The following is a 57,671-nucleotide window of genomic DNA, read 5'->3' as shown; positions in this document are numbered from 1 at the left end:
TACTCCCTTATCTTGTTCAGCTTCGCCCACTTGAACTGACCATTGTTTCGATGTTTGTTTGGTTGGCAATTCACCAAAGGTTAAAGCTTTTGCATCTAGAGTTGGTACGACTATGTTCAAAAGAAATAATGTACATATAGCAAGTATCGTTTTCTTTACCATAACTACCTCCTTGTTTTAGTTACAGTTACCTTGCCCATTATTGAATGGAATATGTATTGAACTAACCGGTGCTTTAGCTAAAGGTCGGAGCTGTCTTTAAGGTAGCTTTTTCAAGGAGTGCAGCCATAGGAGGTTCTTATGCAACTAACGGGGCAGGTTAGTTGAACGAAAATTCCTTAAATATTTGGTATTTTGGTAAAATTAAGTTGTGGGAGGGGTTGAAATGGATAAAGAACTTGAAGACATAATTGTTAAATCTTTTTTTAATAAAAGAATCCAACAAAGAGTTTTGTTCGAACTTTTATCGGCAAAAAAACGAATGGATGCAATAGGTAGATTAAATCATAATTACTTAACTACACTCAGGGAGGAATTTATGATTGAGGTACCAAAGCCTAATTCTGACCCAGAAGAAATAGAAAATCTATTGAAAAAACAAGGTGCTGGTAATGATTGTTACGCAATGTCTTGGAAAGATTCTATCGATGGAAAGCATATGTCTTTAACTTCGGCTTTAGAGGTGTCAGTCGGTGAAGGATTTCCCTCAATAATTTCGTGTATCCCTGGAAAACTCGCCTACTTTGAAGCAGAACAGTCAGATGGTCCTCCACCAAGGTTTATTCTGAAAAGGAAATAATCCTTAATGAACTAACAGGTGCGTTAGCTGAAGATCGGAGCTGTCTTTAAGGCAGCTCTTTTCTTATGGAACTATCGGGGCAGGTTAGTTCATTAAGAGAGTCATTATCTAATCAAAAAGTATTCATTTGGATATTTATTAACAATAGGTAGATTAATAAACAAATTAAGTTATATTTATTTTATAATTTTATCTATATCTTGGAAAAGGGGATAGTTATTGTGGAAGGTTGTTTTTGTAATAACTACACTGAAGATACACAAACTTCAGGGACTTATAAGGGTGAAGAATTTAGTTGGGTTGGAAGTCAGGAAGATTTTATTGATAATCCAGATATTCAAAGGCTTAACCAAATTATAGTTGGACGATATGGAGGAAACTCGGAAGCAGGTCAAAATAAGAACGAAGATGGGTGCTTAATCTGGTCAAATAAAAATGAGGACTGGGAATTCGTAATTATATTAGATGCACACTATACTGCCGAGAGTGCTGAGATAGTAATTGAACTTTTTAAACAGAATAAAACGGATATAGAAAACCTATTATCCTTTCCTACTACAAATCATCAAATGTTTAAAAACCTAGAAGAGAAGGTATTAAACCTTTTTCAAAGTGATAAATTTCTTTCTATTTGTCGTAAAGTAAAAGGTGAAACCTCCTGTTTAATCGTAGTACGAAAACATAAGTATCTTTGGTGGTTTTCGGTAGGAGACTGTATTCTTTATTTATTTCATCAAGATTTAGTTGCACTTGGACAATATCAACTCAATCAAAGACAATTCTATGAATGGGTAGGACAGGTCAACACATTTGATAACAAAGTGCCTTGTTATACCAGTGGGACAAGAGAGCTAAGAAAAGGGTTAAATCATATTTTTTTGACTACTGATGGTTTAATAGAATGTTCAAATGCCCCTTTTATTAATCCAAGTGAAATATTTAAGGTGTTTGCTAATTGTCAAAACGACGAAGGTATTAAATTATTGCTGCAAGAAATTCAAGAAAACAATGTTAGGGATAGCACTACCATAGTTACCTGGGAAGTTTATATATCAGAAGAAGCAAGTAAACCAAGCGACCAATAGAGGTGGGAGGGGCTTATGTTAAAGAAGATTTTCATTGTCAGACATTGCGAAGCACAGGGGCAACCTTCGGAATCTCCATTAACAGAAAAAGGTTTAAAACAAGCGAAATACTTAGTTGATTTCTTCAATAATGCAAAAATTGACCGAATAATATCGAGTCCTTTTTTGCGTGCTATTCAATCAGTAGAACCATTAAGTGAGAAAACAAAAATTAAAATAGAGATTGATGAACGCCTCTCAGAACGCACCCTAAGCAAAACGGACTTACCTGATTGGTATGGAAAATTAAAAGCAACATTTAATGATATGGAATTAAAATTTGAAGGTGGAGAGTCAAGTCAAGAAGCAATGAACCGAATTGTAAATGTTGTAGAAGAAGCCATTGAAAGTGGTACTGAAAACACAGTAATCGTCAGTCACGGAAATATAATATCCTTACTTTTAAAGAATTATAATAGTGACTTCGATTTCGAATGTTGGAAAAACCTTAGTAATCCTGACATTTTTCAAATAAGCTTTATTAATAATGAACTGATCTTGGAACGTATATGGGATGAAGATAATGTAATAAAAATGTAATAAATTACATTATTTTATAGAACTAACCGGTGCGTTAGCCGGAAATCCGAGCTATCTTTAAGGCAGTTTTTTTCTTTATACAACTAACGGGGCAGAATAGATATAATGCGATTCTAAAAAAGGAAGGTTAAATATGCTTTTTCACATTATCGTTGGGTTTATTTTTCCTTGGCTTTTAGGTGCTTATTTGGTTAGAAATCAGACAAAGCTATTTATAATTTTTTATCCAATTGGTGTAGCAATAAGTATTTTATTAAATGAAATTGGTTTTAACTACTTTTGGAAGATGGATATAGTATTTCAAGAATCATCTTTAACTGGAATTCCGTATGATTTAGGTCTTTATCCTGTACTTGGTTGTTTATTTATTTGCGTTATACATTATAAAATAATGCCTATTCTTATTACATTTTTAATTTTTACTTTAGTGACAACTTTTGGAGAGTACATACTAGTGTATCTAGATAAAATAGTATATAGAAATGAGTGGAATATCATTTGGACTGGAGTTAGTTATTTATTGGCTTATTCAATTTTTTATGTTTATTACAAATTAGTTCGTAGGTTTATTTTATTAAATTAATGGGTGCTTTTCATTTCTAGGAGCTGATCAGCAGCTCCTTTTCTTATGGAACTAAAGGGGCAGTATAGTTCAACAGTAACTTGGAAGGATTTTCTCTAAAAAAGTTGAATTTACAATAATATACATTTTTGTTTTTAGGGGGACCGTTATGTGGGAGAGAATGTTTATAAGTACATCTCGTGGAAAGTTTGAGATCTTTACCCAAGGAAAAGGAGAACCAGTGTGTATTACCCATTTATATAGTGAGTTTAATGAATTAGGTTATTATTTCGCCGACACCTTTGTAGATCAATTAAAAGTTTATCTAATAAACTTAAAAGAAGCAGGAAACTCTTGCAAAGCCGGTATAGAAGAGGAATTAAGTATGAAAGAAACCTCTAAGGATTTAGAGGCTATTAGAGAAGCTTTAAATTATAATAAATGGTGCTTTGCAGGGCATTCAACTGGAGGAATGCTTGGTTTAATTTATGCAACATTGTTTCCTAAATCTCTGACAAAACTATTAGTTGGAGGAGCAACTGCTACTAAAAAATATATGGAACACGAAGGCAGTATTTATAGTCCTCGTAGTCCACTAAATAAAAAACTGAAAAAGATCTTTGCTGTATTAAAATCTCCTGACTCTACCACTGAAGAGCGAAGGGATGCTAACAGAGAATGGACTAATATGTCTTTATATAACAAAGAAAGATGGGATGAATATTTTAAAAAACCGAGTAGTGGGAAAGTTGTACAAAAAAGGCTAGATTATTATTCCTTTAATGACCTGCCAAACTACGACATTCAAACTGAACTGTATCAGGTTACTATCCCGACCATTGTTTATTGTGGAAGACACGATGCACAATGTCCTCTTGTTTTTTCTGAAGAAATAAGTGCAGGTTTAAAAAATTCCAAACTTTATATTTTTGAAAAAAGTAATCACGTTCCGTATTTAGAAGAGAAAGAAAAATTCCTTCAGATGGTTTCAGATTACAGAGGACTGACAACGAAAACCTATTCTTAATGAACTAACGGATGCGTTAGCTCAAAATCAGTGCAGTTCAAAATGGGTTCTTTTATAACAAGTTTTCAACATTATCGTAACAGCCAAAGATAAAAGCCCACCATCACTTGCAGGCTTTAAAGTTGCTTTCTATTTTCATAATCCTTTGTTCCAGACGATCAATCTCTTTAGGTAAGGTCGCTAAAAGGTGATAATATAATTCGGCATTCCAAGGGATAGCAGGATAAATGGTACTCATTGAATCAATGCCATTATCTTTAAGCATTGCATATCGCTGACGGGTCTCGATTAACGATTTTGTTAAATTATTTAAAAGAGTTGCCATTAGTATTCCCCCAAATAAATAACTGTCTAACTAACCAACTCTATACCCTCTTTATTTATATACAAAACATTTTTAAGGTAAAAAATTTATTCAACTAATGGGTGCGTTAGCTGAAGATCGGAGCTGTCTTTAAGGCAGCTTTTTCTTTATGCAACTAACGGGGCAGTTTAGTGAAAGAACAATCAATTTTTAGTACCAACTACTAATAGCAAGTGTTAAAATTAAAGTAGGATGACTTTTATATTAAACAATGCTACGAATTTTAAGGAGAGATAAAATGAATCTTTTTGATTTATTGCTAGAATCAACCAATCAGTTAGTCGAGGAAGTTAAAGCATTGAATTATGAACAATTAAATGCCAAACCTGCTCTGGATAAGTGGAGTATCTCTCAAATTTGCCATCATTTATATTTGTCAGAAAGTTTGTTTTCTAAGTCTATAGAAAATGGGTTAAAGGATAAAGACTATGAGAGTGTCGCCCATAAACCTATACAGTTGGTTTCTGATAGAACCAAAAAATTTGAATCACCTGAAATTGCTAAACCAACTGAAGAGCCTTTTGATGTTGAAAATATGTTGAATTTATTAACGAAATCAAGGCAAAATTTATTAAATGTTCTTCGTGCAATCGATGATAAGTCTATTCTATCTAAAAAAGCAGCGAAACATCCTGCATTTAGTGAATTATCTTTAGAACAATGGATTGAATTACTGTACATACACGAGCAAAGGCATATTGAACAAATAAAAGATATAAAGTTAGTTAAATCTTATAGATGATAGGTATTTGTGAAGAATTGTACTTAAACTAACGGGTGCGTTAGCTGAAGATCGGAGCTGTCTTTAAGGCAGCTTTTTCTTTATGCAACTAATGGGGCAGAAATCTTTAATAAATAGTGAGTGCTTTTTATTGAAGGGAATCGCAAGTTTATTAATAAAATTATAAAATATTAATCTAAAAAAAGCCCGAATTTGGACTTTCTTGTTAATACCATTCTCCTTTTGCGATTAAAAATACTTTACCACCTACAAGGATTTGAATGGAATTTTGGGAATTTTCAGCTTGTATATTTAAAATAGATGGTCTTCCCATTTGGAATCCTTGTTCAACTCTGTACGCTATATTTTTACTTTCAAAAAAGTTATGTGCGATAAGGTATCCAGCAAGATTTCCGTTTGCACTTCCAGTCGCAGGATCTTCAGGGAATCCTGTGTCATCTAAAAATACTCTTACGTTTAAATCATTTTCTTTTAGTTTGGTTTCAGGAGAAAAGACAAGGATATTTGCTTTTATAACGTTATCAATGAAATTTTGATAATTATTATGATTGATCTTGCAACGATTTACAGCATCCAATGAACAAAGAGGAACAATTACTGCTGGTAATCCAGTTGATACAATTTGAATTGGAAAACGGGAATCAATATCTTCATTTGGTATCTGTAATATTTCGGTGAAAATATCTTGATCAGGAATAATCGTTCCTAATTCGGGTGGGTTTTGCTTCATTATTAATTGTTCACCTTCAATATTTACAGGTATTTGTCCTACTTTAAGGTTAAGAGTTATTTGTTTACTTTCATTGTTTTTTAAAACTTTCTGAATGATAAATGCGGTTCCTAATGTTGGATGACCAGCAAAAGGAACCTCAACATCAGGAGTAAATATTCGAACATCGTATCCTCCGTTGTCTTGTTTGCCAGATAAAATAAATGTTGTTTCATTAAAGTTAATCTCTCTTGCAATCTTTTGCATTTCTTCAGTAGATATTGTTCTCGAGGGAATAAGTACAGCTAATTGGTTACCTTGATATTTTTCTTCTGCGAATACATCAACAATATAAAAATCCATAAATATTACAACTCCTAATTTTAAATTTTAGAATATTATATCATTTCTTATTCAACTAGCGGGTGCGTTAGCTGAAGATCGAGCCGTCTTTAAGGCAGCTTTTTCTTATGGAACTATCGGGGCAGGATAGTTCATTAAGAAACCACCCATTTTATGACAATTTATGTAAATTAGAATGTTATAATTAGGTATAAAATTTTCAGTTTGGGGGATGAAGATGCTAAAGAGAAAATATGGAAACCGTTCAGAATGGAAACGAGTCTTGGATAGAAAATATGCACAAGCGTTTCTTGATACTAAAGAATTTAAGGGCTATATAACTTTATTACATACAATTAAAGTTACTGAACCATTATCCGTTCGGTATGAGGAAAAAAATATATGTATTGTTGATGATGGTTATATGTGGCTTCAACAATTTCCCATAGAAAAAAAGCATTCAGTAACAACAATGTTTGATAATAATGGGGGTATAGTGCAATGGTATATTGATGTTTGCCTTGGTAATGGATTAGAAAATGATATTCCCTTTTTCGATGATTTATATTTAGATATTATTTTGTTACCTTCTGGAGAAGTAATTCAAAAAGATGCTGATGAGCTTGAAGAGGCTTTTTTAAATGGAATTATTGATAAATCTCTTTATGATTCAGCTTGGGATGAAGTAAACATCCTTACTAATTTAATAAATAATAAAAGCTTTGAATTGCTTGAGTTATCCCATTATCATAAGGAATTCTTAGTCAAGGAATTAAAATAACTCCGCCTTTTCTTGTGCAAAAAATTATTGAAAAAATTAATAGAGGAATTAATACTTACTACCTTGAAATAAGTCTCTAATAAGAAGGAGATTAAAATGGCCAAAAATATTCAAGCAGTTTTTGTTGACAGAGACGGTACGATCGGTGGAAGTGACAGTGTTGTATATCCAGGTGAATTTACACTTTTTCCATTTGCTTCAGAATCTATCAAACTTTTGAAAAATGACAATAAGATGGTTTTGTCATTTACCAATCAACCTGGTATTTCAAAAGGAGAAGCTAAAAGAGAAGAGTTTGAAAAGGAATTAATTGAATTTGGTTTTGATAAAGTTTATATGTGTCCTCACCAACATCACGAAGACTGTAATTGCAGAAAACCATCAACAGGAATGCTATTACAGGCTGCTAAGGAATATAGTTTGGATTTAGAACATTGTGTAGTAATTGGAGATAGATGGACAGATATAATGGCTGCGAATGAAGTTGGTTGTATAAAGATTATCGTTCAGACGGGTGCAGGAAAGGAATCTATTCAAAAATATAATAACAAAGAATATTATGGAGTTTGGGCAAAAGTAGAACCTGATTACATCGCAGAAAACCTACTAGATGCAGTTCATTGGTTACTGAAGTGGCGAGGTGAAAAATGTTGAAAAAAATATCTCAGTTAGAACCTGATAAACTTACCGACTTACAAATGACAGAACTCCTTTATAAAAATTTAGAAGACGATGATGAAAGTGGTGATGTAATATTTGTTCCAGGTAGTAATAAGGCTGTGGAGTATCGCTTGCCGAAAGCTATACAACTTTATAATGAAGGAAGAGCAAAGAAGATATTATTTTCAGGTGGAGTTATCTGGGAAGGCACCAAATTATCAGAAGCACATTTATTAAAAGAAAAGGCTATTGAAAAAGGAGTTCCCGAAGAGGACATTTTAGTAGAGGATATATCACTTCATACGAAAGAAAATGTACTCGCTTCATTGTTAATCTTGGATAGGGAATTTAATTTGCATAATATTAAGCGTGTAATTATTGTTACTACTATTTATCATATGCGTAGATTTTATTTAACACTTAAAACATATATGCCAGATTGGATTGAATATTCTCTTTGTACAGTTAATGATAAAACGACCAAAGTAGATAACTGGTTTATGTATCCTTACGGAAGAAAACGAGTAGAAATGGAATCAAGAAAATTAATAAATTATGTAATTCAAGGGATTATTGTTGATGGTAATGTTGAAATATCTAACGAACATTCACAAAGAAGTTCAGACATAGAGAATGTGAAGAATTGTACTTAAACTAACAGGTGCGTTAGCTGAAGCTCGGAGCTGTCTTTAAGACAGCTTTTTCTTATGGAACTAACGGGGCAGATTAGTTGATTAAGAAATGAAAGTAAAAGAGACTTATAATAAAAGGAGCTATATCAATGATAAAAGGTTTATACGAAGCACATTTACCAGTAAGTAATTTAAATCGTTCAATTGAATTCTATGAAGGACTTGGTTTGCAATTTGATCACAAGGTTGAAGACAGATTGGCTTTTCTATGGATTGAAAAAGATAAAAGTTGGTTGGGGTTATGGGAAACAGATAAAGTAGAAGTTGAGTATCATCCTTCAATAAGCATATTGCATTTCAAGTAACATTAGAAGACTTAAAAAAATCAGTTGTTTGGCTAAAAAGTAAAGGTTATAAGCCAAGAGAGGCTTTTGGCTTTGATCCTATTGAGCCTTTTGTAATGCCTCACGAAGAATATGCACACGCTAAAATTCATTTTAATGACCTAGACGGAAACAGTTTAGAATTAATTTGTAAACTAGAAAACCCGAAAAAAATTAAGCAACGTATGTATTTAAGTGAATGGGAACAAATAAATGAAATATAATTTGTATCTGAAATAATATGTGCTAAATACTTCAACTAACGGGTGTGTTAGCTGAAGATCGGAGCTGTCTTTAAGGCAGCTTTTTCTTTATGCAACTAAAGGGTCAGGTTAGTTCAACAAGAAAAGTGGTAATATAAGTTACTGAGAAGGTGAAAAATGTTGGAAATTTTTGGAGAAAAAATTGATGGTCTTGATTATCAAATAAGAAAAGGCGTTTATGCAATAGTTTTCAATTCTAAAAAGGATAAAATTTTAACTGTCAAAAATTCCAGAGGACATTATTTTTTACCTGGTGGTGGAATTGAAAATAATGAAGGTTATCAAGAATGCCTGGAAAGAGAAATGCTAGAAGAAACGGGTTATAAAGTGTCGATAGGTTCTTTTATAGGAAATGCAAAGAGATATTTTCAATCCACTAAAAATGAACCATTAATAAATGACGGATATTTTTACTGGGCAGAATTGTTAGATAAAATACAAGAACCAATTGAAGATGACCACTTTATAAAATGGATAGATATTGAAAGTGTTCGAGAACTCTTTGTCCACGAACATCATTGTTGGGCGGTAAATAAGGGTTTAAAAGGATAAGGTTAAAAGCACTCCTTGTTGAACTAACGGGTGCGTTAGCTAAAGAACGGAGCTGTCTTTAAGGCAGCTTTTTCTTATGGAACTAACGGGGCAGTTAGTTGAAGAAGCGTAGTGTAGACGAACTGTGCAAAAACAAATACTCTTTGCTGTTGATAGATAGTATATAATGAAATATATTCCATTAAGGAAGGGGATTAATTGTGTTTTCCAGTGAGATGGTCTATTTAAAAGAACTTAATTTATCAGATGCTGAAAATTTACTACAATTGCTAGTGGAAAATAAGGATTTCTTTGAGCCATTCTCAATAAAACGTCCATCTAACTACTATTCTTTAGAAAAGCAAAAGGAATTAATAATAACTTGGGAACAAAAATCAAAAGAAAATATTAAATACCAGTTTGGGATTTTTCTAAAAAAGAATGATGCACTAATAGGAACTATCAGCCTTTTTGAAATTATTCGTGGTCCCCTTCAAAGTGCAACGATAGGTTATTACTTAGATCAAAAAAATAATGGTAATGGTTACACTACAGAAGCTGTTAAATTGGTTGTAGATTATGCTTTTAGAACTCTTAATTTACATAGGATTGAGGCTGGTGTTATGCCACATAACATAGGTTCAATACGTGTTTTAGAAAAGGCTGGTTTTCATAAAGAAGGAATTGCAAAACAAAATATAAAAATAAATGATCGTTGGGAGGATCATCAGGTATTAGCCATAATAAATTCCAACGATTAATTTTCATTGTCTGCCCGTCTTTCAATTTGATTTTCAACCACTCAAATGCAGAATGAGTGGTTTTTTCATTTAATGTACAATTGATGTAAAATTCTACAATCGGTCTTCTTCAACTAACGGGTGCTCTACTTCATTATCAGGAGCTGATCAGCATCTCCTTCTCTTATGCAACTATAGGGGCAGGTTAGTTCATTAAGCGTAGTGTATTCGTACTGTACGGTAATCATCTTCTTATTTAGGTCAAGTTGTTAGATGGTTTTTTTGTTAATATTTGTTATATTTTTAATTCTTTTCTCATTGTTAATTCTTGTATATAATGTTGCTTATTAAGAATATTTTTGGATGGTTATTACAAATTAACAAGAGAAAGGTTATGAATATTAGTGTTATCACTTAACGAAATGAAAAGTAAGATTGATTACTTGAGAACTCATTTAATTGAAATTGGTATGTTACAAGGCCTTTCGCACCCCGAAACCATTAAATCTAGTCAAGAGTTAGATAAGTTGTTGTACAAATTTCAAAGGAACATATCAAAATAATCCTATATTCCGGAAATCTCTTTGTCTACGCTCTTCTTTCATAGTTTGTGTTCACCGTTTATTCGTACTGTGAAATTACCTTTCGTACAGTAATATATTGTCGTTATTGGGATAGTGTTGTTCTTAACGTTAATACTAGGTAAAAACAAAAATTGAGGTTGCTTTAATGTATGATACGTGGATTTATAATCATTTCATCAATACAGCGTTCTTCCCTATTTTATTAGTAATAATTTTTACAGCTGTCTTTATTTATTTGTTATCTAAAAGTAAAAACAATCCGTAAACTTATACCCCTACTAGTAGTTGTCTCTTTTATAACAACTATATTTCAGGAATTCCTAACGTCACAGTATGTGTCAACTCTGCGATAAGTCTTATAAAAATAAACGGGTGCGTTAGTTCCATAGGGCATAAAGGAAGACCACAAAAAGTGGTCTCTTTTATTTGTTCAAAAACCCAACATTTCTCTAGCTCGAACTTATTTGGGGAAGGAATTTTTTTCTGCCTTTTGCAAGAACGTTAGTTCGTATATAATGGATGTAAAGGAGGGATCTTTCTGATGAGTACAATTCGTGATAGGGGGCTCGTTAAATGGCAAGGAGCGTTGATTATGCCAGAACATAAAGCTTTAAATAAAAAAATGGGTGAGGTTGATTACTTCCTTAATAAAAAACCAGTCCTTGATGAATACCAGGTTGAAGAGTTTGAAAACAACATTCATTATGCGATGGAATATAATTTACGGCTAAGTTTTACATTGCATAACGAGGGAAGTCCATATGATTTGCACGGGTATTGTGTGTACATACATCCTGTCACGAAAGAGTTACGTATTCAAAAGAAAGATAGTTCCTTTGGGTATATTCAATTTAATGAGATTATTGATGTGATTGTAGAGGATTAAAAAAAGCCCACCTAAATTCAGGAGGGCTTTGTAGTGTTTGAAGAATAAACCAAAAAGGCACAGAGATTTAGGAGTATACAAATGGAAATTAAGATTGAGGTACAATTGTTTGCGAACAGTACTAAGTTCTTACAGTCTGGTAGTTGTTCAGTAATAATAACTGACTTTAGAAAAGAACCGGAATGGACTGCTGCTATATCAGCTTATGAGTGGATACAAATGATAAAAAAATCTGTTCGCTATCCAGAAGACTTTCAAATTCTTAGTGTTGTTTATAACGGAGAAAATGACATAACAGATTTAGTAAGAAGGGTACGCCCTATAATAAAAGATGATTTACCTTTTTTAAAAAATTAACTAAGAATATAATTTAGGATCTCTTTAGAGGTTCTTTTTTGTTTCTTATATTATGTCATCAAACAGAAAGACGGGAAAATAATCACGAATATCTTTAATCAATTGAAATTAGAGAGATTTTGGTTTGCAATCGGGATATCCAATTTCAATTAATGAGAATACCAAACTATAACAAAAGAAGTAGTAGATAAATAACGTAATATAACATAAATTTTGGTAATGAGTGTTATAATTTACCTAAATAAAACTTTTAGGGGGAAAGAAGATTGGTTAAAAGGATTGCTTTCATTACTTTTTTTCTGACATTCATATTTGGAACAATAACGTATGCACACCCTGGCAGAACAGATTCAAGCGGAGGACACAATTGCAGTGAAAAATCAATCGCCAAGGGCTTATGTAGCGGCTATCATAACCATAATGGTGGTGATACTTCTTCAGGAGTGGGAGCTAGTACAACTGCACCGGCAACAAGGAATGACGATATGGATTGCTCTGAATTTGGTTCTTACGATGAAGTAGTTGAGTATTGGAATTCAAAAGGCTACTCCGCCACCAATGATCCTGAAAATTTAGATGGTTGGGGAAATGGTCAGGTTGATGACGGAATCCCTTGTGAGGCCCCTAGTGATTACGATAGGACAAAAATTAACAATAGCCCCGAACAAGTCCAATACAATCAGGACCAGCAGGATATCGAAAGTGGTGAAAAACAAGGGGCCGCACAAGGAATGAAAGATGGTTACCAGGAATCCGAAAGCAATAGTTTTGCCTCCTCCGGTTCTGACGCTTCTAAAGAAGGCTATGCTACTGGATATAAAAAAGGTTATGCAGATGGAAAGAAAAAAATAGAAGCAGAAAAAACCATAGCAACCAAAGAAGGATACACATTAGGAAAAAAACAAGATAAAATCGCAGTACCAGGAAAATACACCTCCCATACTGGACTGAAAAAAGCATATGAAGATGGGTTTAACAAAGCAGTTGCTGAACGGGTTGGTGCCAAGAAAAAGGAGTTGACCGAACAGGGTTACAACGATGGAAAGAAAGATACCCACTCCCCTCCTAAAGGTTCCATTGAAGAATACGTTACAGCATATCAAGAAGGATATGATAATGCTCAAAACGAGTTGAAGGAAGAATATCTGCAAATGGGATATAAAGCTGCATTTACGACACTGAAATATAAAGAACCTGACCTTACCAATTCAAAATTCAAGGGATGGTACAAGGAAGGTTTTAAATCTAATAAAGAGATCGCTGAGATCATTGATGCTGGACTTGCTTTAGGTAAAAAAGGAACTACATTGACTATTCCGGCAGAATATCAAAAGGCCAAGCCTATTTTTACCCATTACTATAATGTAGGATTAAAAGAATATGAAGAGGAACAAGACGCAAATCAAGCGGCAGCCACAGTAGGTATCAGCGGACTAACACTTTCCTGGTTAGGCAGAAGACTCTATGTAGCCAAGAAAATGATCGGATAAAGGAGGAGCAATATGGGCATTTATCAAACTGTCTGTCACAAAGTTGAAGATATATTTGTAAAAGTGTTAACCAAAAAACAGGATTCTGCCGTAATAACTGAAAGGGTTAGTCAATATAGGAGTCAAAAAGAAAAAGCACATCAGGAGAAGAAGGAAAATAGGAAAAAGAAACAGGACGAGCAAAAGCTTATTCAATTACAAAAACGCGAAGAGCAGGAAAAACAACGAAGAGAACTGAAAGAAATCGAAAGAAAAGAAACGGAAGCCCTTATTTCAAAAGTGATGGAGAATGGCGGCTGGGGTTATTCCCAGTATGAATATAATGAAATCAAAAACAACAAACAATTCTTTCAATCTCTTGCTTTGCGTGTTTTCGAAGTCAATGAAACAGCACAAGCCTTTATATTCTGTGAGTACGATAAATCAAGTAAAAAAGAAATTAAAGGTTATTTAATTGCCACTAACAAAAGGGTATTATTTTTAACGAAGGACCTCAATCATATGGATAAATTCCGTTATCAGACCATTATCAATGTTAATTGGTTTAAAGATGGAATAATTGAACGAGGTCTCCGGATACAGTATGGTAAAAGAAAACTGGAATTTGATGAAATTTTCGACCAGGACCAATTGCAAAAAGTGAGTAAAACTATTCTAAACAACTCAACAACGAAAGCGGTATAGGATTCAAACAAGTGGTCATTTAACTGGTGATAAATCATTTAAAGTTTGAGAAAGGGATCTTCTTTTGAAGGTCCTTTTTAGATTGTAGTTCAATAAGGAATTGGTGTATTATGGTATAATTTGGCTAGATAGAAAAAAATGGGGGTATGTAATATGGCGGATTGTAGATCACAGTTTAACGACTTTCACGACTCAATTAAACTAAAAGAAGAGAATGACGTTTTGAAAGAAAAAAGAGAAATCATCATTAAGCGAATTAAAGAAAAGCTATCCGAACAAACAGATTATACCTTTGAAATTTTTAATCAAGGTTCATATGCAATGCGTACCGGCATTAAACCTTTGGATTCTGATTATGATATCGATGTGGGATTGTATTTTGATATGTCAAAAGATGATGTAGATCCAATTGAAGCGAAGAAGTGGATTTATAACGCACTACTAGGCCATACTTCTGACGTGAAAATTAAAACCCCTTGCGTAACAGTCACTTATGCTGCTGGATACCACGTAGACCTAACTGTTTATGCAACTACAAATACTGACAACAAAGTATATCTTGCAAAAGGAAAACCAACTAGCAATACAGAGGATAAGTTCTGGGACGAGTCAAATCCAAAAGATTTAATAAAGGCCATTAAGGAAAATTTGTCAGATGAAGATGATCGTATGCAATTCAGGCGAATTGTGCGGTATCTAAAGAGGTGGAAGGATGTGAATTTCACTTCCGTTAATGGCAAACCTTCTGGTATCGCTTTAACATCTTGTGCTTATCACTGGTTGGACATTCAAAAAGAAACAGATAGTTTTACTGGAAAACTAAAATATAAGGATCTGGACGCTCTCATTCAAATCGTTTCTACAATGATTTCTAACTTCCACAATGATTTTGTCGAGATAGATGGGGAGTATAAATTTATGCCGCGACTAAAAGTAGAACTACCTGCCGAGCCAAGACCTGAGTTGTTTGAAAAAATGACTTATAAGCAAATGACTACGTTTAAAGAAAAACTTGAAAGCTTCTTAACTGCATTAAATAACGCAAAAGATGAAACAGATCCAACAGATGCGGCTGAAGTCCTAAAAAAACAATTAGGCGATGATTTTCCAGTTCCGGCAAAAGCAGATACCGGCAAAAGGGCAGTAGTCCCAGCAGTTCTATCAAGTTCAGAATCTGCTTCCGAGGAAATTGGATGGAAGTAAATTTAGAATTCATCAGAAAACAGGTTTTAGAAATGGACCAAACTTTAATAAGGGACTTTAATCCAAAAGATGATTTTGATAAAGAAAAATACTCAGGATTCGAAGCAATGGCAGAGATCGATGTGTTAATTTGCGAAGAGCCAACGACATTAACGGTGGGCTTCCCAAAAAGGTTCCCCAATGTGTTGCCATCATTCTATGATGACGAAAACCAATTTGGTTCAATCCCTCACAAGTTACCTGGTGGATTGCTTTGCTTCACTCGTATCGATTCGTTACTTATCGATACGAGGTATCCATCATCTATCGTGTTAAACTGTTTGGAAAAAGTTATTTCCCTTATAGAAAGTGGAATAACCGGTGAAAATCAAAATGATTTTATGGAAGAATTTGAAGTGTACTGGATAAAGAAATCTTTCCTGGATATTTATGCTCACATTGATACTTCAAATGAGAGAGTAAGAGAGTTGAACTTATGGTCAAAAAATATCCCTGAAAATGATTTTTTTATCGCTGCATCTGAGAAGAAGGATGATATTGAGAACCTAGAGAAACTTGTCAAACATCTCTTCAAAATAGATATAAGCAACGCCAATAAATATAGATGTTTTTATATCCCACTTAAAGAAGGGACTTTTTTAATCCCTCCGCTTGATGAAAAATGGTCATTTTCAGAGCTGAAAACAAATATTATGTCCAACTTGACTGAAGAAAACTTAAAGATATTTAATCGATTAGCCAATAGACCGGTTAAAAGCACCTCGTTGGAGTATATTATCGTCGGATTGCCAACGCCTAATGGCAATGTTGCTTTATTTGGCTTTGGGATGACTGGTAACAAAATTCCATTCAAGTCCCATAAAAAGAACAAGGAGACCCAGAAACAATTGCACCCATTTATTTTAAAGCCAAAAGATATGTCCGTTTATAATGCTAAAATTAATCGATGGCACCCTAGCCATCTAATTGGTCGATCAGGTGGCCATATTCAATTGAATGATAAACATATCTTAATTGCGGGTGTAGGGTCTATTGGGAGCGAAATTGCTATGCGATTCGCTAAAGCCGGTGTCGGGAAAATATCTATGGTTGATAATGATCGATTGGAATTTGGAAATATTCATCGACACGTCCTCGGAAGCGATCAACTTTACTATGCAATTGAAGAAGTTCCTTTAATGCAAAAATCAAAAGTATTCGGTATGAAGGATGAAATCAACCGAAAATATCCTTTTTCAAAAGTAGAAGCTTTCTATAAGGATATTTTAACTGTACCCGAAGAGATGGATATGAATAAGCCCAACTTTGATTTGATTATCGTGGCTATTGGATCTCCAAATACGGAAATGGAATTAAATCGTCTTTTTCAAGGTTTACCCGAACCTCCTCCGACCCTTTATACCTGGGTGGAACCTCTAGGTATTGGAGGTCATACTCTTGTTACCTTAAATGGTGAACGGAAGGGCTGTTACCAGTGCTTGTTTAAACCAGATGAAATTGAACCAATTTTTAATCGTTCTGCTTTTGCTCAACCGTTCCAAGATTTTTCTAAATCCATTACCGGATGCGGATCTTCATTTGTCCCATATAGTTTCTTGGATAGTGAACGTTCAGCTATATTGACGGTTGAAGCTGGTATTAAAATATTAATGGGTAAAATGCAAGGGAACCCACTCTTGTCTTGGAAGGGAGACCCTTCTTTATTTGAAGAATCCGGTTATAAAACGACTATCCGACATTCATTTGATTCTGGAAAGTTAGAAGAAACAAAGTATTTGTATAAGGATTCAAGCTGTCCTGTATGCTCTTTAGAAGGAAGGGATACGTCATCCATAGCCAATTAAAAGAAGTGTATGTGCTACCAAATCATAAATCCCTTTATATTCGTCCTGAGGCACTAAATAAAATGAACCACTATAAACAGGTTGAACGTAATGCCACCGAAGCCGGTGGCATTCTAATTGGAAGGATACTAGAGGAAGATGGAAATTATATAATAGATGATGTGACTGAACCAATGCCAAGTGATAGAAGAAAACGCACAAGATTCAGTAGAAAACCGGATGGCCATCAAGAATATTTCAATGAAGTATGGAGTCGAGAAAAGGGGAGATGTTTCTATTTAGGAGAATGGCATACTCACCCTGAAAATAACCCAATGCCTTCTAATATTGATAAAAAGGACTGGTCTCGATTAATAAAAATGGAGTATGAGTCAGGCTGTCTTTTCTTTATTATCATTGGAATCAAAGAAACAAAAGTGTGGTATGGAGCGGAAGATGAAATAATTGAACTCAAAAGGAGAAATTAAATTTGACCGATTCTAAAGAAGAAAGAAAAAGAAGAGATCTTACAGCAGCCGAAAATTATCATCTTTGGGTAGCGTGTGGTGGTATGTGTTCTATTGATGGGTGCAAAAAGAGATTAATAGAATCTACGTCTGGAGAGTTGACGAATGTTGGAATAAAGGCACATATAATTGGTCACGCCAAAAACTCTGCTCGTCACGAATATATGGAAAAGTATGATTTTACCTATGAAACATTAGAAGAAGTAAGAAATCTTATGTTAATGTGTTATGACCACTCTAAAATAATTGATGACAAAAAGACTAGAGGCCAATTTCCACCGGATTTACTATTTGCGATGAAGGAAAAACACGAAAACTGGGTTTCCTCTTGGTCAGTTGATAAAAAGAAAAGTATAGCTCTTATACACAAAAGAATGGGGGGGCCACTTTTCGATATAGAATATGATAGTCCAGCTCCATATATACTTCTTGATGCTGTTGAGTACCAAACAGTGTTTGACGACTTTTCAATAGAAGGTTGGGAAGAAGGTAAGAAAAGTAACGAGGTTCTTTATCAGAAGTTCATAGAGAAAATTAAAGAAAAAGAGGCAAAGGTTGGTGAAATATTCCCTTTGTCTCCTATACCATTATTGATGCATTTAGGTTCTTTATTAACTGATACCGTTTCATATTCTATTTATCAATTTGATAGAGAAGCAGGACTATGGGTTTCTGATTCTAATGAAGCAAATAAAGATATAGAACTCAGTGTCTCCAAAGATATAAATAATAAAAAAGAACTGGCAGTACTCGTTTCGATTAGCGGAATAGTAAAAATGAATTCCGTACAGGAAGTGTTGACAGGGGGGGTTGATTCCATTCGTTTTGACATTGACAACCCAGGTCTAAAAAGACTTATTTATAGAAATGATGTAATCTATGTTCAATCTAAAATTAAAGATGAGATAGAAAAATTATTGCAGCAACAAGATTATGATAAGATCCATCTCTTTTATGCAGGACCTGCTGGACTTGCAATAGAAATAGGAAGAGGAGTTAACCCTAATATTTGGAGTGAAGTTTGTTTATATTATTATAACAAAAGGATGACTCCAAATTACCAATATGCTTTATCTATTTGATGGTAGCCTACAATATTGTAAGAATAGAAGTTCATACTTAATACAAGTTTTTTTGCTATTAGTTAAGAAAATAAGGTGAAGCTTGAAGAATTAGGATCCGAGATAATATATTACTTTAAGAAGGAGTATTTCTCCTTCTTAAAGTAATAGGTCCGTTCTCAATTGGTATTGGTCTAACCCTTATAGGTTTGACAGGCATATTAATGCAAAACCTAATTTGGAATCGAAACCAACCGGCAATAGTACATATTAAAGTAACTGAACAAGATGAAGTGTTGAAACGGTAATAGAATGTGTTCAAGACCATTCCAAAAAATCAAAGTCTGCGACCCCTAATAATGTTGCAGGCTTTTCTAATTGCTTTCTTATATTAAGTTAGAAGGTTAAAGAAACAGGGTGGCATTGTAGGGATACTTCTTAAGGGAAATTCATTTTTTATCAACCTGCCCTGTTAGCAGAATAAACCTCTGTATAAATAGCACCATAAAAAGTAAATTACTCCTTGTAATACGTAAAGCAATAATCTTTGCGAAAAGAGCCTTTTAAAAAGTCTGATGGAACAAATATAGTTTTGCAAGTGGCTAAGGAAAATGATAAATGGGTGGTCGTAGAAAAGAAAGACAAACAAGGTAAGAAAATGAAAAATGAATTGATTGGCATATGTAATATCAGTTTCTTATTAAGCTAAAAGGTGCTTTAGTACAACAACATAAAATTTAGTTGTTGTTGTAAATGGGGCATTTGTAGTACAAAAAAGGAAAGATAGAGCATATATTTTATCTGCTCACCTATCCTTCCTTTTTATTACCCTTTTTATGTGTGACATTAAATAAATAGATAATGTTATAAAGGGTTTCTAGCCAATCCCTTGACTTTTAATAAAATTTCGCGGATACACTTTTTTTTGCATTTTTTTGGACAATCACCCATGAAGCCAAGAAATGATCCGTATACATGCTTAGGACAATTTCCTTAGCAAGATTGCCTTCTTCTGGACATACACTTTACTATATGGCATTTGTTTTTAAAGAGAAGGAGTGTGTGGGCTTATGGAGCAGTCTTCATTGATCAAACCGGTCCTGGGAGGAGCCTATCCGACTATCAGTCATGGTCAGGGAGTGTTTTTATACGATAAAAATGGAAAGGATTACCTCGATGCTTCATCCGGTGCCGTTACAGCCAATATTGGCCATGGAGTCCAGGAAATCATTGAGGCTATGGTTAAACAGGCTAAACAGGTATCGTTTGTGTATCGTTCCCAATTTACCAGTGATGCTGCAGAGAAACTCGCCGGAAAAATTGCAGAATTGACCAAAGGGGAACTGACATACAGCTTTTTTGTAAACAGCGGCTCCGAGGCGACGGAAACGGCATTGAAAATTGCCATTCAGCATTGGCAGGAAAAAGGGAAGCCAAAGAAACAGAAAATCATATCGAGATGGATGAGCTACCATGGCATCACGATGGGAGCTCTTTCAATGTCTGGACATCCGATTCGCCGGGAACGCTTTACTCCTTTGCTTGAATCATATCCTTCTGTATCTCCTCCATATTGTTACCGATGTCCACTTCAACTTGACCAACATACGTGCGGAATGGCCTGTGCTTCGGAATTGGAAGCATCAATCCGGCGCATTGGCAGTGAAAATATAGCGGCGTTCATTGCAGAACCTGTCATCGGCGCAGCCGGAGGGGCCATTGTTCCTCCTGACGGTTATTTTCAAAAACTCAAGAAAATCTGCGAAGAGAATGATATTTTATTCATTGCGGATGAAGTAATGACCGGATTTGGACGTACCGGTAAGATGCTTGCTTCCGAATATTGGGATGTGGAACCTGATATCGTGACATTAGGTAAAGGTATGAGTGGGGGGTATACCCCAATAGCGGCAGCAGTAATGACCAAAAACGTGATGGAACCCATAATGAAAGGCTCGAAGTCAATTATAGGAGGTCATACTTTAAGTGCAAATCCGTTATCGTGTGCGGTATCTTTGGCGGTTTTGGAATATGTCGAAAGGAATGAACTTGTCGAAAAATCAGCCGACAGGGGGAATTACCTGATTAGGGGCCTGAAAAAGTTGGCAGGGAAGTACTCCTTTATCGGTGATATACGCGGGAGAGGTTTATTGATTGGCATCGAATTTGTCCTGGATAAAGCAACGAAGGCCCCATTTCCGAAGGATGCAGATGTGACCAATGAAATCATTGAATTGGGAATGAGGAACGGAATCCTTCTTTATCCCGCAGCTGCAGGCCTTGACGGTGTAACCGGGGCAGCGCTCATCATCTCCCCGCCGCTAACGATATCGGAAGAGGAGTGTGCTGAATTGTTAATGAGGGTCGATATAACCTTTGGGCAATTCAATGAATCGATAGGTAAACGATTATCACAACAAGGAAGTGAGTCTTAGTGGTGGAAAATACGTTCCAGAAGATTTGTCGTTTTGAAGATGTCCGCCATCACTTTAAAGATAAACAGTCCATCCTATTTGGGGGATTCGGTGGCATAGGGACGCCTCCGGGATTGATCAATGTGATTTTGGAATCAGGTATTAAGGATTTAACCTTGATTGGGAACGATACAGGTTTCCCCGGTATCGGAATCGGAAAACTGGTCACCCAGCGCCGAGCGAAGAAAGTCATCGTTTCCCATATCGGTTCCAATCCTTATGCAGGACTATTAATGAATAATGGTGAACTCGAAGTGGAGTTCTGTCCGCAAGGGACACTTGTCGAACGCATCCGGGCCGGTGGGATGGGACTGGGCGGGATATTGACCGATATTGGAATGGAAGCCGATATCGTCCGGGACGGCAAGCAAACCGTTAAGCTAGGTAAGAAAAATTATCTGGTGGAATCGGCATTAACTGCAGATATCGCCATTGTTTACGCAGAAATGGCAGATCCATATGGAAATCTTCTATTCGATAAAAGTGCCAGGAATACGAATCCAATCGTTGCTGCGGCCGGACAGATCACTATAGTCGAAGTCAGGCAAATCGTTCCGCTGGGCACTTTGGATCCAGAGAACATCATTGTACCGGGTGCCTTTGTGGATTATATCATTCCATCAAAAGGAGTCGATTGGAAATGGGTTTGGGAACAGGGGATAGAAACAGAATAGCGAAACGGGCAGCAGCAGAAATAAGCGATGGGATGCTGGTCAATTTGGGAATTGGCATTCCATCACTTGTACCGAATCATCTTTGGGATGATCATAAAGTGATGTTTCATGCAGAAAATGGCCTTGTGGGAATGGGCAGTACTCCTGAAACGGGGAAGGAAGATGCGCATCTTTGCAATGCTGGGGGATTGCCGATCACCATTAGGGCCGGGGCTTCTTACTGCGACAGTACCGTTGCATTTGGAATGATACGGCGCGGCAGGGTGGATATCACGATTCTAGGGGCCCTTCAAGTAAGTCAAGCTGGGGATCTCGCAAATTGGATTGTTCCGGGAAAGCGGGTGCCGGGCATGGGCGGTGCAATGGAACTGGCTGCAAAGGCAAAAAAGGTCATTGTCTTGATGGAACATAACGATAAAGCGGGCATGTTCAAATTAGTCAAAACATGTACGTTGCCGTTAACAGCCCCAAAATGCGTACATATGATCATCACCGAATTAGGCGTGTTTTCCGTAACCTCGGAGGGCCTCCTATTAACTGATGTATTTGATACTTCCAGCGTTGAGGAAATCAGGAATCGGACCGAAGCGTCGTTTACCGTCTCTGAAAACATCCACAAATTAAAAGAATGAGAGAGGAGAATGGATATGTATGAGGAAAAAATTAGAACATGGCTTAATGAACATCGGATGAATGGGGTTCAGCTTTTGCAAAAACTGGTTCAGGAACCGAGCAAAAGGGGCCAAGAGGGAAGTGCACAAGCAATAGTGGTCGAGAAGTGCAGACAACTTGGTCTGGAAATTGACCTTTGGGAAATCGGGGATGAACAATTAAGAAAACATCCCCATTTTTATTGCGACCGCAGGGATTTTAAAGGAAATCCGAACCTTGTGGCCATTAGAAGAGGAACAGGCAAAGGGAAATCCCTTATTTTAAACGGACATATTGATGTAGTTCCTGAAGGAGATCATGCAGCATGGCACGATGAACCCTATAGCGGCAAGTTGATGGACGGGAAAGTTTTCGGGCGGGGAACGACGGATATGAAAGGCGGCAACGTATCATTATTGCTGGCCATTGAAGCGATCGTCGAATCTGGTATCCAATTAAAGGGGGATTTGATATTTCAGAGTGTGATTGAAGAGGAAAGCGGTGGTGCCGGCACACTTGCAGCAGTCATACGCGGGTATAAAGCTGATGGTGCAATCATTCCGGAACCTACAAATATGAAACTATTCCCATTACAGCAAGGTTCGATGTGGTTTCGACTGAGAATAAAAGGCAAGTCTGCACATGGAGGCACTAGGTATGAAGGAGTCAGTGCAATTGATAAAGCGGTTGTTGTAATGAAAGAAATCAAGATGCTTGAACAAGAACGGAATGAGTCACTCCGTCATTCACTCTATAAAAATGTCCCTATCCCCATTCCAATCAATATTGGTAGCATTCAAAGCGGGAATTGGCCTTCCTCCGTGCCGGATACAGCCGTCCTGGAAGGCAGATTCGGTATCGCCCCTACAGAAACCATGGAAGAGGCACAAAAATCGCTGAAGGAGCGAATAGATGCTTTAAACGAGAGTGATGCATGGTTCAAAGAAAGACCTATTGAATTAGAATGGTTTGGGGCCAGATGGCTGCCTGGCAATCTCGAAATCAATCACCCGCTCATGAAGACAATTGGCACATACTATGAAAAAGTGGTCGGGGAAGAACCGCTTGTCGAAGCATCCCCTTGGGCGACGGATGGAGGGTATCTTTCATCGGTTGGTTCTACCCCCGTCGTTGTGTTTGGACCAGGGGAAACGAAGATGGCCCATGATTCGAACGAATATATAGAGGTGGATAAAATGATGGAAGTTGCGGAAATCATCGCATTGACCATTATTGAATGGTGTGGGGTGGACCAGGAATAATCATTTTTCCCAAGGTCTGATCCCAGGAAGGGTCAGGCCTTTCGCAACAATTTTCGAAGATGTGAAAGGAGCGGGACAAATGGAGGCTGGAATCATCGAAAAAAGAATTCAAAAGCCAATGTGCACCATACATATTACGATCGACCATTTTAATAAGCGAATCAGGGTTGATGATTATCTAGGGCATTTTCAAGAATGCGTGGAGGAATCTTTGAAGGTGGCTAAAAGCATATCAGCAGAAAAAATCATCTTCAAGTCCCGCAAGGAAAACGTTATGGCATTGCTTGCTCAGGGCTTTCTATATGAAGGAAGCATCGATAAATTCTTTTTGGGAAGCGATTGTTTCTTCCTTGTTAAATATAACCGGAAGGAAAGGCGCAACAGTGCTGAATGGGAAAAGGAAGATCAAATCCTTGCCGATGTTCAGAGGCTGCAGATTAAATCCGCACTGGATGATCCTCCGTCAGCATATCAAGCCCGTAAAGCTGAAGTTGCAGATGCACTTCAGCTGGCCCAACTGTATGGGAAAGTTTTCGAAGTGTATCCCACACCGATGAATGATCCGGTTTATGTGAAAAAGTGCATGGAAATGGGAACGGTTTTTTATATTTACGTCCATGAAGAGAAGATCGTCAGTGCTGCTTCCGCAGAAATTAATTCCTTTTACCATAATGCAGAAATCACTGATTGTGCGACATTGCCGGAACATCGGCAGTACGGCTTGATGAAACACTTGATTTCCGCGCTTGAAGACTATCTAATCTCACACGGCATTTATTGTATCTATTCGATTGCCCGGTCGCTCTCGTTCGGCATGAATGCTGCATTGCATCAGCTTGGATACTCGTACCGCGGACGTTTGGCCAATAATTGTTATATCTTTGATAAACTGGAAGATATGAATCTTTGGGTGAAAAACTTTAGTTGAATGCTCATTTTTAGGCGGTTCATGACAAGTTTTTGGCATTTCCTCATATACATCTAGCAAGAAGGTATTGAGGAGGGATAGCTTGCCTAGTGAATTTTTCAATACAAGTGAAGTGTTGGAAGCGATATTAGAAACCATTGATGAAGGCATTCATGTGATAGATCCAAAAGGACAGACCATCTTTTATAACGGAGTGGCCGCCAATCATGATGGGATGAAAAGAAGTGAAGTGCTTGGGAAACCATTGCTTGAAGCATTCCCTTCTTTGAATCACAAATCATCGACGTTACTTCGGGTCATTAAATCTGAAAAACCAATCTATAACTATAGTCAATCGTATGTAAATGCACATGGGCGTATCATTGAGACGCTAAATACTACTCTACCCTTATATGTTGATGGGTTTATGATCGGTGCAATAGAGATCGCAAAGGATTATTCAAGCTTGAAGCAATTATCGGAAAGGTTAGCAGATCTGGAAAGCTCGCTCAAGACAATCAAAAGTCCTGAAAGGAAAACGGCTGGGAACGGCGGATTGTATTCTTTCACTGAAATCCTGACAAGTGATAAGGGGTTTAAAGGTTTGATATCCCAAGGTAAAAAGGCAGCCCGCTCCACCTCATCGGTATTGGTTTATGGGGAAAGCGGTGTAGGAAAAGAGCTTTTTGTTCAAAGCATCCACCAGGAATCGAGCCGCAGTAAAGAACCTTTCATCGCGCAAAATTGTGCGGCCCTGCCAGAAAATTTATTGGAATCGCTTCTATTCGGTACGGCAAAAGGAAGCTACACGGGTGCTGTGGAACGACAGGGATTGTTTGAATTGGCCAACGGCGGAACCTTGTTTTTGGATGAATTGCAATCGATGCCGATTGACTTGCAGGCAAAGCTTCTTCGCGTGCTTGAAGATGGGTTCATCAGGAGGATAGGTGGCACAAAGAGTGTACAAGTGAATGTCAGGATCATGGCAGCGATGAATATTGATCCGAAAAAAGCCGTATCGGAAAACAGGCTAAGGCCGGATTTATTTTACCGATTGAACGTATTGAGCTACGAGCTGCCTCCGCTAAGGGAGCGGATTGATGATATAGAGCTTCTTTCTGAACATTTCATATCAATATTTAACAGTAAATTAGGACTGTCCATAAAAGGCATGGATGAAAAGACAAAGGATTTTTTTCGGAAATATCACTGGCCTGGAAATGTAAGGGAACTTAAACATACGATTGAATTCATGATGAACCATAAGGAGAATGATGTTTTGAATCTTGAAGATTTACCCCAGTTTTTAAAGAAGCCCAACCCATCCGAAAAAATACTTCCGCTCCGTGAGGCCATGATTGAAATGGAAACAAAATTGATTACCGAGGCCCTACTTCAAACGAACGGTAACGTTTTCCAAGCATCGAAGCTATTGCAAATTCCAAGACAGACCTTGCAATATAAAATAAAAAAACATATTTGAGGGAAAAAAACCGGATGCAGCCTGCAGTCCGGTTTTTTTTATAGGCATTCGAATTTTCGGGTCATTTTGGCACCCTTCTTGCATTTAATACTACTATCATAACTCAGGAGGTATAACCATGTTATTTGACTTATATAAGCCAGATCGTAATTGGAAGGATATAGAGCTATGGAAAGATGTAACCGAAGAACAATGGAACAACTGGCTGTGGCAGCTTACAAATACAATCCGAACAGTTGATGATTTGAAAAAAGTGATAAACCTGACTCCGGATGAAGAGGAAGGTGTGAGGATTTCCACAAAAACCATTCCATTGAATATAACCCCCTACTATGCTTCGTTAATGAATAAAAATGACCCAAGGTGTCCAATCAGGATGCAATCGGTCCCAATCTCGGAAGAAATGCATAAAACCAAATATGACATGGAGGACCCCCTGCATGAGGATGAGGACTCCCCTGTACCGGGATTGACCCATAGATATCCGGATCGCGTTCTTTTTTTGGTGACGAATCAATGTTCTATGTACTGCCGTTATTGTACGCGAAGACGTTTTTCAGGCCAAATTGGCATGGGCGTGCCAAAAAAACAATTAGACGCTGCAATCGGTTATATACGTGACACACCGGCAGTTCGGGATGTCCTTATTTCCGGCGGGGACGGATTATTGATCAATGACACGATCCTAGAATATATCCTCAAAAACTTAAGGGAAATTCCTCATGTTGAAATAATCAGGATAGGTACGCGGGCACCGGTTGTTTTTCCTCAAAGAATCACTGAAAATTTATGTGCCATTTTAAAAAAATATCACCCGGTTTGGCTGAATACTCATTTCAATACCTCGATAGAAATTACCGAAGAGTCAAAGAAAGCATGTGAGATGCTTGCCGATGCGGGTGTACCTGTAGGCAACCAGGCTGTTATTTTAGCGGGGATAAATGACAGTGTCGCAATCATGAAAAAGCTGATGCATGATCTTGTTAAGATCCGTGTCCGCCCTTACTACATCTATCAGTGTGATCTCTCGGAAGGGATCGGTCATTTCAGGGCACCCATTTCAAAAGGAATTGAAATCATCGAAGGGCTCCGGGGCCATACATCCGGCTATGCAGTGCCTACCTTCGTCGTCGATGCTCCAGGAGGGGGAGGGAAAATTACCCTGCAGCCGAATTATATCCTTTCACAATCTCCTACAAAAACGGTGCTGCGCAATTTTGAAGGTGTGATAACCACTTATCCTGAACCTGAGCAATATACACCAGGACTTGCAGATGATTATTTCAAAGGGATATATCCTGATATGGAAGAAAAACAGTCAGATATAGGTGTATCTGGTTTAATGAACGACAAGCAATTCAATTTAGTGCCTGAAGGGCTGAAGCGAATGAACCGACGGGAAAATTACGTGACCAACCCAGAGCATGCTTCATTGAAAAACAAACGTGAAAAGCGAGATTTGTTAAAAGAAAAGAAATTCCAGGCACAGCAAAAAAAGACCACTCCTAAGGGGGATGAATAGAATGGAGATGTGTCCATGGTGTGAGGTCGGAACATTACAATCGGTAACTGATACAGTTTTTTGGGAGTTGCCAGATGGATCGAGAGCGGTTGAAATTGATGAAACGCCATCGTTCTACTGTGATAATTGCCATGCGCTATTTCAGAGTGATGAAACGACTAAAGAGATTGAAGACCAGCTGTTTTTAATTGATACGAAAGAGTTAGGGAAACAGACGACGTATGACGAGTTATTGAAGATGAAGCGGTTGTTAAAGCGGAATTATTTTGATTTTGGGAAATAAAAAATAATTAGAAGTTGCCTCATCATCTACTTTTTTTGGTGAGGTTTTTCTGTGCGCCCGGCGGTGCGGTCTATAGGGTGCACATCTCGAACAGTGAAGGCATTATCTGCGGTTGCTTTCCGTAGTGACGCGGAATTCTGAAGGAAGCAAGCAGTATATTGAGATATATTATTTTGGAAGCCTCTTTTGGAGAGGTCTTTTTAAATTTCTTCAAAGGGTATTAGGGTAGGTGAAAAGCACTGTTAAAACAACTAAATTTTATTTTCAAAATACGAAGAGCAGAAATAATAATGAAAGACCAATCGTACAAAATTAATATCCCTGCGGCTGTTGTAATGGAAAGGAAAATTGAAGTGCCTGTTATTCTTATATCAATGGCCGGTCCAAGAAAAAATCCAGTACCAATAGTGCAGCCAACCCCTATCAAGGACAATTCAAACATTTTAAATCTTCATCTTCACTCCCTTACTTTGACCACTAGGAATAAAAAAATCCATACAGTATCTCCTCCTCACATATTCAAATTTCTTTTCAAAGCAAGTAGGTATTTAGATTACCTGTTTCTCTGAACATTCCCCAAATGAATTCATATAAAAGTGAGAAATTACCATTCTTAATAAGCATTTTTTGGGATAACTTCATGTTTTTGTGGATAACTTAGAAATGAATCTTAAAAGAAAGGGTACATATATGAAAATAAAATGGGTTAAATTAGCTATTCTTTCTACCATCGTCAATGTTCTTTCTGGCTGTGAATCATTAGCGGTCTTAGACCCTAAAGGACCTCAAGCCCAAACGCAGGCCAATGTGATTTGGCTATCAATTGCGATCATGGCGGTTATTGTTATAGTTGTTTGTGCTATTTTAGTCTTTGTGTTAACGAAATACCGTGACTCTAAACTACCTAAAGATTATGAACCACCCTACATTGAAGGGAATCATGTTGTTGAAACGATTATTGTTGGGGTGCCAATTTTAATCGTCATTTTCTTCTCCGTTGTTTCTGTAATTTCCAACAATAAAGTGGAAGCCACTCCGGAAGGGTACAAGGGTCAAGATCCATTAGTTATTTACGCTTCGTCGTCAGACTGGAAGTGGCATTTTAGTTATCCAGAAAACGATATCGAGACAGTTAACTACTTGTATATTCCAACAAATCGACCACTCGAATTTAAACTTTATTCATTCGGGCCTATCACGAGTTTCTGGATTCCACAACTTGGCGGTCAAAAATATGCCATGTCTAACATGGTGACCACATTACACTTAGCAGCGGACGAATCAGGGGAAATGATGGGAAGAAATGCAAATTTTAGTGGGAAAGGATTCGCTGAAAATATGTTCCACGTCGAAGCGATGTCTCAAGATAAGTTTGATGAATGGGTAAAGGAAGTTAAAGAAACTGCGAAACCCATTACTGAAGTAAGATTCAATGAATTATTAAAACCGGGTCATGAAGGACAGTTAACGTTTACTGGAACTCATTTAGACTTCTCACCAGCTCCAGAAGGTGAAAATGCTGGACATCATCATGGCTCAAGTGACTCTAACGCGAATTCAAAAGGCGAACATATGGAACATGATCATAAGTCAAGTAATAGTAAAGAAAAATCAGTACACAATCATGAATAATTTCTTAGTCTATCTCGAGAAAAATATTTTCAGAAAGGAAACACAAAAGTATGGGTTTTTTCTCTAGATTTCTTATACCTAATCCTAGTCCCGTCATTTACTCATCAATGGTGGCCATTGGTGTTACTGTTCTCTTGATCATTGTTGGTTTAACCCACTTTAAAAAATGGTTTTTTTTATGGAGTGGCTGGCTAACAACCGTCGATCATAAAAGAATAGGTATTATGTATCTAATATCTGCTTTGCTAATGCTATTTCGTGGTGGGGTAGATGCTGTGATGATGCGTGCGCAACTTGCAGTACCGGATAACAAATTATTAGATTCACAGCACTATAATGAAATTTTTTCAACACATGGGGTTGTAATGATTCTCTTTATGGCGATGCCGTACATTATGGCCTTAATGAATTTCGTAGTGCCATTACAAATTGGAGCCCGAGATGTAGCATTCCCACGTCTAAATGCCGTAAGTTTCTGGTTATTTTTTATGGGTGCGATGCTATTCAACATCTCTTTTGTAATTGGTGGTTCGCCTGATGCAGGGTGGACATCTTATTTCCCGCTTGCAGGTAATGAATTTAGCCCGCATGTTGGGACGAATTATTATATGATTGGTATTCAGATAGCCGGAATAGGTACATTAATGACGGGGATTAACTTTTTGACGACTATTCTTAAAATGAGAGCACCCGGTATGACATTAATGAAAATGCCAATGTTTACATGGTCTGCTTTAGTCACAAGCATTATTATCATTTTCGCATTCCCTGTATTGACAGTGGCGCTGATCATGGGAACAATGGATCGACTATTCGCAACCAAGTTTTTCACAATGACTGATGGGGGTATGGATATGCTTTGGGCTAACCTGTTCTGGGTTTGGGGACATCCTGAAGTTTATATCTTAATTTTGCCTGCATTTGGTCTTTTTAGTGAGATTATCCCAACCTTTTCGCGACGTAACCTATATGGATATCGATCAATGGTTGCTTCAATGGTATTTATCTCTATATATTCATTCTTCGTTTGGACGCACCATTTCTTTACAATGGGGCAAGCAGCATATGTTAATAGTATTTTCTCGATTACAACGATGGTAATCGCTATCCCGACTGGAATCAAGATCTTTAACTGGTTGTTCACGATGTGGAAAGGCAGAATCAGATTTACCGTACCTATGCTTTATTCAATAGGTTTCATACCTCTTTTCACAATCGGTGGAGTTACCGGGGTTATGCTTGCGATGTCAGCGGCGGATTATCAATACCATAATACAATGTTTTTAGTAGCTCACTTCCACAATGTCATTATTCCGGGTGTAGTATTTGCTGTGCTTGGTGCCGGAACTTACTACTGGCCGAAAATGTTTGGTTTCATGTTGAATGAAAGGATTGGCAAATGGGCGTTCTGGTTTCTAACCATTGGTTTTTGCTTAGCATTCTTCCCTATGTATATTACGGGTTTAGATGGTCAAGCACGTCGTATGTACACATACTCTGAATCGACTGGATTTGGACCATTGAATATGATTTCGTTTATCGGGGCAGCTTTAATGGCAATCAGTTTTGTATTAATCGTATATACGATTTACTATAGCATTCGCCATGCTCCAAGAGATGTTAGTGATGATCCGTGGGATGCACGTTCCCTTGAATGGGCTACTCATAATCCAGTACCAGAATATAACTTTGCTATTATTCCACAAGTGAACTCAAGGGAAACGTTTTGGGATGCTAAATATAAAGGTCATGAATTATTCAAGGGAGACTATGAAAAAATTCATATGCCCAATAACAGCGGGGGACCGTTTATCCTGTCCTGTATCTTCTTTGTCTTTGGATTTGCGTTAGTATTCAGCATATGGTTTCTTGCGATTATTGGGTTAATCGGTATCTTTGTTTGCATGGCTCATCGTTCATTCGAAATAGATCATGGGCATTACATTTCTGTAGAAGAAATTAAAGAGACAGAAGCAAAATTCGGGGGTGTTAATAAATGGAAATAGATCACTCGCAACCTCTTGAATATAGTACAGAACAAAATCGTCTAAATATTTTAGGCTTCTGGATTTTCCTTGGAGCCGAAATTATGCTTTTTGCAACACTCTTTGCATCATATTTTACATTAGTTGATCGTACTGGTAATGGACCTGCTGGAGCAGAATTATTTGAAATCACTCCAGTACTTGCTGAAACATTCTTGCTCTTAACAAGCAGTTTTGTCATCGGGCTTGGAATTCATGCCATGCGACTTGGCAACAAGAAAGCTATGTTGACATTTTTCGTAATCACTCTCCTTCTTGGATTAGGATTTATAGGATTTGAAATTACTGAGTTCATTACCTATTATCGCGAAGGAGCTACACTGCAAACTAGTGCATTTACATCGATGCTTTTTACAACATTAGGGACACATGGAGCACATGTTACATTAGGGCTTTTCTGGGGGTTATTTATTATCCTTCAAGTGAAAAAACGCGGGTTGACACCTGAAACAGCCAATAAATCTTTCATTTTCTCTCTTTACTGGCATTTCTTGGATATCGTTTGGATCTTCATCTTCACCTTTATCTACATGAAAGGAATGACATGAACATGAAGGAATTATTCCCGGCTAAGCAAGTATGGGGTTTTGTATTTTCATTGATTTTGACGTTTGTAGCTATTTTGGTTTACTTCTTCAATATGTCAAAAGCAACAGGCATGACGATTTTTATATTGACAGCATTCATACAAGCAGCTGTTCAACTAGTTGTGTTTATGCATGCTCGTGAAACTGATGATAGCAAATCAATTTTTATGACATTATATTGCGCTATATTTCTAGCTCTAATTACTGTCTTCGGTACAATACTATGTATGATCTGGGGTTGGAGTTATTGATATGATACAGCTTGGGAACAGAAGGCGTATGATGAGTAATTGAAGTTGAAATAGGACTATGGGCTATGAATAGGGAAAAGCTTATAATGCCCTATTACAATATAACTGCTGATAAATTCCAATTTTAAAAAGCGACCTTCATTTAAGGGATACGGCTATTGAAATTCCCTTTTAAGGTTATTTCCAATCCCAATGAGAATGGGGGAAATAGCCACTGATCGTGCGGATTCAGATAGCCATCTAAAAAAAATGTTTTATAAACTATTAGAGAAAAGTAATAGCAAGGTGTTTGATGGCTGGGAAGAGTACCAAAAAGAAATTCCCTATTTCTCCAGATGCAATGAAAGCATATCTTTATCAAGAACTTCATCGTGAAAATCCTACTCGTGAGTAATATGTTCTTCATACTATTCGTAAGAGGTGTAAGGCGTTAGTGAAAAGACTGGATTTTTTACAGCAAATAAAAGCAATAAATTGTTCCATATATGAATGAATAAATCCCCTCATTTTAGACAGAACAGTGTAAACCACTATTTCTATCGAAGAAGGGGATTTGATTTTTCCTTTCAGAAAACTATAGCCTGCGGGAAATTGAAGATTTTTAAAGTCATTCCGTCATCCTTCATGCGGAATGACAGATCGTGCCCCGCATGTTTATTATAGTCCTTGGGCATTGATATACCAGTTGAAGAACTTCGTCTCCTTTATCGAACATATTTAGAACGATATCTTAAAAAATAAAAAAAATTTCCGTTTTAAGGAAAGAGTACGATATTTTAGTGTCATTCCGTAATAAAACGAATGCATTTTGTGTTGGAAAATCGTGGATTTCATAAAATGAGGAAGAAAAAACCAAATTGTTTTTTAAAAAAGTGGACGGAAGCGAAAGTTTCCGATATATTAAAGCAGAAATCATAGTTATTTTAGGGGGGCTCGACATCATGAGACCATTTTATTTATATTTAATGAAATTTCGACAACCAAAGGAGATTGATGCAATCACTAAATTTGCCAATTATGCCTATGAGGATCATGGCTTCCCAAAACAATCGACTGATTATAATGAACTGAGCAGTTATTTAGAATTGAATGCAGACTATCTCGAAAGTATGTCAGTATTCGATCAAGCGTGGGAACAGTATGTCCAAATAGAAGAAGGGCTCATATTGGGAGATCAGGAATAGGGAGGATCGGAAGGATGTTTAAAAGCCTTCAAACCCGAATTTTGCTTTATTCTTTACTTATTGCAAGTGTTCCTCTTCTGATCTTGGGGATCATATCCTATGGATCACAACGTTCCCTTCTGGAGAAGGAAGCAAGAAATGCCCTGAATGCAGGTTCACTGAATATTGTAAATGAAACATACAGTTATTTGAACGAACGAATCAGTGATGTGAAGTTAATGAGTGCAAATTCGGCAATCATCAATCCTGGCTATTCAAGAAAAGATAAGTCAGATGAATTAAAAAAGTTTATCGATGCCAAAGGAAATTATTACGGAGTCCTGTATTTGGATATGGAAGGCAATGTCATTGCAGATACATCCAATAAAATGATCGGGGATAACCTCGCGAAGAGAATATGGTTCAAAGAGGCAATGGAAGGTCATGAATTCCTTTCAGACGTATATAAAACCCGGGCTTTCTCAGAACCAATTATAGCTCTGAGTGCTCCGGTATATGATAATTCAGGGGAAATGATCGGAGTCGTATCCACAGCTTTCCGATTGGAAGGGCTTTGGGAGATGATGGAGGAAAAGGCTAATGAAATTAGCGAAAAATACCCAGTCAACTTTTACATGATCAACCAAGAAGGCATCATGATTTCGAAAAAAGACCCACATGGCATGGTGCAGGATTCTGCCCTGAAAAAAATGGGATTAACGAAAGATAAGCTGATGGGAGCATCGTTAACGGATGAATTATACAGTGAAGAGAATGGGGAAAAAATATATTCCATCCAGCCTGTCCATACGGTAGCACAAACAGAGAACAAATGGTTTGTTGTTGTGGGTGCTGATAAGAAACAGGTGTTTCAGCCTTTGAATGACCTATTGACACGGTACCTGAAAATCTACAGCATCGTTTTTGTTTCTATCATTCTGGCTGTCTATTTACTTACAAAGACCCTCGTACGGCCAGTTCAAGAACTTGTCGAAGCGACAGAGGATTTCATAGGAGGAAAGGAGTTCATCATTTCCGACAAAAAAAGCTTCGAGGAAATGGAAAAATTGAACCTTGCCTTCCTAAGAATGATGGAAACGATTGAAGATCGTGAGAAGGAAATCGTCCGTACGGAAAAATTGAAATATGTTGGTCAGCTTGCTGCCGGTGTCGCCCATGAAATCAGGAACCCATTGACGACAATAAAGGGTTTTTTTCAATTATTGAAGAGCCAGGACCACGATAAATCATTGATAGAAAAATATAGCGATGTCATGCTTCATGAAGTGGATCGGGTCAATGCATTTGTGACACAACTTCTTGATTTGGCAAAACCGCATCAACTGGAATGGGAGAAAATCGATTTAAAGGATTTCCTTGATGAAATTATGGATACATATACTTCCTCAATTCCGAGTTCTCATGTAAGAATAATTAATGGGATGACACAATCCGTTTTTGTTTATTCAGACAGGAACCGGTTAAGGCAGGTTCTCTTGAATGTCTTGAATAATGCATGTGAAGCCATCGAAGCTAAGGGGCAGATTGAACTGCATCACGATTCCATCTCCCAATATATAAGATTAGTGATAAACGATGATGGAAAAGGCATCAGTCCCGAGAATTTAAAAAATATCGGTATGCCCTTTTATACCACCAAACCGGATGGAAACGGATTAGGTGTGGCTACATGCATTCAGATAATGGAGGAATTAAAAGGAAAATTCCAAATTGAGAGCGTCCTCGACGAAGGAACGAAAGTGACGCTCTCAATCCCCACTACGAACCGTCTCATTAAATGAGGCGGTTTTTTTGGTTGTAGTGCCCCTTAAATAAATGGGCCGGTTAATTAGCTAAATGAGCAAAATGCCCGCTTATTTCCATTAACCTCCATGTTTGTTTGTGCATATAATTTACTAATCAAACGATAAGGACCATATTGGGGGATGTCTCTTATGGGCAAAAAAAAACAGCCGAAATTTAAATTAGGCGATACAGTCGTAATAACAATGTATGGGACAGTCGGGAATATAACCGATGTGAAATTTCTCGATGGTGCTTATGTGTATGAAGTGAACTATAGTGAAGGTCTTTATATCGAAAAAACATTGCAATCGATAAATGAATATGAAGGAGAAATCCTTTATCCGAAAGAACAAATCGATATTGAATATAAATTTTTATTAGGCGACTTGGTCCAAGTGGATGGATATGAACAGGATTATTTCAAGATTATCGGCTATCGAACGGAAATTTGGCGCTATAAGGAAAATGCCTGGGAGGATGTAATCTATGAGTTATCAAGAATCTCTGATGGTGAATGGCTTGAAGCGCATGAAGAAGAACTGACTTTGATTGCCGATGCAAAACGTGCAGATGGAATCATTAAAAAGTTGGGCCTGCTCCTTCCTCAAAAGAAAAATGAGCTTGCTATCATTGCTAAACAAAACAACCCTGGTAAAGGTGAGCGAGAAATGACAATGACAAAAGATGAAAAAAAGGAAATGATTGATGGCCTGTTGGATTTATATAATGATTATTGTAAGCTCTACGAACATTTTGGCGATGATGAATATCGTCACATCATGAAGATCGCCCTCGCTAAAATTGAAAAGGCGGCAGAGGAAATTTATCCAGATCATAAAAAGAAGCAAACGAAGTGAAAGGCACTTATACTTTTAAAGGGCAATTTCCAGATTCCCTATAGAAGTATCCATTCAAATTGAACACGAATGGAACTTGATAACGATGGACCCTTCATATGTTTTTCCATTAAGGGATACCTAACTGGTATATTTGTCTCTACACATTCATAGACCTTTAAATAAGGGGGCGATGATTTGCGAGAAATTGAGGTTTTTATTGATACAGAAGAGATAGCGGAATTCTTTTTCCAAGAATTGATAAGACGGGGCTATCTTCCAACAGAAGCTGAAGTTGAAGATCTTGCTGACATCACATTCGAATATCTTCTTGAAAAATGCATAATTGATGAAGAAGTCGATGAGTAACCTGTCATAAGACGGTTAGCAGCTTCCTTTCCCTTAATTTTATTAACCATTTAAAAAAAGACGGCGGACTTCCGCCGTTTTGTTTGCGATTTAGGAAGGGTACCAAAAGTCGTTTCGTGATTTCCATTTTTCAAGTTCCAGATAAGGTTCGATTTTCCTAACTTGTGGTTGATATGGTATAGTAGTTTTTGAATATCATTTCAACCACAAGTTAAGGAGGACATAGTCGTATGAGCGTACATATAGGTGCAAAAGAGAATGAAATTGCGGAAACGGTCTTACTTCCTGGGGACCCGTTGCGTGCAAAATATATTGCTGAAACATTTTTAGAGGATGCTAAACTTTATAATGAAGTTCGTAACATGTTTGGATATACAGGGACATATAAAGGAAAACGAATTTCTGTACAAGGTACAGGCATGGGTGTCCCATCCATTTCGATTTACGTGAATGAATTGATGAATAGCTATAATGTCCAGAAGTTGATTCGTGTGGGAACTGCAGGAGCGATTCAAAAAGATGTAAAAGTCAGGGATGTGATCCTTGCCATGAGTGCTTCCACCGATTCCCAAATGAACCGCATGACTTTCGGCGGTGTGGACTTTGCCCCGACCGCGGATTTCGAATTACTTAGAAAAGCTTATGACGTCGGCACGGCAAAGGGCTTGCAATTGAAGGTCGGTAATGTATTTACGGCCGATCAGTTTTATAACGATAATAGTGAATTGGAAAAATGGGCAAAATACCAAATACTTGCGATAGAAATGGAGTCAGCGGCCCTTTACACGCTTGCTGCTAAATTTGGACGCCAAGCTTTATCTGTTTTGACCATTTCCGATCACATTTTAACTGGTGAGGAAACGTCGGCGGATGAACGCCAGTCAACCTTTAACGAAATGGTTGAAGTGGCATTGGAAGCAGCTATCCAGGACTGATAATTTGATGTAAATGACAGGCGGGTGACCAGGAATAAGTGATGCTGTATAATGGCAGGTTGGATACAGCCTCATTTGTTCCAGGTAACCGCATTTTTGTAATATCGGGAGATGCCTGTTGTCCTTGGAGCATTCTCCATGATTTGAAGTGTATTAAAAAATACATATGGCTATAAGTTGTTATTTTTGATAACTATTATTTTTCGATTGGCATGAAAGCTGATAAAATAGGAATGAAATCGTTTATATCGTCATGAAGAATGAAAGTGGTGAGGCTTCAGTGGAAGAAGAAAATCAAAAACAGCCAAAAGAGGCAGGGAAATTCATTAAAATAAAGAAGTTTACGTTCATTATGGGGATTTTCTTAGTCATATTCCTAACTGCAGGGATTACTACAATAGCCTTGACCTTTGGAGATGAAAAAGTAGAGTCATTAGCACCGGATAAGCATGCGGAATTTGAAAAGCTGTATTCTACATACGATAAGATAAAAGATAACTATTATGAAGAGGTTGATGAAGAAAAGCTGGTTGACGGCGCAATTAAGGGAATGATCAAATCATTGGATGATCCCTACTCTGCTTATATGGATAAAAAGGAAGCATCGAGTTTCGATGAGAGCATCTCTTCATCTTTTGAAGGAATCGGTGCTGAGATTCAGGAGCAGGATGGAAAAATCATGGTCGTCTCACCGATAAAAGGGTCCCCGGCAGAAAAAGCAGGGGTAAAACCAAATGATATCATTTTAAGTGTGGATGGTAAAAGTGTTGAAGGGCTAACCTCTTCTGAAGCTGTCCTGAAAATCAGGGGCGAGAAGGGTACGAAAGTGGATCTATCCATCTCAAGAGCTGGTGAGTCGGAACCGATCGAGCTCACCATTAAACGGGACACAATTCCGATTGAAACGGTATATGCGGAAATGCTTGATGATGGAGTTGCAAAAATTCAAGTGACCAGTTTTTCCGAACATACAGTACAAGAGCTGAAAACGGCGCTTGAAGAAATGTCGAAGAAGGATATGAAGGGTCTCGTATTGGATTTACGGGGAAATCCGGGAGGACTTCTTGACCAAGCAATAGAAATGGCAAGCCTGTTCGTACCTAATGGGAAAGTGGTCCTTCAAGTTGAGGATCGCAGCGGGAAAAAAGAAGTCTTTAAATCTGAGAATGATGGAAAACTGAAAATCCCGGTAGTCGTGTTGATTGATGACGGAAGTGCCAGTGCTTCTGAAATCGTTGCAGCGGCTGTCAGTGAGTCTGCGGACATTCCATTGATTGGTGTCAAGTCATTTGGGAAAGGGACAGTGCAAACTGCCGAACCCTTTAAAGATGGATCTAACTTCAAATATACGGCAGCTAAATGGTTGACTCCTGAAGGCAATTGGATTCATAAAAAAGGGATCAAGCCGGATATTAATGTGAAGCTTCCTGATTATGCCAGCCTTCCGTACATTTCGCCTGATAAGGAATTGAAAGCATCCGATTCTTCTAGTGAAGTGAAGGCGGCTGAAGAGATGCTGAAGGAAGCAGGACATGATCCAGGTAAAATAGATGGATTCTTCGATGAAGCAACCAAGAATGCGGTCACAGCATTCCAAAGGGAACAAAAAATTAAAGAAACCGGCACCATTAAGGATGATACTACCGTGAAATTGATGCAGGTCATCCGCGAGAAAATCCTTAAGAACGACACACAAGTGAAAAAGGCAGTGGAAGTATTAAAGAAAGAAATCAATAAATGATTTTGACCGAAAAGCCTGTCAGCGAATATCGTTGGCAGGCTTTTTTGTCGTTTCATGCATAGGATTCCAAAATTAGGCAGAGAATAGGGGTAATTTTCCGATGAGGTGAGGTAATGAAAGAAAAGGTATTGTTCATATATCTATTGGTCTTGATTCTGGCAGGCTGCACCTATGCGCCTTTACCCAAACAAAATGGAAATGAAGGTACGGAAAAAAAACTAACCAATGAAGAGACTAAGGAAAGCGGAAAAATATTTCTGTTAATTGGTGTTGACACAAGGGGAGAGCAAAAATCTCGATCAGATGCGATTATCCTGGCAAAATACTTTCCTGAGCAGGAGAAACTGAAGCTGGCTTCCATTATGCGTGATAGTTATGTGAAAATCCCCGGGAATATATCAGGATATAACAAAATAAATGCTGCTTATTATTATGGTGGCAGGGAATTGCTGAAGAAAACCATACAGGAAAACTTCGATGTCAAGGTCGACCATGTAGCGGTAATCGACTTTAAGGGATTTGTGAAGATGGTGGATTTACTTGCCCCTGAGGGGGTGGCGGTGAATGTGGATCAGGAAATCATAGATGATATGAGCATCCAAGCAAGCGTCGGTAAAAATGTTTTACATGGCGAGGAAGTATTGAAATATGTCCGTTTTAGACATGACGATGAAAGTGATTTTGGTAGGGTTGAGCGTCAACAAGAAGTAATGGTTCAATTAAAAACAGCGTTTATAAATCAAATCTCATCCTTCGAAGGGATGGCAGCCCTTCCTAGTATCATAGAACAAGGACTATCGTACTTGGATACAGATATTGGTCTGAAAACAATAATGGAAATGGGACCAAAAGCCGTTTTCCATACACCGGAAACTGTCGAAACCCTAAGGGTTCCAGTGGAAGGAAGCTTTAAAGATGAAATATATCCCCAATCCGGAGCCGTTTTGGAAATGGACAGCACTGAAAATAAAAAAGCACTTCAGGAGTTCTTTTCAAAATAATAAGAATGTCCAATTCCCTTTTATTATCGAAGACATCGTTATATGAACTGAAGAAGTTTCGAAATTTAATATTGTATTATAGACCTCGCAAGAATAATTCGATCACCTTAAAAAAACGAGAGGGATAAGGAAATCCTTCTCGTTTTTTATCATCAATAAAGGTACCTGGATCAATTAACAAAATGCGGAATGTTTTTGAAGAAATCCGGTGTTATGATGCCGTTTTCGGTAATGATGCCTGTAATTAGATGATTCGGTGTAACGTCAAAGGCTGGATTGAATGTCTTCACGTTTTCCGGAGCGATCCTTACACCTTGAATGAAGGTGATTTCCGCCTCATTCCGTTCTTCTATCGGGATGGATATGCCGGATTCGATAGAAAGGTCGAATGTGCTTGATGGTGCGGCCACATAAAAGGGGATACCAAAGTGCTTGGCTAATATGGCCAATCCCAATGTCCCGATTTTATTGGCTGTATCTCCATTGGCCGCAATCCTGTCGGCCCCGACGATAATTCCATTTATCCGTTTCTGGTGAATCGTATGGGCAGCCATATTATCAGAAATTAAGGTGACATCAACTCCCGCTTGCATCAACTCCCAAGCCGTCAAACGCGCCCCTTGCAGGACAGGCCTTGTTTCACATGCGTACACTTTTAGCGGAAAGTCCTTTTCTTTAGCCAGGTGGAAGGGAGCCAAGGCTGTACCATACCGAGCTGTGGCGATTCCCCCAGCGTTGCAATGCGTAAGAATGGAATCTCCTCTAGTGAATAGGGATAAACCATGTTCCCCGATTTTCCTGCACATTTCTTCATCTTCAGTAAAGATGGCTTTAGCCTCCGATACAAGTGCTTCCTTGGCAGTTGAAATGCTTTGCGCAGCATGCAAGATGTTCTCCATCCTCCTTAACGCCCAAAAAAGGTTGACTGCAGTAGGCCGTGAAGAGGCGAGTTTTTCAATATGCCTCGTTACATTTTTCTTGAATTCCCCTAATTCAGCGGTTGTTTCCTGCTTGGCGCCAAGTGCAACACCAAATGCTGCCGTCAGCCCAATTGCTGGGGCACCGCGAACTTTTAATGTCAAAATGCTGTCATATACATCATCAACAGAATGAAGTTCAATAAATTCAGTTATGGAAGGAAGGGCTTGTTGATTTAATAATGTAATATGGGTATCATCCCAATGTACCGAATATGGTAAGGGTGCTAGTGTAGTCATGTGCAGGTCTCCTTTTAAATGGTTGAGTAAGATGGCAGTGTCCGTTGCTTCAACGCTTCAATGACGGCTGGAACATCCAATTCCTCCCGTTTTTTTATTAAAAAAGTACCGATTTCCAATGTTGCCGTTTTGGCTGCGATCCTTGTTTCTTTATCTTCAATGACGTTTAAATCGGCAACATGGGAAAGGCCAATGGTTCGCCGAATCAGTTCGCAGCCGGCAAAGCCGAATGCATCTTTTTTGAATTTTGTCAGTAAATAAGGCAGATAACCTTTCACATGGCGGAATGGACTTTTATTTTGGACCTCCCATAATTTGGTGTAAGTTTCTTCAAAGGCATTCCAAAATTCATGAAGGAGCGTGAAAATCTCTTCCTTTCCAGCGCCATTGCGTGTGACTGCCTGAAAGAGAAGGTTGGCGGTGTATTGACCAAGGTCAAAACCAACTGGCCCATAAAATGCGAATTCCGGGTCAATAACCTTTGTTTCAGTTTTACTTGCAAATATACTTCCAGTATGTAAATCTCCATGAAGCAAGGCTTCCTGCTCGGTTTCAAAGCTTTGCTTCAGCTTGGCGACTTCAAGTATCACTTCTTGGTCATTCCATATTTTTTGGGCTGCATCTTTCAATTCCACCTCGAAATCTCCAGGGAGTTCCTCAAAAAATGGATCCGTGAAAATAAAGACCTCAGTGATTTTGCAGAGCTCGGGATTCGTGAAATGTCGGGCTACCTCCTTTTTCGAAGAGGGTTCTAAATGATAATCGGATGTATAAAATGCCGTCTTCGCAACATACTCACCAATATGCTGTGAAAGCAATGGATATGAATCGCCATCGATCAATCCTGTTCTAACGATTTTCAAGTGCGATAAATCCTCCATGACTGTGATGGCAAGCTGTTCATCCGAATAGTAGACCTGCGGTACGAATTCGGGGCAATAACTTCTGAAATGAATCAGCGCATTCGCTTCAATAGCTGCCCTTTTCAATGTCAGCGGCCAGCTTTCACCAAGTACCTTGGCATAAGGGATCGCTTGTTTGATTATTATACCTTTGTTTGTGACCGTGTCTGTAATATGAAAAACATAATTTAAGTTTCCATCGCCGATTTCATTACATTTCAAACTTGCATCCGCATTGACCAACCCAAGTTTTTTTGCAAGGGTTATAGCTGTTTCGTTTGTCAATCTCTTAAAATTTGAATGGTTTTGAGTCATTCTTTTCCCCTCCAGATTCAAAATAAGAATAAAAAAGCCTCTTTCATATAGAAAGAGGCAGAAGTTTTGGCTTCGGACCTCTTATCTTCCAGAAAATGAATTCTGGTGGAATTAGCACCGTGCTCTGTGGATTTAATAATCCGGCGGAAGATCCGCCCCATTTCACAATGGTATTACAGTCGGTTGCTGGGCTTCATAGGGCCTTTATCCCTCAGCCTGCTCTTGATAAGAGTAAATGTTTTCTGAAATTTTAATCTTCGGGAAAATAATATCAACTTTTTAAATAGTTTGTCAATGGGTAAATTAATAAAAATCAGGACGGCGATCTTCGAATACAGGTATTTTGTTGCGTGCTTCCGTAACTTTGTTGAAGTCCAAGGTGCCTGTCAATAGTTCGTTTCCTTCTCCGGCTTCACTTATGATATTCCCCCATGGATCAATAATCAAGGAATGACCCGCAAATATATTATTGACATCCGAGCCTGTACGATTAACGGCTACAACATAGGCTTGGTTCTCGATGGCACGACTTATCAATAAAGCTCTCCAGTGATCGAGTCTCGGTCTTGGCCATTCAGCCGTTACGAATAGAACTTCTGCGCCTTGAACGGTATGGGCTCGCTGCCATTCAGGGAAACGAATGTCATAACAAATGAACCCGGCACATATTTTTTCATCAAGAGTAAATAAACCATCTTTCTCACCTGGCTGCAGGAAATGATGTTCATCCATTAATTGAAATAAGTGAAGCTTATCATATTCTTTAATGAGCTTACCGTGTTTGTCGATGATGATCATGGTGTTATAGATTCCCTTGCTTGTTTTTTTCGCAATGGAACCGCCGATGATGTGAATCTGGTGTTTCTGTGCCTGTGTTTTAAGAAATTCAATCGTTTTTTCTGCCTCTTGATCAGCAATCTCATTCAGCCTGGTCAAATCGTATCCGGTTGTCCAAAGCTCTGGTAATATGACGATATCGGGTTCGGACCGAGCTGCTTTTTCCATCCATTGTTCTGCAACTTGAAAATTGATATCTGGTTGACCGAAGGCTATATCCATTTGAATACAAGCTATTTTCCACTTCATCGTTTAAAACCCCCAATGTAAAAAATGCTTTACAAGACTACGATAAACATATATCATTTGTGACTAGAATTTCAAGAAATTTCAGAGAAGGTGTATAAATGGTGCAATTCGAAAAATCCGGACTGCTTCAGGACCTGCCCAAGCAGTTTTTTGCTTCACTAGTCGCAAAAGTCAATGCTATCACGGAGCAAGGACATGATGTCATTAATCTAGGCCAGGGAAACCCTGATCAGCCGACTCCAGAACATATCGTCAAAAGTTTGCAGTCTGCCGCAGAAAAAACGATTAATCATAAATATTCACCATTCCGGGGACATCAATATCTAAAAGATGCTGCTGCCGTCTTTTATGAACGGGAATACGGTGTCAAGCTGGATCCGAATAGTGAAGTGGCGATTCTCTTTGGGGGAAAGGCAGGTCTTGTCGAACTTCCGCAGTGTTTATTGAATCCAGGTGATACGATCCTTGTTCCAGATCCCGGCTATCCGGATTATCTTTCCGGTGTTGTTTTAGCCCAGGCAAAGACCGAACTGATGCCCTTGACAGAAGAAAATGATTTTCTTCCGAAATACGATGACATACATAAAGAAGTTCTTGATAAAGCCAAAATGATGTTCTTGAATTATCCGAATAATCCCACAGGCGCTTCTGCAACTGAAAGTTTCTTTGATGAAACCGTATCCTTTGCAAAAGAACATTCAATTTGTGTAGTCCATGATTTCGCCTATGGGGCGATAGGATTCGACGGAAAAAAACCAATAAGCTTTCTCCAGGCGGAGGGAGCGAAGGATGTTGGGGTTGAAATATACACTCTATCGAAAACATACAATATGGCAGGGTGGAGAGTCGGCTTCGCAGCGGGCAATAAGAGTGTAATAGAAGCTCTTGAACTATTACAAGACCATCTTTATGTGAGTCTTTTCCCGGCGATACAAGAAGCTGCGGCAAGCGCTTTGCTTGACTCACAGAACTGTGTAGAGAAGCTAGTGCAAATGTACGAGGGGCGAAGGAATGTTTTTATTGAGGGATTGAGATCCATCGGCTGGGAAGTTAAAGCTCCAGCGGCATCGTTTTTTGCCTGGCTCAAGGTACCTGAAGGTTTTACGTCCGAGAGTTTTGCGGACTATTTATTAACGCATGCCCATGTAGCTGTTGCCGCAGGGAATGGGTTCGGTGAATTTGGAGAAGGTTATGTCAGGGTAGGGCTACTGACTTCGGAAGAACGGCTGCAAGAGGCTGTGGAACGAATACGGACATTAAATTTATTTTAATGCAATAAGATATCCGATTTATTCACCTTTAAATAGTTAAAACTTATTGACAAAGTAGGAATTACCTGTCAGAATACAAAATAAATTCTTAATCTTTCGATACTTGGATTCAACTTATATATCAGCGTTTTCTTATTTTGAGCAGGTGGAGGGACTAGCCCGATGAAGCCCAGCAACCGACCGTAATTCCATTGTAAAATGGGGCGGAATCCTTCCGCCGGATTTTTTTGAAATCCACAAGGCACGGTGCTAATTCTTGCAGCCGATGGCTGGGAGATAAGAAGATGGCTTTTTAAAGCCTCTTCTTTATGAAGGGGCTTTTACCATTTATAGACCATCTCAGGTTAATAATGACATCGAGAGTTTACTAACGTGTTATAGGAGTGATCAGATGAGCGAGATAATCGCTACTTATTTAATTCATGACTTTAATGGAAATCATGAGAAAAAAGCAGAGAGCATTGCCTTGGGTCTGACTGTCGGGACATGGACGGACTTGCCACATTTGGTGCAGAAACAACTTGAAAAACATAAGGGACGCGTCGTATCGGTGAAACCCCTATCTGAAGAAGAGAGGGCAAACAGCTACTTTAATCGGAAAGTATACCGTTCGCTGATTAAAATTGCCTACCCGGCAAGGAATTTCTCCAATGATTTACCCGCAATCCTTACGACGGTCTTCGGCAAACTTTCATTGGACGGTGAAATAAAACTTATTGACTTGGACTTTGTCGGTGATATTCAAAAAGCCTTTCCCGGGCCGCAATTTGGCATTGAAGGCATAAGGGAAAAGCTTGGCGTATTTAACCGGCCCTTGGTGATGAGCATCTTTAAAGGTGTATTGGGAAGAGACCTAACATTTCATAATGAGCAACTTAGGCAACAAGCATGGGGAGGTGTTGACCTAGTTAAGGATGATGAGATCCTCTTTGACCAGGAACTGACCCCATTTTTCGATAGAATAAAAACGGGAAAAAGAATATTGAATGAAGTCTATGAAACCACTGGCCACCGGACTTTATATGCTGTCAATCTATCCGGGAAAACATTTGAATTATTGGATAAGGCAGAGCAAGCGGCTGAAGCAGGGGCAGATGCTTTATTGTTCAACGTTCATACATATGGTTTGGATGTATTGCAGGCCTTGAGTGAACATGATCGTATCAAGCTGCCGATCATGGCGCACCCCGCATATAGCGGGGCACTGGCATCTTCATCATTTTATGGTATCGGCTATCCATTATTGCTTGGTAAATTAGTAAGATTATCAGGTGCGGATTTATCCTTGTTCCCTTCCCCTTATGGAAATGTCGCACTTGAAAAAACGGAGACCTTAGCGATTGCTGAAGCTCTGACAAAAGATGAACTTTCATGGAAAAAAGCCTTCCCTGTTCCTTCTGCAGGCATTCATCCGGGCATGGTTCCGGACCTGATCAAGGATTTCGGGCTTGATAGTGTGATTAATGCCGGAGGCGGAATTCACGGGCACCCTGACGGAGCAGAGGGCGGTGCCAAGGCTTTCCGTTCTGCTGTGGAAGCCGTTCTGGCAGGAAAGGAACTTTCTGAAGCCGCGGCTGAAGAAGAAACCCTAAAAAAAGCTCTTGTGTTGTGGGGGGGCCTATAAGAAATAATGAAACCGATCATCTTTTGTGATTTTGACGGAACGATCACCAACACAGATAATATCATTTCAATTATGAAGAAATTTGCGCCTCCGGAATGGGAAGCGTTGAAAGACGATGTCCTTCAGCAAAAAATCAGTATATCTTCAGGAGTTGGGGATATGTTCTCCCTGCTTGATAGTGGCTTGAAGGATGACATCATCCAATATGTAAGAAAAACGGCCGGCATTCGTCCAGGGTTTTATGAATTCGTTGAGTATACGAAACAAGCCAATATCCCTTTATATATTGTAAGCGGGGGGATGGATTTTTTCATTTCACCCCTTTTGAATGATATCTTGCCAACAGAGTCCGTTTATTGCAACCATGCATTTTTTGATAAAGAAAAGATTTATATTGAGTGGCCACATGCTTGTGATGAGCAATGTGATAATGATTGCGGTTGCTGCAAGCCATCCATCATGAGGGAAATTGCGGGTCCGGAAGATTTTAAACTCGTTATTGGAGATTCAGTGACGGATTTTGAAGCGGCAAAACAGGCCGATTTTGTCATAGCCCGTGACATACTGCTTGATAAATGCGGTAGGGAAGGAATTCCACATCAAGGATTCGAAACATTTTTTGATGTAATTGACATTATAAAGCAGCAGGAGGTGGTTAAAGCGTGAACACTCATTCTAAAGAATGGCTTGAGTTGGCAGATATTAAAGCTGAACTGGCCGAAAGGGATTGGTTTATGGGAACAAGCGGGAATTTGTCCATCCGCGAACCCAGAAGCCCTTTCTTTTATATTACCGCAAGCGGTAAGGATAAAAGGAAGCAATCGGATTCGGACTTTTTACTTGTGGATTTAAAAGGAAAACCAGTTGAAAATACGAACCTAAGACCATCGGCCGAAACATTACTTCATACAGACATTTACCGAAAAACCAATGCGAACTGTGTACTCCATGTCCATACAGTTGAAAATAATGTGATATCGGAATTGTACGGAGATGAAGGCCACGTTTCCTTTCGTAATCATGAAATCATTAAAGCGACCGGTCGGTGGGATGAAGATTCAGAGCTTCGGATTCCAATCATATATAATCACGCTGACATACCGCTGCTATCCGATAAGTTCAAGCCGCATGTCGAACAAGACTCTGGCGCTGTGCTGATACGCAATCATGGCATTACGGTTTGGGGCAAAAGCGGATTCGAGGCAAAAAGAATACTTGAAGCCTGCGAATTTTTATTTCAATATCAACTTTTACTTAATCAACAAAAGGCGTTTGCAGGTTCTATAAGATAAATACTCATAGAGGAGGAATGAATGATGGCAACGATCAGATTCCATGAAACAAACGAGGTTATTGAAAACGGTGAACAGGTAAAAGGTTTTTTAGAAACACATGGGGTTATTTATGAGCAGTGGGACATTTCTAAATTACCTGCCCACCTTGTGGAAAAATACGATTTAACAGATGCTGACAAGGAGGAAATCCTTGTAACATTCCAATCAGAGATAGCGGAGATCTCTGAAAGAAGAGGCTATAAAGCCCATGATATCATCACATTATCCGATGCAAACCCGAACTTGGATCAAATGCTTGAAAACTTTAAGCAGGAACACCATCACGAAGATGATGAAGTGCGTTTCATAGCAGGCGGAACGAGTATCTTTGCCATTGAAGGCAATGATAAACAGTGGTTTGATGTACGGCTTAATCCAGGAGATCTTATTAGTGTACCAGAATCAACAAGACATTATTTCACGCTTGCGGAAGATAGGAAAACTGTTGCTGTCCGGATTTTCGTAACAGCTGAAGGATGGGTGCCGATTTACGAAAAAGACGAAGTTCAAGCATGAATCAATGTTGAAAAACCAGCTTGCGGGCTGGTTTTTATTTGTAGAAAAAAGGGAAGTCGGAATGGTCTCACCTAACCTTATTTTTAAAAAAAACATGATGTTTTTCCCATTTTACAGGAAAGAAATCTCGCAAGATTGAAGAATTTTGCGACACTCCTGCCGAAAAACTGGCTAGCCGAGAACCCACAGGCGCTTGCGCCGATGAGGCTTGGCAGACAGTCTGCGGAAAGGGAGTGGATTTCTGAAATCGACTGGACATTTTAAAAACTGCAGTCGAACTCGATTTTCATCGAGTTTGTCTACAGTCTGAAACCAGCTTATGGGCTGGTTTTTTATGTGAATCCGGCAAGTGCTTTAGTAAGCTAATTATGATAAAATTTAACCGAATCGAATTTAACCGGATTTAGGAGCAGATAAGAATGAAAACGACCGAAGTGTACATATTGGGCGGCTTTCTCGGCAGCGGGAAAACGACGCTTCTTCGAAATATTTTAAAACAGGAAATTGAAGCAGGCAGAAAAGTGGCAGTGCTTTTAAATGAGCTCGGCAGTGTATCGGTTGACAGCGGACTCATTGGTGATGGAGTGCCTCTGAAGGAGTTGTTTGACGGGTGCATTTGCTGCACAATTCAAGATAAACTGGAGGTTCAGCTTCATGAGTTACTAACCGAAAATGAACTGGATGCGGTTTATATTGAAACGACGGGTGCAGCTCATCCAGTTGAAGTATTGGATGGCATCATGTCGCCGATTTTCGCCAAAAAGCTGGAGTATAAAGGGATCATCACGGTCGTCGATTTATTAAGGTGGCGCGATCGGGAGGAACTGTCACCGCAGCTTCGACAGTTGCTTGCAGAGCAAATCCATCATGCCGATTTCATTTTATTGAATAAAGCGGATATGGTAAGTGAGATGGAGGCCGCGCAGCTAATATATACGATACAGGCGCTGAATACGGATGCAGTATGTTTATTGACGGAGTATGCAGCCGTTTCATTGGCATCATTGCAGCAAATGCAAAGAAAAAGGCATAATGTACATCAAAAGCTTGATGTACATGACCATTTGCATTTAACTGCAATCGTGCATACATTTGAAGGTGCTGTGGCACAAACCGACTTTGAAGAGTGGCTTAGGGCCTTGCCGGAAACGGTCTATCGAATGAAAGGATATATTTCCTTTACACATTCACAATACCCCCATTTATTCCAATACTCCTACGGAATGCCGATGTATATGAATGAAATGATGAAAATGCCATTGAATATCGTCATGATCGGGGAAAAGTTGGATAAGGAAATGTTGATCGGTCAATTGAAAGCTTTGGAAGCGAAAGCGGCCCGATAAACGTTTACCGCCCATTAAAGAAGGGAAACATGAAAAGAAGACTTTCTTATTAAGGAGGCGGTATTAGTGCCATGGGATAAAAACGATTACCCAAACTCGATGAAGAATCTAGATAAAGATGTTAGGGAAAAGGCTATAGAAATCGCGAATGCATTATTGGATGAAGGATATGAGGATGGAAAAGCCATTCCAATTGCCATAGACCGGGCTAAGATGTCAGTAGGAAATGATTGAGAAAATGGTCAGACCCACATAGGGGTCTGACCATTTTTATTGTTGCATTCCAAAGGCGGCAAATGTCTTTTCGTCTTCTATCAACCCGCAGGCAGCACATTGAACCCGAACTTCAGGACCATTATATGCTAGATGGAATGGCAGAAGGGAGTCGTTCGAATATTGTTCAACAATCTCACCGGATTGGGGATCCTTTTTAATGGGTGTTGCTACTTGCTGAATGAGATTGAAGCGAGATTTATTTGTCCGGCAATTCGGACAGCGGTATACTTGAGACATTGTACTCACTCCTTTTTTGGATTTTAAAAAGCATGATATCTTATTATTAAGATAGTCTTTACAAACTTGAACATTAATATGTATAAATTAGTAATGGATGGAAGGGATACTATGAATGAAAATGTCAGGCAAGAAGATTTACTTATGGCTTATTTAAGCATATGGAACAATCGTAAGGTGAGCGATGGAGGGGGAAGGGAAGTGCTGCCGGAACTCATCAGACGGGAGCTTTTGGATGAAAATGCCCATCCCCGTGCCCGAAAACCAGTATTGGAGAAATTTTACCTTTCTATTAAACGCGTGATGGAATCTCCGCTTTCGGAAGAAATGAAAAATGCGATTGTAATGGCCTATATCACTGAATTGGAAAGATTATGATTTTTCGAGTGTGTACGGATGCTTGTTAGCAAATATTCTTTTATGCTTCATACTTTTTTCACAAATCATTGTTAAAATTTTTAAAAAATAGATATTTAATGAATAAGGAGCTTAAAATTATGAAGTGGGGCATTGGGCTTTTTCTTGCCATCGGACTGCTTACGGGGTGTAATAGCGGTAATGCATTTACTAAAATTAATAAAAGTCAATCTTTCCTGGCAACTGTCAATATCAAGGATACCTCACTGACTTTCATAGACGAAAACTATCATGCTTTTGCCAAATGGGATATTTCAGAACCATTTACCGGAGCCCTGCTCCTGGCAGACAAAGATACAATCCTGCTTTATGGAAAAGAGATGGAGAAAGTACAAGTGTACTCTTTATCTGCAGGAAAACTGATAAACAGTTGGGAAATTGGAAAAGGGATCGTCAATATGCAGTTGTTACGTGATGGAAAAAGCATCGTGGCGGTCAATCAATCGAATCAATCCATTTATTTTTTAAATGCTGATGGGGAGGAACAGGATATTGTCAAGGTTGGTAAAAGCCCCTTGACCGTTCTTCAAGGAGAGCAAGCGAATCGATTGTATGTTATTAATTTTGGTGATACCAAATGTTCAGTGATAAATCTTGAAACGAAAAAGGTCGATTTCGATTTTCCCGTACATAGTTCCAGCACAGGCACATTATTAAGGGAAGAAAAGGATGAAATATGGATTGGAGGACACGGTGATGGGGATCAAGTGGAAGAAGATCTTTATATTTATTCGGCAAAAACGGGAGAGTTGAAGAAAAAGCTTAAGGCCCCAACCATGCCGATAAAGTTCCTGGAAAATGATGAAGGAATATTTGTCCTTAGTCATGGGACTAGCTCCCTGTATAAATTGAATGATCAATATGAGGAAGTCAAAAGCAAAGTGGTCGGCGTCAACCCCTTTGAAATGGCGAACTTTAACGAAGATGTGGTCGTGGCGGGATATGATAGTGATGAAGTGTATGTAATGGATGCTGAAACAGTCGATGTTAAAAAAACGATCGAAGTCGGCGAAGGTCCATTCCAATTGATGTTGAGGGAGTAGATGACATGCATGTTTACACCATTTTAGTCGTGGATGATGAAGAAGATATGCGAAATCTAGTTGAAATGTATTTGCTGAACTCAGGATATCGATGCCTTCAAGCTGCGAATGGAAAAGAAGCTATAAGTATGGTTGAAACAGAGGAAGTGGATTTAATCCTATTGGATATCATGATGCCAGGTATGGACGGTTTCTCCGTTTGTGAAGAAATTCGTGAAATTGGGGAGATCCCCGTGATATTCGTCAGTGCGAAAGGTGAAGAATGGGATAAGGTGAAAGGGCTGAAGCTTGGCGGCGACGATTATATCGTCAAACCGTTCAATCCAGGAGAATTGGTCGCAAGGGTAGAAGCGGTATTGCGAAGGACAGGGAAATTATCATTGAATGAAGAGAATCAAAACCATATCCGATTCGGTAAAATTAGCTTGAACTTACAATCCAGAACAGTTTTAGTGGAAGGGAAGCCAATCAATTTAACCTTGAAAGAATTCGAATTGCTGTTATTCCTCATGCGTCATAAAAGCCAGGCACTCAGCCGTGAACAACTGCTTGAAAATGTATGGAGCGGTGAGTATGGAGGATCTTTACGTACTGTGGATACCCATATAAAAACGTTACGAATGAAATTAAGGGCGGCCGATTACATTCAAACCGTCTGGGGAATCGGTTATAAGATAGAGGAAAAGAAATGATCTATAAATGGCGAACACTTTCTTTTAAATTATGGCTCACCATTATCTCCGCCATCATCCTATCCGTGATGTTCGCTTACTCCCTTTCTCAATATTATTATAAAAATCTATATGTGGAGAAGCTTAAAACGGATTTAGTCAATGAAGCATCATTGCTAGGGGCGGATTATTCCGGCGGTGAAATCAGTGAAGACTTTAAGCAAAAAGTTGAATGGTTTAACAGTAAGAACGACAGCGAAGTCTTTGTCGTCAATAATCCCAGGGAATTGAGTGCTTGTCTGCCTTTTGAAATCAATTATGATACCCTTATTTCCGAAGAAGAACGGCAAATGCTTTTAGATGGGAAAGCCGTTGAAAAAGAGGGATATGAGAAAAGGTTTGAAAAGAACATCGTAGCAGCGATCATACCCCTGATTGACGAAAATCGTCTCGAAGGTATCATCTATACATATATTCCTGTAGATTCCATTACGGTCTTATTTAAGGAATTTGCTGCAAAATGGTTGGCTGCGGTTCTATTATTTTTGATTGTCGCAATTTTGTTTACTACTAAATGGTTGAAAAAGCTAGTCAGTCCGATTAAGGAAATCGAGACTGCGGCACATCGTGTCTCAGAGGGGGATTATGACATACAGGTCGAGGTAAGGAGTCATGATGAGATAGGTAAACTGGCAATAGCCTTTAATGATATGGCCAATTCCATCCATTTGGAAGAAGAAAGAAAAAAAGAATTTCTAGAAAATGTTGCACATGAGCTCAGAACCCCGCTTAGTTACGTTAAGGGATATACGCAGGCCATATTGGATGGTGTCGTGAAAAATGATGAAGAGCAACGGAAATACCTTCATCTCATATCAAGGGAGGCTCTTAGGTTGCAGCGGCTTGTGGGAGATCTTATGGACTTATCAAAAATGGAAAGTGCTCCATTCTTGTTAAATAAAACCCCGATTGCTTATGCGCAATTCATTGAAGACGTACTTGTGAAATATGAACCGATAATAAAGGAAAAACAATTGGGCTTGAAGCTAGACCTGGATCCAGACCCGATTATTTTTGGGGATGAAGGAAGGATGGAACAGATTCTACATAACATTTTTGATAATGCCATTCAGTATACGGATTCCGGAGGGGCGATTCATATTACCCTAATTCAGCATAAAGATGATTGCGAACTGCTGGTAACTGACACGGGCAACGGGATTCCGGAAGCGGATCTGCCATATATCATGAATCGTTTTTACCGTGTGAACAAAGCACGCAGCCGTTTTGATGGCGGTTCAGGGCTTGGACTGTCCATTGTCAAAAAATTGGTGGAATTACAAAATGGTAAAATTGAAATAGAAAGCAAGGAAAAAAGGGGCACAACGGTCAGGGTCATCCTGCCGAATATAAAAGAAGAATGGAATTCATAAAAAGGGGATACGTTCAAAAATGAAAAAAATCATGTTATTTTGCATGGCGTTAATTTTTTTGGCTGGATGCGGCAAGAAAGAGGAGATTCCAAAAATGTTAAATGTCGATTTAGCTGTCGATCCAATTCAGGGTAAAGTGAATGAGCCTGTGAAATTTCAGGCAAAAGTAACATATGGGGACGAAGTCGTGACAGATGCGGATGATGTCAGTTTTGAAATTTGGCTTGCGAATAGCGATGACCATGACAATATAGCAGTAAAACATAAAGGGAACGGTATATATGAACTGGAAAAGGCTTTTGATGAAGAAGGTACCTATTATGTATATGCCCACGTAACGGCAAGGGACATGCACAACATGCCAAAGAAAGAATTCGTCATAGGCAAACCAAGCACTCCCGAACAAAATGGCGGAAAAAAAGAAATGGACGAGAAGAATGATGAAGAAATGAAAAAATGATGAATGTACCATCAAAATCAAAACAATTCGGGCTTAAATCCGGATTGTTTTTTATTTGGAAAAATGTTCAAGACGATAAGGGGATAATGACGAAATGTCGAAGTGAAACCGAAAAATTTGTAACATAAAAGTAAAGAAAGTCATAATAATTCGGTTAGTAACGATATGTCAACTAAAAGTTATTAGTATTCCATGGAAATGGTTCTATGTAACTACCATTGACAAATAATTACTGGAAAAATATGAGTATTAATACTATTGGCAGAAACATAGATAGTTAAAGCATTTCTGCTTGTTTTCTCTGAAACTTGGATTATAAATATATTTTCATTCGCATCCTGTGAATTTGATGGAAATTGATGGTGCCTTTATTACAAAAAGTGCATGTTATGATAATTCCAGAAGCAAAGCACAACAAAAATGAACATCACAGGAGGAAATACGAATGAAAAAGAAAATGATTATGTCAGCAGCAGCGGCTGCAGCTATTATATTCACAGGAGTAGGAGCTAACCAAGCTGAAGCAGCCAACTGTGATACAGTGAAACAAGTAACTTATAAAACTACGAATAAAGAGGATATGCAAAAAGTCCTTAACCAATACCTAGCTAAATACAATATCACTATTCCTGCAGCGCAGGCACAACAAAAACCAGTTCAAAAACCAGTTCAACAACCAGTTCAACAACCAGCTCAAAAACCAGTTCAAAAACCAGTTCAACAACCAGCTCAACAAGAAGTTGGAACAACGAACCAATCAAAACCAGCAGCACCAGCAGCAACACCTGATAAATCAACTGATAAAAAACCAGAGACAAGCTCTCAATTAAGTGCTTTTGAACAAGAAGTTGTTAAATTAACGAATGCAGAACGTGAAAAACAAGGTTTGGCAGCTCTTAAAATCGACACTGAGTTGAGCAAAGTTGCACGTATCAAGTCTCAAGACATGAAAGATAATAACTACTTTGACCACAATAGCCCGACTTACGGCTCACCTTTCGATATGATGAAACAATTCGGAATTAGCTATAAAACAGCTGGCGAAAACATCGCACAAGGTCAACAAACACCTGAAGAAGTGGTGCAAGCTTGGATGAATAGCCAAGGACACCGTGAAAACATCATGAATTCTAGCTTTACTCATATTGGAGTAGGTTACGTAGAATCTGGTAACTACTGGACTCAACAATTCATCGGAAAATAATAGATTAATAGAAAAGTGCATCCCATTAACATGGGGTGCGCTTTTTTTTGCTAGAATGGATCATTCCATTCCATGAAAAAAATCAATTGTGACATCGAGTGGCTCTCTATAATGTACCCAAATCTAAAAAAAAATTGAACCAAGAAATAACTGGAACCGCACTTAACATCAGTGAGGTCCCGGTAAAGCCGCTTAAATTTCCGATACATCGATTTCTGAATACTGTGTATTGAAACTTTTTTGAAGCCGTATTTCCAAGGTTGATTCTTTATATTGGGCTGATGCCCCTTTTTTCTTTACAGGTGCGGGGAGTGTTATGACATGCCGATCTGAATCTTCAGGAATCCTCTCGATGATGGATTGGTTAGATGTATGGTAAAGTTTCATTTTCTTAAGCCAAGATTCATCTTGTATTGGAATTCTTACGAAGACATATAAGTGGGTTTCAAATACCTCGGCATGTAAAGGATGTTCAGATCTGGCATTTACTTTTTGTGAGCCGCCATCATTTTGGTTCATCATACCTTGCATATTGTCAGGGATCACTTGTGAAAACACCTTTTCAATGAACGATTGAACATCACTTTGCTGCATATTTTTCATAAATTCCTTTTGGTTAGGGTTATTCTTAAAAGAAAAAAGTGAATTCCAGGGAAACATATTGGATTCCTCTCTCCTGCTTATGGTCTGACAGGTTTATTTGTTATATTTTATGCAGCTAAAGCCCAGAGGTTCTTTTTTATAATTACTAAATTATAGAAAATGGAATAAACTTATGTATAATTAAGTAAAATCCATTTGATAAAGAGGGTAAGCCTGTGGATGAAAAAGTAGCTTTTATTACTGGTGGAGCAACGGGTATCGGCAAAAGGATGGCGTTTTCACTCGCGGATAATGGAATGTCCATTATCATTACTTATCGAAGAAGTAAAAAGGCAGCTTTAGCATTAGTGGATGAATTACAGGAAATGTACCAGGTTAAGGCAATTGCGATTCAAGGTGACTCGTCAAGTGAGGAAGATTGCCGGAATATATTGCAAAAGATTTCGGAGACATTTGGCCATGTTGATATCTTCATTCATAACGCAGGGCCATATATGCATAATCGTAAACCGATGACTGAATATGGCAGCGATGAATGGAAGTACATCATGGACGGGAATTTAAATGGTTTTTTCCATTTTGCGAAGGAGCTTATTCCACAAATGCGCAGCAGAAACTGGGGCAGAGTCATTACACTAGGGTTTGAACGGTGTGAAACTGCACCAGGTTGGATTTATCGTTCTGCTTTTGCCGCTGCAAAGAGCGGCTTGACCTCCTTGACAAGAACTTTGGCTGCGGAAGAAGCTACTCATGGAATCACGGTGAATATGGTTTGTCCTGGTGATATCATAGGGGATTGGAAAGAGAAGGAAATAAGGGTCGCAAGAGCAGAAAAGGATGATACGGTTCCAGTCGGCAGACCGGGTACGGGGGAAGATATAGCGAGGGTCATCACGTTCCTTTGTGATGAAAAATCAGATTTCATTACAGGGAGCATCATACCGGTAACAGGCGGTAAGGATGTTCTTGGGAAAATATATAAAGCCTAGTGATTTAGAAGTTGAATTCATAATGAAAAAAAGTGAGGCCGTGCACATAACCCTGTCAAGTAGACAATAAAAAAAGAGTATTTTTTAAGCTGCGGCCTTTTCTCGATATTCAATTGGGGAAAGGCCGTTGAATTTCTCTTGAAAGCGAGCCGTATTGTAAAACTCTATATACTCTTGAATAGCTAGATAAGCTTGTTCTGCTGTTTTTGGACATGTTAAATATAACTTTTCTGTTTTTAAATGTGAGAAAAAGCTTTCTATACACGCGTTGTCGTGACAATTGCCACGACG

At 38.4% G+C, this 57,671-nt stretch carries 62 protein-coding genes, 2 pseudogenes and 2 riboswitches (1 of these 66 running past the window's edge); of the genes and pseudogenes, 55 read left to right on the top strand and 9 right to left on the bottom strand.

Features of this window, described 5'->3' with window-relative positions; genetic code table 11:
- Nucleotides 1–162, bottom strand: the start of a protein-coding gene (locus J7I90_RS11605) for a hypothetical protein (RefSeq protein WP_214771741.1). 339 nt of this gene lie to the left of the window's left edge; only the first 162 of its 501 coding nucleotides appear in the window; it begins with the start codon at nt 160–162; its stop codon lies beyond the left edge, outside the window.
- Between the two features lie 223 nt (nt 163–385).
- Here J7I90_RS11605 and J7I90_RS11600 point away from each other — a divergent pair, with 223 nt between their 5' ends.
- The 5 genes from J7I90_RS11600 to J7I90_RS11580 all read left to right on the top strand — a co-directional run bounded on the left by J7I90_RS11600 (nt 386) and on the right by J7I90_RS11580 (nt 4,052).
- Nucleotides 386–799: a hypothetical protein gene (locus tag J7I90_RS11600; RefSeq protein WP_214771738.1), complete on the top strand. Its 414-nt coding sequence runs from the start codon at nt 386–388 to the stop codon at nt 797–799.
- A gap of 320 nt (nt 800–1,119) precedes the next feature.
- The gene (locus J7I90_RS11595; protein WP_311381005.1) at nt 1,120–1,884 is read left to right on the top strand and encodes a PP2C family serine/threonine-protein phosphatase; all 765 of its coding nucleotides are present in this window, start codon (nt 1,120–1,122) and stop codon (nt 1,882–1,884) included.
- Between the two features lie 15 nt (nt 1,885–1,899).
- Entirely contained in the window at nt 1,900–2,463 is a 564-nt protein-coding gene (locus tag J7I90_RS11590) for a histidine phosphatase family protein (RefSeq protein WP_214771735.1), read from the top strand.
- A 133-nt stretch (nt 2,464–2,596) separates the two neighbouring features.
- On the top strand, nt 2,597–3,046 hold the full coding sequence (locus J7I90_RS11585) for a hypothetical protein (protein ID WP_214771733.1): 450 nt from the start codon (nt 2,597–2,599) through the stop codon (nt 3,044–3,046).
- 148 nt (nt 3,047–3,194) lie between these two features.
- A complete protein-coding gene (locus J7I90_RS11580; RefSeq protein ID WP_214771730.1) occupies nt 3,195–4,052 on the top strand; it encodes an alpha/beta fold hydrolase in 858 nt (285 codons plus the stop codon).
- 103 nt (nt 4,053–4,155) lie between these two features.
- On the opposite strand, the gene J7I90_RS11575 is transcribed toward J7I90_RS11580, so the two are convergent.
- Entirely contained in the window at nt 4,156–4,377 is a 222-nt protein-coding gene (locus J7I90_RS11575; RefSeq protein WP_214771728.1) for a hypothetical protein, read from the bottom strand.
- Between the two features lie 277 nt (nt 4,378–4,654).
- Between J7I90_RS11575 and J7I90_RS11570 the strand changes: the two genes are divergently transcribed.
- The gene (locus J7I90_RS11570; RefSeq protein ID WP_214771725.1) at nt 4,655–5,158 is read left to right on the top strand and encodes a DinB family protein; all 504 of its coding nucleotides are present in this window, start codon (nt 4,655–4,657) and stop codon (nt 5,156–5,158) included.
- Nucleotides 5,159–5,363: 205 nt separating this feature from the next.
- Here J7I90_RS11570 and J7I90_RS11565 read toward each other — a convergent pair whose 3' ends face one another.
- The gene (locus tag J7I90_RS11565) at nt 5,364–6,230 is read right to left on the bottom strand and encodes a PhzF family phenazine biosynthesis protein (RefSeq protein ID WP_214771722.1); all 867 of its coding nucleotides are present in this window, start codon (nt 6,228–6,230) and stop codon (nt 5,364–5,366) included.
- A 217-nt stretch (nt 6,231–6,447) separates the two neighbouring features.
- On the opposite strand from J7I90_RS11565, the gene J7I90_RS11560 reads away from it, so the two are divergent.
- The 35 genes and pseudogenes from J7I90_RS11560 to J7I90_RS11390 all read left to right on the top strand — a co-directional run bounded on the left by J7I90_RS11560 (nt 6,448) and on the right by J7I90_RS11390 (nt 40,436).
- Nucleotides 6,448–6,990 (top strand): ribonuclease FAU-1 family protein, encoded by a 543-nt coding sequence (locus tag J7I90_RS11560; protein ID WP_214771719.1) that lies wholly within the window; start codon nt 6,448–6,450, stop codon nt 6,988–6,990.
- Nucleotides 6,991–7,086: 96 nt separating this feature from the next.
- The gene (locus J7I90_RS11555; protein ID WP_214771715.1) at nt 7,087–7,644 is read left to right on the top strand and encodes an HAD-IIIA family hydrolase; all 558 of its coding nucleotides are present in this window, start codon (nt 7,087–7,089) and stop codon (nt 7,642–7,644) included.
- On the top strand, nt 7,641–8,303 hold the full coding sequence (locus J7I90_RS11550; RefSeq protein ID WP_396020427.1) for a YdcF family protein: 663 nt from the start codon (nt 7,641–7,643) through the stop codon (nt 8,301–8,303). The genes J7I90_RS11555 and J7I90_RS11550 overlap by 4 nt, the downstream gene beginning before the upstream one ends.
- Nucleotides 8,304–8,431: 128 nt before the next feature.
- Nucleotides 8,432–8,889, top strand: a pseudogene (locus J7I90_RS11545) (VOC family protein).
- A gap of 156 nt (nt 8,890–9,045) precedes the next feature.
- Complete coding sequence (locus J7I90_RS11540) at nt 9,046–9,480, top strand: NUDIX hydrolase (protein ID WP_251025238.1); 435 nt, start codon at nt 9,046–9,048, stop codon at nt 9,478–9,480.
- A 200-nt stretch (nt 9,481–9,680) separates the two neighbouring features.
- Nucleotides 9,681–10,220: a GNAT family N-acetyltransferase gene (locus J7I90_RS11535; RefSeq protein WP_214771709.1), complete on the top strand. Its 540-nt coding sequence runs from the start codon at nt 9,681–9,683 to the stop codon at nt 10,218–10,220.
- 401 nt (nt 10,221–10,621) lie between these two features.
- Nucleotides 10,622–10,762 (top strand): aspartyl-phosphate phosphatase Spo0E family protein, encoded by a 141-nt coding sequence (locus J7I90_RS11530; protein WP_202187362.1) that lies wholly within the window; start codon nt 10,622–10,624, stop codon nt 10,760–10,762.
- 562 nt (nt 10,763–11,324) lie between these two features.
- On the top strand, nt 11,325–11,669 hold the full coding sequence (locus tag J7I90_RS11525) for a YolD-like family protein (RefSeq protein WP_214771704.1): 345 nt from the start codon (nt 11,325–11,327) through the stop codon (nt 11,667–11,669).
- A gap of 81 nt (nt 11,670–11,750) precedes the next feature.
- Complete coding sequence (locus J7I90_RS11520) at nt 11,751–12,026, top strand: hypothetical protein (protein ID WP_251025237.1); 276 nt, start codon at nt 11,751–11,753, stop codon at nt 12,024–12,026.
- Between the two features lie 266 nt (nt 12,027–12,292).
- A complete protein-coding gene (locus J7I90_RS11515; protein WP_214771701.1) occupies nt 12,293–13,516 on the top strand; it encodes a YHYH domain-containing protein in 1,224 nt (407 codons plus the stop codon).
- A gap of 12 nt (nt 13,517–13,528) precedes the next feature.
- Nucleotides 13,529–14,200 (top strand): PH domain-containing protein, encoded by a 672-nt coding sequence (locus tag J7I90_RS11510; protein WP_214771698.1) that lies wholly within the window; start codon nt 13,529–13,531, stop codon nt 14,198–14,200.
- A 153-nt stretch (nt 14,201–14,353) separates the two neighbouring features.
- Nucleotides 14,354–15,403 (top strand): nucleotidyltransferase domain-containing protein, encoded by a 1,050-nt coding sequence (locus tag J7I90_RS11505; protein ID WP_214771695.1) that lies wholly within the window; start codon nt 14,354–14,356, stop codon nt 15,401–15,403.
- Nucleotides 15,394–17,247, top strand: coding sequence for a ThiF family adenylyltransferase (locus J7I90_RS11500; RefSeq protein ID WP_214771693.1), 1,854 nt, complete (start codon nt 15,394–15,396; stop codon nt 17,245–17,247). The genes J7I90_RS11505 and J7I90_RS11500 overlap by 10 nt, the downstream gene beginning before the upstream one ends.
- A 5-nt stretch (nt 17,248–17,252) precedes the next feature.
- Entirely contained in the window at nt 17,253–17,714 is a 462-nt protein-coding gene (locus tag J7I90_RS11495; RefSeq protein ID WP_214771691.1) for a Mov34/MPN/PAD-1 family protein, read from the top strand.
- 2 nt (nt 17,715–17,716) lie between these two features.
- Complete coding sequence (locus tag J7I90_RS11490) at nt 17,717–18,835, top strand: SAVED domain-containing protein (RefSeq protein ID WP_214771689.1); 1,119 nt, start codon at nt 17,717–17,719, stop codon at nt 18,833–18,835.
- A gap of 1,049 nt (nt 18,836–19,884) precedes the next feature.
- The gene (locus J7I90_RS11485; RefSeq protein ID WP_214771687.1) at nt 19,885–21,249 is read left to right on the top strand and encodes an aspartate aminotransferase family protein; all 1,365 of its coding nucleotides are present in this window, start codon (nt 19,885–19,887) and stop codon (nt 21,247–21,249) included.
- Nucleotides 21,250–21,251: 2 nt separating this feature from the next.
- Nucleotides 21,252–21,962 (top strand): CoA transferase subunit A, encoded by a 711-nt coding sequence (locus tag J7I90_RS11480; RefSeq protein WP_214772143.1) that lies wholly within the window; start codon nt 21,252–21,254, stop codon nt 21,960–21,962.
- Nucleotides 21,929–22,594, top strand: coding sequence for a 3-oxoacid CoA-transferase subunit B (locus tag J7I90_RS11475; protein WP_214771686.1), 666 nt, complete (start codon nt 21,929–21,931; stop codon nt 22,592–22,594). The genes J7I90_RS11480 and J7I90_RS11475 overlap by 34 nt, the downstream gene beginning before the upstream one ends.
- A gap of 9 nt (nt 22,595–22,603) precedes the next feature.
- Nucleotides 22,604–23,875: a peptidase gene (locus tag J7I90_RS11470; protein ID WP_095395353.1), complete on the top strand. Its 1,272-nt coding sequence runs from the start codon at nt 22,604–22,606 to the stop codon at nt 23,873–23,875.
- A 79-nt stretch (nt 23,876–23,954) separates the two neighbouring features.
- Nucleotides 23,955–24,803 carry a putative beta-lysine N-acetyltransferase gene (ablB, locus tag J7I90_RS11465; protein ID WP_214771684.1) on the top strand — a complete coding sequence of 283 codons (849 nt, stop codon included), beginning with the start codon at nt 23,955–23,957 and terminating at the stop codon, nt 24,801–24,803.
- A gap of 82 nt (nt 24,804–24,885) precedes the next feature.
- Nucleotides 24,886–26,265 (top strand): sigma-54 interaction domain-containing protein, encoded by a 1,380-nt coding sequence (locus J7I90_RS11460; protein ID WP_214771682.1) that lies wholly within the window; start codon nt 24,886–24,888, stop codon nt 26,263–26,265.
- 118 nt (nt 26,266–26,383) lie between these two features.
- The gene (gene kamA, locus J7I90_RS11455) at nt 26,384–27,787 is read left to right on the top strand and encodes a lysine 2,3-aminomutase (RefSeq protein WP_214771679.1); all 1,404 of its coding nucleotides are present in this window, start codon (nt 26,384–26,386) and stop codon (nt 27,785–27,787) included.
- Between the two features lies 1 nt (nt 27,788).
- Nucleotides 27,789–28,070, top strand: coding sequence for a YokU family protein (locus tag J7I90_RS11450; RefSeq protein ID WP_214771676.1), 282 nt, complete (start codon nt 27,789–27,791; stop codon nt 28,068–28,070).
- A 690-nt stretch (nt 28,071–28,760) separates the two neighbouring features.
- A complete protein-coding gene (qoxA, locus tag J7I90_RS11445) occupies nt 28,761–29,702 on the top strand; it encodes a cytochrome aa3 quinol oxidase subunit II (RefSeq protein ID WP_214772142.1) in 942 nt (313 codons plus the stop codon).
- 50 nt (nt 29,703–29,752) lie between these two features.
- Entirely contained in the window at nt 29,753–31,708 is a 1,956-nt protein-coding gene (gene qoxB, locus J7I90_RS11440) for a cytochrome aa3 quinol oxidase subunit I (RefSeq protein WP_214771673.1), read from the top strand.
- Entirely contained in the window at nt 31,699–32,295 is a 597-nt protein-coding gene (gene qoxC / locus J7I90_RS11435; RefSeq protein WP_096337450.1) for a cytochrome aa3 quinol oxidase subunit III, read from the top strand. Before qoxB ends, qoxC begins: the two co-directional genes overlap by 10 nt.
- Before the next feature lie 2 nt (nt 32,296–32,297).
- A complete protein-coding gene (gene qoxD / locus J7I90_RS11430; protein WP_057277337.1) occupies nt 32,298–32,585 on the top strand; it encodes a cytochrome aa3 quinol oxidase subunit IV in 288 nt (95 codons plus the stop codon).
- 198 nt (nt 32,586–32,783) lie between these two features.
- Nucleotides 32,784–32,960, top strand: coding sequence for a hypothetical protein (locus tag J7I90_RS11425; RefSeq protein WP_214771669.1), 177 nt, complete (start codon nt 32,784–32,786; stop codon nt 32,958–32,960).
- Nucleotides 32,961–33,526: 566 nt separating this feature from the next.
- Nucleotides 33,527–33,769 carry a YozE family protein gene (locus J7I90_RS11420; RefSeq protein WP_034307512.1) on the top strand — a complete coding sequence of 81 codons (243 nt, stop codon included), beginning with the start codon at nt 33,527–33,529 and terminating at the stop codon, nt 33,767–33,769.
- 14 nt (nt 33,770–33,783) lie between these two features.
- Nucleotides 33,784–35,550: an ATP-binding protein gene (locus J7I90_RS11415; protein ID WP_214771666.1), complete on the top strand. Its 1,767-nt coding sequence runs from the start codon at nt 33,784–33,786 to the stop codon at nt 35,548–35,550.
- Nucleotides 35,551–35,703: 153 nt separating this feature from the next.
- Complete coding sequence (locus J7I90_RS11410) at nt 35,704–36,411, top strand: hypothetical protein (RefSeq protein WP_034307510.1); 708 nt, start codon at nt 35,704–35,706, stop codon at nt 36,409–36,411.
- Nucleotides 36,412–36,588: 177 nt separating this feature from the next.
- Complete coding sequence (locus J7I90_RS11405; protein WP_064505166.1) at nt 36,589–36,759, top strand: YozD family protein; 171 nt, start codon at nt 36,589–36,591, stop codon at nt 36,757–36,759.
- Nucleotides 36,760–36,989: 230 nt separating this feature from the next.
- The gene (gene deoD / locus J7I90_RS11400; protein WP_053535368.1) at nt 36,990–37,694 is read left to right on the top strand and encodes a purine-nucleoside phosphorylase; all 705 of its coding nucleotides are present in this window, start codon (nt 36,990–36,992) and stop codon (nt 37,692–37,694) included.
- Nucleotides 37,695–37,947: 253 nt separating this feature from the next.
- Entirely contained in the window at nt 37,948–39,435 is a 1,488-nt protein-coding gene (locus J7I90_RS11395; RefSeq protein WP_214771664.1) for a lmo1851 family serine protease, read from the top strand.
- 113 nt (nt 39,436–39,548) lie between these two features.
- Nucleotides 39,549–40,436, top strand: a complete 888-nt coding sequence (locus tag J7I90_RS11390; RefSeq protein ID WP_214771661.1) for an LCP family protein — start codon at nt 39,549–39,551, stop codon at nt 40,434–40,436.
- Between the two features lie 170 nt (nt 40,437–40,606).
- On the opposite strand, the gene mtnA is transcribed toward J7I90_RS11390, so the two are convergent.
- The 3 genes from mtnA to J7I90_RS11375 form a co-directional block, all read right to left on the bottom strand.
- Nucleotides 40,607–41,653, bottom strand: coding sequence for an S-methyl-5-thioribose-1-phosphate isomerase (mtnA, locus tag J7I90_RS11385; RefSeq protein WP_214771658.1), 1,047 nt, complete (start codon nt 41,651–41,653; stop codon nt 40,607–40,609).
- A 14-nt stretch (nt 41,654–41,667) separates the two neighbouring features.
- Nucleotides 41,668–42,870 (bottom strand): S-methyl-5-thioribose kinase, encoded by a 1,203-nt coding sequence (mtnK, locus tag J7I90_RS11380; RefSeq protein ID WP_214771656.1) that lies wholly within the window; start codon nt 42,868–42,870, stop codon nt 41,668–41,670.
- A gap of 78 nt (nt 42,871–42,948) precedes the next feature.
- Nucleotides 42,949–43,102: riboswitch (SAM riboswitch) on the bottom strand.
- Nucleotides 43,103–43,173: 71 nt separating this feature from the next.
- Nucleotides 43,174–43,956 carry a carbon-nitrogen family hydrolase gene (locus J7I90_RS11375; RefSeq protein WP_214771654.1) on the bottom strand — a complete coding sequence of 261 codons (783 nt, stop codon included), beginning with the start codon at nt 43,954–43,956 and terminating at the stop codon, nt 43,174–43,176.
- 98 nt (nt 43,957–44,054) lie between these two features.
- On the opposite strand from J7I90_RS11375, the gene J7I90_RS11370 reads away from it, so the two are divergent.
- From J7I90_RS11370 to J7I90_RS11340, 7 genes and pseudogenes are all read left to right on the top strand, one after another.
- Nucleotides 44,055–45,227 (top strand): pyridoxal phosphate-dependent aminotransferase, encoded by a 1,173-nt coding sequence (locus J7I90_RS11370; RefSeq protein ID WP_251025236.1) that lies wholly within the window; start codon nt 44,055–44,057, stop codon nt 45,225–45,227.
- Between the two features lie 129 nt (nt 45,228–45,356).
- A riboswitch (SAM riboswitch) is annotated at nt 45,357–45,510 on the top strand.
- 108 nt (nt 45,511–45,618) lie between these two features.
- Nucleotides 45,619–46,851: a 2,3-diketo-5-methylthiopentyl-1-phosphate enolase gene (gene mtnW, locus J7I90_RS11365; RefSeq protein WP_214771652.1), complete on the top strand. Its 1,233-nt coding sequence runs from the start codon at nt 45,619–45,621 to the stop codon at nt 46,849–46,851.
- 6 nt (nt 46,852–46,857) lie between these two features.
- On the top strand, nt 46,858–47,517 hold the full coding sequence (locus J7I90_RS11360; protein WP_214771650.1) for a 2-hydroxy-3-keto-5-methylthiopentenyl-1-phosphate phosphatase: 660 nt from the start codon (nt 46,858–46,860) through the stop codon (nt 47,515–47,517).
- The gene (locus tag J7I90_RS11355) at nt 47,514–48,143 is read left to right on the top strand and encodes a methylthioribulose 1-phosphate dehydratase (RefSeq protein WP_214771648.1); all 630 of its coding nucleotides are present in this window, start codon (nt 47,514–47,516) and stop codon (nt 48,141–48,143) included. The genes J7I90_RS11360 and J7I90_RS11355 overlap by 4 nt, the downstream gene beginning before the upstream one ends.
- Nucleotides 48,144–48,167: 24 nt before the next feature.
- Nucleotides 48,168–48,701: a cupin domain-containing protein gene (locus tag J7I90_RS11350; RefSeq protein ID WP_214771646.1), complete on the top strand. Its 534-nt coding sequence runs from the start codon at nt 48,168–48,170 to the stop codon at nt 48,699–48,701.
- A 419-nt stretch (nt 48,702–49,120) separates the two neighbouring features.
- Nucleotides 49,121–50,047 (top strand): CobW family GTP-binding protein, encoded by a 927-nt coding sequence (locus J7I90_RS11345; protein ID WP_214771644.1) that lies wholly within the window; start codon nt 49,121–49,123, stop codon nt 50,045–50,047.
- A gap of 66 nt (nt 50,048–50,113) precedes the next feature.
- Nucleotides 50,114–50,260 (top strand): annotated as a pseudogene (locus J7I90_RS11340) (DUF2188 domain-containing protein); the annotation flags it as partial.
- 57 nt (nt 50,261–50,317) lie between these two features.
- On the opposite strand, the gene J7I90_RS11335 reads toward J7I90_RS11340, so the two are convergent.
- The gene (locus J7I90_RS11335) at nt 50,318–50,560 is read right to left on the bottom strand and encodes a hypothetical protein (RefSeq protein ID WP_034307479.1); all 243 of its coding nucleotides are present in this window, start codon (nt 50,558–50,560) and stop codon (nt 50,318–50,320) included.
- A gap of 78 nt (nt 50,561–50,638) precedes the next feature.
- On the opposite strand from J7I90_RS11335, the gene J7I90_RS11330 reads away from it, so the two are divergent.
- The 6 genes from J7I90_RS11330 (at nt 50,639) to J7I90_RS11305 (ending at nt 55,788) form a co-directional block, all read left to right on the top strand.
- The gene (locus tag J7I90_RS11330) at nt 50,639–50,938 is read left to right on the top strand and encodes a hypothetical protein (protein WP_251025235.1); all 300 of its coding nucleotides are present in this window, start codon (nt 50,639–50,641) and stop codon (nt 50,936–50,938) included.
- A 119-nt stretch (nt 50,939–51,057) separates the two neighbouring features.
- The gene (locus J7I90_RS11325; protein WP_214771641.1) at nt 51,058–52,020 is read left to right on the top strand and encodes a YncE family protein; all 963 of its coding nucleotides are present in this window, start codon (nt 51,058–51,060) and stop codon (nt 52,018–52,020) included.
- A 5-nt stretch (nt 52,021–52,025) separates the two neighbouring features.
- Nucleotides 52,026–52,712 carry a response regulator transcription factor gene (locus J7I90_RS11320; RefSeq protein ID WP_214771637.1) on the top strand — a complete coding sequence of 229 codons (687 nt, stop codon included), beginning with the start codon at nt 52,026–52,028 and terminating at the stop codon, nt 52,710–52,712.
- Entirely contained in the window at nt 52,709–54,124 is a 1,416-nt protein-coding gene (locus tag J7I90_RS11315) for a sensor histidine kinase (protein ID WP_214771634.1), read from the top strand. The genes J7I90_RS11320 and J7I90_RS11315 overlap by 4 nt, the downstream gene beginning before the upstream one ends.
- A gap of 19 nt (nt 54,125–54,143) precedes the next feature.
- The gene (locus J7I90_RS11310; RefSeq protein WP_214771631.1) at nt 54,144–54,584 is read left to right on the top strand and encodes a FixH family protein; all 441 of its coding nucleotides are present in this window, start codon (nt 54,144–54,146) and stop codon (nt 54,582–54,584) included.
- Between the two features lie 445 nt (nt 54,585–55,029).
- Nucleotides 55,030–55,788 (top strand): CAP domain-containing protein, encoded by a 759-nt coding sequence (locus tag J7I90_RS11305; protein WP_214771628.1) that lies wholly within the window; start codon nt 55,030–55,032, stop codon nt 55,786–55,788.
- A 192-nt stretch (nt 55,789–55,980) separates the two neighbouring features.
- Here the strand turns inward: J7I90_RS11305 and J7I90_RS11300 are convergent, their stop codons facing one another.
- Nucleotides 55,981–56,391: an Hsp20/alpha crystallin family protein gene (locus J7I90_RS11300; RefSeq protein WP_251025234.1), complete on the bottom strand. Its 411-nt coding sequence runs from the start codon at nt 56,389–56,391 to the stop codon at nt 55,981–55,983.
- 215 nt (nt 56,392–56,606) lie between these two features.
- Between J7I90_RS11300 and J7I90_RS11295 the strand changes: the two genes are divergently transcribed.
- The gene (locus J7I90_RS11295; protein WP_214771623.1) at nt 56,607–57,380 is read left to right on the top strand and encodes an SDR family oxidoreductase; all 774 of its coding nucleotides are present in this window, start codon (nt 56,607–56,609) and stop codon (nt 57,378–57,380) included.
- 84 nt (nt 57,381–57,464) lie between these two features.
- Here J7I90_RS11295 and J7I90_RS11290 read toward each other — a convergent pair.
- On the bottom strand, nt 57,465–57,671 hold a 207-nt coding region (locus J7I90_RS11290; RefSeq protein WP_214771620.1), incomplete at its 5' end, for an IS3 family transposase.

This window comes from Bacillus sp. ISL-57 (assembly GCF_018613135.1).
GTDB lineage: Bacteria > Bacillota > Bacilli > Bacillales > DSM-1321 > Peribacillus > Peribacillus frigoritolerans.
Note: the sequence above shows the minus strand (reverse complement) of the source record. Positions and strands in the feature narration are given on the sequence as shown.

Excerpts from the sequence above, each read along its gene's own strand:
- mtnK (WP_214771656.1), bottom strand. The coding sequence starts at position 42,870 with ATGACTCAAAACCATTCAAATTTTAAGAGATTGACAAACGAAACAGCT.
- J7I90_RS11350 (WP_214771646.1), top strand. The coding sequence starts at position 48,168 with ATGGCAACGATCAGATTCCATGAAACAAACGAGGTTATTGAAAACGGT.
- mtnW (WP_214771652.1), top strand. The coding sequence starts at position 45,619 with ATGAGCGAGATAATCGCTACTTATTTAATTCATGACTTTAATGGAAAT.
- qoxD (WP_057277337.1), top strand. The coding sequence starts at position 32,298 with ATGAAGGAATTATTCCCGGCTAAGCAAGTATGGGGTTTTGTATTTTCA.
- J7I90_RS11510 (WP_214771698.1), top strand. The coding sequence starts at position 13,529 with ATGGGCATTTATCAAACTGTCTGTCACAAAGTTGAAGATATATTTGTA.
- J7I90_RS11525 (WP_214771704.1), top strand. The coding sequence starts at position 11,325 with ATGAGTACAATTCGTGATAGGGGGCTCGTTAAATGGCAAGGAGCGTTG.
- J7I90_RS11560 (WP_214771719.1), top strand. The coding sequence starts at position 6,448 with ATGCTAAAGAGAAAATATGGAAACCGTTCAGAATGGAAACGAGTCTTG.
- J7I90_RS11570 (WP_214771725.1), top strand. The coding sequence starts at position 4,655 with ATGAATCTTTTTGATTTATTGCTAGAATCAACCAATCAGTTAGTCGAG.
- J7I90_RS11335 (WP_034307479.1), bottom strand. The coding sequence starts at position 50,560 with ATGTCTCAAGTATACCGCTGTCCGAATTGCCGGACAAATAAATCTCGC.
- J7I90_RS11345 (WP_214771644.1), top strand. The coding sequence starts at position 49,121 with ATGAAAACGACCGAAGTGTACATATTGGGCGGCTTTCTCGGCAGCGGG.
- J7I90_RS11505 (WP_214771695.1), top strand. The coding sequence starts at position 14,354 with ATGGCGGATTGTAGATCACAGTTTAACGACTTTCACGACTCAATTAAA.
- J7I90_RS11410 (WP_034307510.1), top strand. The coding sequence starts at position 35,704 with ATGGGCAAAAAAAAACAGCCGAAATTTAAATTAGGCGATACAGTCGTA.
- J7I90_RS11425 (WP_214771669.1), top strand. The coding sequence starts at position 32,784 with ATGGGGGAAATAGCCACTGATCGTGCGGATTCAGATAGCCATCTAAAA.
- J7I90_RS11420 (WP_034307512.1), top strand. The coding sequence starts at position 33,527 with ATGAGACCATTTTATTTATATTTAATGAAATTTCGACAACCAAAGGAG.
- deoD (WP_053535368.1), top strand. The coding sequence starts at position 36,990 with ATGAGCGTACATATAGGTGCAAAAGAGAATGAAATTGCGGAAACGGTC.
- J7I90_RS11310 (WP_214771631.1), top strand. The coding sequence starts at position 54,144 with ATGAAAAAAATCATGTTATTTTGCATGGCGTTAATTTTTTTGGCTGGA.
- J7I90_RS11330 (WP_251025235.1), top strand. The coding sequence starts at position 50,639 with ATGTATAAATTAGTAATGGATGGAAGGGATACTATGAATGAAAATGTC.
- J7I90_RS11390 (WP_214771661.1), top strand. The coding sequence starts at position 39,549 with ATGAAAGAAAAGGTATTGTTCATATATCTATTGGTCTTGATTCTGGCA.
- J7I90_RS11500 (WP_214771693.1), top strand. The coding sequence starts at position 15,394 with ATGGAAGTAAATTTAGAATTCATCAGAAAACAGGTTTTAGAAATGGAC.
- J7I90_RS11590 (WP_214771735.1), top strand. The coding sequence starts at position 1,900 with ATGTTAAAGAAGATTTTCATTGTCAGACATTGCGAAGCACAGGGGCAA.
- J7I90_RS11305 (WP_214771628.1), top strand. The coding sequence starts at position 55,030 with ATGAAAAAGAAAATGATTATGTCAGCAGCAGCGGCTGCAGCTATTATA.
- J7I90_RS11315 (WP_214771634.1), top strand. The coding sequence starts at position 52,709 with ATGATCTATAAATGGCGAACACTTTCTTTTAAATTATGGCTCACCATT.
- J7I90_RS11370 (WP_251025236.1), top strand. The coding sequence starts at position 44,055 with ATGGTGCAATTCGAAAAATCCGGACTGCTTCAGGACCTGCCCAAGCAG.
- J7I90_RS11475 (WP_214771686.1), top strand. The coding sequence starts at position 21,929 with ATGGGTTTGGGAACAGGGGATAGAAACAGAATAGCGAAACGGGCAGCA.
- J7I90_RS11360 (WP_214771650.1), top strand. The coding sequence starts at position 46,858 with ATGAAACCGATCATCTTTTGTGATTTTGACGGAACGATCACCAACACA.
- J7I90_RS11565 (WP_214771722.1), bottom strand. The coding sequence starts at position 6,230 with ATGGATTTTTATATTGTTGATGTATTCGCAGAAGAAAAATATCAAGGT.
- J7I90_RS11600 (WP_214771738.1), top strand. The coding sequence starts at position 386 with ATGGATAAAGAACTTGAAGACATAATTGTTAAATCTTTTTTTAATAAA.
- J7I90_RS11325 (WP_214771641.1), top strand. The coding sequence starts at position 51,058 with ATGAAGTGGGGCATTGGGCTTTTTCTTGCCATCGGACTGCTTACGGGG.
- J7I90_RS11585 (WP_214771733.1), top strand. The coding sequence starts at position 2,597 with ATGCTTTTTCACATTATCGTTGGGTTTATTTTTCCTTGGCTTTTAGGT.
- J7I90_RS11575 (WP_214771728.1), bottom strand. The coding sequence starts at position 4,377 with ATGGCAACTCTTTTAAATAATTTAACAAAATCGTTAATCGAGACCCGT.
- J7I90_RS11530 (WP_202187362.1), top strand. The coding sequence starts at position 10,622 with ATGAAAAGTAAGATTGATTACTTGAGAACTCATTTAATTGAAATTGGT.
- J7I90_RS11485 (WP_214771687.1), top strand. The coding sequence starts at position 19,885 with ATGGAGCAGTCTTCATTGATCAAACCGGTCCTGGGAGGAGCCTATCCG.
- J7I90_RS11520 (WP_251025237.1), top strand. The coding sequence starts at position 11,751 with ATGGAAATTAAGATTGAGGTACAATTGTTTGCGAACAGTACTAAGTTC.
- qoxA (WP_214772142.1), top strand. The coding sequence starts at position 28,761 with ATGAAAATAAAATGGGTTAAATTAGCTATTCTTTCTACCATCGTCAAT.
- mtnA (WP_214771658.1), bottom strand. The coding sequence starts at position 41,653 with ATGACTACACTAGCACCCTTACCATATTCGGTACATTGGGATGATACC.
- qoxB (WP_214771673.1), top strand. The coding sequence starts at position 29,753 with ATGGGTTTTTTCTCTAGATTTCTTATACCTAATCCTAGTCCCGTCATT.
- J7I90_RS11375 (WP_214771654.1), bottom strand. The coding sequence starts at position 43,956 with ATGAAGTGGAAAATAGCTTGTATTCAAATGGATATAGCCTTCGGTCAA.
- J7I90_RS11470 (WP_095395353.1), top strand. The coding sequence starts at position 22,604 with ATGGATATGTATGAGGAAAAAATTAGAACATGGCTTAATGAACATCGG.
- J7I90_RS11580 (WP_214771730.1), top strand. The coding sequence starts at position 3,195 with ATGTGGGAGAGAATGTTTATAAGTACATCTCGTGGAAAGTTTGAGATC.
- J7I90_RS11300 (WP_251025234.1), bottom strand. The coding sequence starts at position 56,391 with ATGAAAAATATGCAGCAAAGTGATGTTCAATCGTTCATTGAAAAGGTG.
- kamA (WP_214771679.1), top strand. The coding sequence starts at position 26,384 with ATGTTATTTGACTTATATAAGCCAGATCGTAATTGGAAGGATATAGAG.
- J7I90_RS11395 (WP_214771664.1), top strand. The coding sequence starts at position 37,948 with ATGAAGAATGAAAGTGGTGAGGCTTCAGTGGAAGAAGAAAATCAAAAA.
- ablB (WP_214771684.1), top strand. The coding sequence starts at position 23,955 with ATGGAGGCTGGAATCATCGAAAAAAGAATTCAAAAGCCAATGTGCACC.
- J7I90_RS11415 (WP_214771666.1), top strand. The coding sequence starts at position 33,784 with ATGTTTAAAAGCCTTCAAACCCGAATTTTGCTTTATTCTTTACTTATT.
- J7I90_RS11555 (WP_214771715.1), top strand. The coding sequence starts at position 7,087 with ATGGCCAAAAATATTCAAGCAGTTTTTGTTGACAGAGACGGTACGATC.
- qoxC (WP_096337450.1), top strand. The coding sequence starts at position 31,699 with ATGGAAATAGATCACTCGCAACCTCTTGAATATAGTACAGAACAAAAT.
- J7I90_RS11320 (WP_214771637.1), top strand. The coding sequence starts at position 52,026 with ATGCATGTTTACACCATTTTAGTCGTGGATGATGAAGAAGATATGCGA.
- J7I90_RS11450 (WP_214771676.1), top strand. The coding sequence starts at position 27,789 with ATGGAGATGTGTCCATGGTGTGAGGTCGGAACATTACAATCGGTAACT.
- J7I90_RS11540 (WP_251025238.1), top strand. The coding sequence starts at position 9,046 with ATGTTGGAAATTTTTGGAGAAAAAATTGATGGTCTTGATTATCAAATA.